This window comes from Dyella choica (assembly GCF_003977665.1).
Classification (GTDB): domain Bacteria; phylum Pseudomonadota; class Gammaproteobacteria; order Xanthomonadales; family Rhodanobacteraceae; genus Dyella_B; species Dyella_B choica.
On sequence record NZ_RYYV01000005.1, the window covers coordinates 230,434 to 288,104 of the forward strand.

The 57,671-nt window shown below is 62.1% G+C and carries 47 protein-coding genes and 1 tRNA gene (2 of these 48 only partly in view); 25 read left to right on the forward strand and 23 right to left on the reverse strand.

What is annotated here, in order from left to right; all coding sequences use genetic code 11:
• Both EKH80_RS08705 and EKH80_RS08710 read right to left on the reverse strand, forming a co-directional pair.
• Window positions 1-855: the 5' portion of a DUF1631 domain-containing protein gene (locus EKH80_RS08705; protein WP_126684340.1), read on the reverse strand. It extends 1,428 nt beyond the left edge of the window; 855 of the gene's 2,283 nt are visible here — the first part of the coding sequence; its start codon is at window positions 853-855; its stop codon lies off the left edge, out of view.
• A 209-nt stretch (window positions 856-1,064) separates the two neighbouring features.
• Window positions 1,065-1,337 (reverse strand): Trm112 family protein, encoded by a 273-nt coding sequence (locus EKH80_RS08710; RefSeq protein ID WP_126684341.1) that lies wholly within the window; start codon window positions 1,335-1,337, stop codon window positions 1,065-1,067.
• Between the two features lie 66 nt (window positions 1,338-1,403).
• Here EKH80_RS08710 and purE point away from each other — a divergent pair, with 66 nt between their 5' ends.
• From purE to EKH80_RS08725, 3 genes are all read left to right on the forward strand, one after another.
• Entirely contained in the window at window positions 1,404-1,907 is a 504-nt protein-coding gene (gene purE, locus EKH80_RS08715; RefSeq protein ID WP_126684342.1) for a 5-(carboxyamino)imidazole ribonucleotide mutase, read from the forward strand.
• Window positions 1,904-3,052, forward strand: coding sequence for a 5-(carboxyamino)imidazole ribonucleotide synthase (locus tag EKH80_RS08720; protein WP_126684343.1), 1,149 nt, complete (start codon window positions 1,904-1,906; stop codon window positions 3,050-3,052). The genes purE and EKH80_RS08720 overlap by 4 nt, the downstream gene beginning before the upstream one ends.
• Before the next feature lie 220 nt (window positions 3,053-3,272).
• Window positions 3,273-4,172, forward strand: a complete 900-nt coding sequence (locus EKH80_RS08725; protein WP_126684344.1) for a DUF2167 domain-containing protein — start codon at window positions 3,273-3,275, stop codon at window positions 4,170-4,172.
• Window positions 4,173-4,257: 85 nt separating this feature from the next.
• Here the strand turns inward: EKH80_RS08725 and EKH80_RS08730 are convergent, their stop codons facing one another.
• The gene (locus EKH80_RS08730) at window positions 4,258-4,839 is read right to left on the reverse strand and encodes a superoxide dismutase (RefSeq protein ID WP_126684345.1); all 582 of its coding nucleotides are present in this window, start codon (window positions 4,837-4,839) and stop codon (window positions 4,258-4,260) included.
• A gap of 110 nt (window positions 4,840-4,949) precedes the next feature.
• Here EKH80_RS08730 and grxD point away from each other — a divergent pair, with 110 nt between their 5' ends.
• From grxD to EKH80_RS08775, 9 genes are all read left to right on the forward strand, one after another.
• Window positions 4,950-5,276 (forward strand): Grx4 family monothiol glutaredoxin, encoded by a 327-nt coding sequence (gene grxD / locus EKH80_RS08735; protein WP_126684346.1) that lies wholly within the window; start codon window positions 4,950-4,952, stop codon window positions 5,274-5,276.
• Entirely contained in the window at window positions 5,273-6,046 is a 774-nt protein-coding gene (locus EKH80_RS08740; protein WP_126684347.1) for an SDR family NAD(P)-dependent oxidoreductase, read from the forward strand. Before grxD ends, EKH80_RS08740 begins: the two co-directional genes overlap by 4 nt.
• Window positions 6,047-6,101: 55 nt before the next feature.
• A complete protein-coding gene (locus tag EKH80_RS08745; protein ID WP_126684458.1) occupies window positions 6,102-6,698 on the forward strand; it encodes a YhgN family NAAT transporter in 597 nt (198 codons plus the stop codon).
• Window positions 6,699-6,895: 197 nt separating this feature from the next.
• The gene (gene olsF, locus EKH80_RS08750; protein ID WP_126684348.1) at window positions 6,896-8,608 is read left to right on the forward strand and encodes a bifunctional ornithine lipid synthase OlsF; all 1,713 of its coding nucleotides are present in this window, start codon (window positions 6,896-6,898) and stop codon (window positions 8,606-8,608) included.
• Window positions 8,609-9,153: 545 nt separating this feature from the next.
• Window positions 9,154-11,619, forward strand: a complete 2,466-nt coding sequence (locus EKH80_RS08755) for a TonB-dependent receptor (RefSeq protein WP_126684349.1) — start codon at window positions 9,154-9,156, stop codon at window positions 11,617-11,619.
• A gap of 199 nt (window positions 11,620-11,818) precedes the next feature.
• Window positions 11,819-13,219, forward strand: a complete 1,401-nt coding sequence (gene ppnN / locus EKH80_RS08760) for a nucleotide 5'-monophosphate nucleosidase PpnN (RefSeq protein WP_126684350.1) — start codon at window positions 11,819-11,821, stop codon at window positions 13,217-13,219.
• 67 nt (window positions 13,220-13,286) lie between these two features.
• Window positions 13,287-13,363 (forward strand) — tRNA-Asn (locus EKH80_RS08765).
• 263 nt (window positions 13,364-13,626) lie between these two features.
• A complete protein-coding gene (locus tag EKH80_RS08770; RefSeq protein WP_126684351.1) occupies window positions 13,627-14,109 on the forward strand; it encodes a lysozyme family protein in 483 nt (160 codons plus the stop codon).
• A 71-nt stretch (window positions 14,110-14,180) separates the two neighbouring features.
• Window positions 14,181-14,714, forward strand: a complete 534-nt coding sequence (locus EKH80_RS08775) for a hypothetical protein (protein ID WP_126684352.1) — start codon at window positions 14,181-14,183, stop codon at window positions 14,712-14,714.
• 136 nt (window positions 14,715-14,850) lie between these two features.
• Here EKH80_RS08775 and EKH80_RS08780 read toward each other — a convergent pair whose 3' ends face one another.
• The 9 genes from EKH80_RS08780 to EKH80_RS08820 form a co-directional block, all read right to left on the reverse strand.
• Window positions 14,851-15,468, reverse strand: coding sequence for a GNAT family N-acetyltransferase (locus EKH80_RS08780; RefSeq protein WP_126684353.1), 618 nt, complete (start codon window positions 15,466-15,468; stop codon window positions 14,851-14,853).
• A gap of 271 nt (window positions 15,469-15,739) precedes the next feature.
• Entirely contained in the window at window positions 15,740-17,182 is a 1,443-nt protein-coding gene (locus EKH80_RS08785; RefSeq protein ID WP_126684354.1) for an amino acid permease, read from the reverse strand.
• A gap of 37 nt (window positions 17,183-17,219) precedes the next feature.
• On the reverse strand, window positions 17,220-18,962 hold the full coding sequence (locus tag EKH80_RS08790) for a DUF885 domain-containing protein (RefSeq protein ID WP_196240359.1): 1,743 nt from the start codon (window positions 18,960-18,962) through the stop codon (window positions 17,220-17,222).
• 140 nt (window positions 18,963-19,102) lie between these two features.
• On the reverse strand, window positions 19,103-20,686 hold the full coding sequence (locus EKH80_RS08795) for an aldehyde dehydrogenase family protein (RefSeq protein ID WP_230473526.1): 1,584 nt from the start codon (window positions 20,684-20,686) through the stop codon (window positions 19,103-19,105).
• Between the two features lies 1 nt (window position 20,687).
• Complete coding sequence (locus EKH80_RS08800; protein ID WP_126684356.1) at window positions 20,688-21,596, reverse strand: dihydrodipicolinate synthase family protein; 909 nt, start codon at window positions 21,594-21,596, stop codon at window positions 20,688-20,690.
• Window positions 21,596-22,882, reverse strand: a complete 1,287-nt coding sequence (locus EKH80_RS08805; protein WP_126684357.1) for an NAD(P)/FAD-dependent oxidoreductase — start codon at window positions 22,880-22,882, stop codon at window positions 21,596-21,598. The genes EKH80_RS08800 and EKH80_RS08805 overlap by 1 nt, the downstream gene beginning before the upstream one ends.
• On the reverse strand, window positions 22,875-23,117 hold the full coding sequence (locus EKH80_RS08810; RefSeq protein WP_126684358.1) for a (2Fe-2S)-binding protein: 243 nt from the start codon (window positions 23,115-23,117) through the stop codon (window positions 22,875-22,877). Before EKH80_RS08810 ends, EKH80_RS08805 begins: the two co-directional genes overlap by 8 nt.
• Window positions 23,114-24,235: an NAD(P)/FAD-dependent oxidoreductase gene (locus tag EKH80_RS08815; protein ID WP_230473528.1), complete on the reverse strand. Its 1,122-nt coding sequence runs from the start codon at window positions 24,233-24,235 to the stop codon at window positions 23,114-23,116. The genes EKH80_RS08810 and EKH80_RS08815 overlap by 4 nt, the downstream gene beginning before the upstream one ends.
• A complete protein-coding gene (locus EKH80_RS08820) occupies window positions 24,214-25,155 on the reverse strand; it encodes a 4-hydroxyproline epimerase (RefSeq protein ID WP_126684359.1) in 942 nt (313 codons plus the stop codon). Before EKH80_RS08820 ends, EKH80_RS08815 begins: the two co-directional genes overlap by 22 nt.
• Window positions 25,156-25,503: 348 nt before the next feature.
• Between EKH80_RS08820 and EKH80_RS08825 the strand changes: the two genes are divergently transcribed.
• Window positions 25,504-26,715, forward strand: coding sequence for a transglycosylase SLT domain-containing protein (locus EKH80_RS08825; RefSeq protein WP_126684360.1), 1,212 nt, complete (start codon window positions 25,504-25,506; stop codon window positions 26,713-26,715).
• A gap of 45 nt (window positions 26,716-26,760) precedes the next feature.
• Here the strand turns inward: EKH80_RS08825 and EKH80_RS08830 are convergent, their stop codons facing one another.
• Entirely contained in the window at window positions 26,761-28,713 is a 1,953-nt protein-coding gene (locus EKH80_RS08830; RefSeq protein ID WP_126684361.1) for a S9 family peptidase, read from the reverse strand.
• A 449-nt stretch (window positions 28,714-29,162) separates the two neighbouring features.
• Between EKH80_RS08830 and lgt the strand changes: the two genes are divergently transcribed.
• From lgt to EKH80_RS08860, 6 genes are all read left to right on the forward strand, one after another.
• A complete protein-coding gene (gene lgt / locus EKH80_RS08835; RefSeq protein WP_126684362.1) occupies window positions 29,163-30,059 on the forward strand; it encodes a prolipoprotein diacylglyceryl transferase in 897 nt (298 codons plus the stop codon).
• A 9-nt stretch (window positions 30,060-30,068) separates the two neighbouring features.
• Complete coding sequence (locus EKH80_RS08840; RefSeq protein ID WP_126684363.1) at window positions 30,069-30,863, forward strand: thymidylate synthase; 795 nt, start codon at window positions 30,069-30,071, stop codon at window positions 30,861-30,863.
• Window positions 30,864-31,017: 154 nt separating this feature from the next.
• Entirely contained in the window at window positions 31,018-31,506 is a 489-nt protein-coding gene (locus tag EKH80_RS08845; RefSeq protein ID WP_126684364.1) for a dihydrofolate reductase, read from the forward strand.
• A 9-nt stretch (window positions 31,507-31,515) separates the two neighbouring features.
• A complete protein-coding gene (locus tag EKH80_RS08850) occupies window positions 31,516-32,478 on the forward strand; it encodes a Nudix family hydrolase (RefSeq protein ID WP_230473530.1) in 963 nt (320 codons plus the stop codon).
• A 40-nt stretch (window positions 32,479-32,518) separates the two neighbouring features.
• On the forward strand, window positions 32,519-32,797 hold the full coding sequence (locus EKH80_RS08855; protein WP_126684365.1) for a putative signal transducing protein: 279 nt from the start codon (window positions 32,519-32,521) through the stop codon (window positions 32,795-32,797).
• Window positions 32,798-32,926: 129 nt separating this feature from the next.
• A complete protein-coding gene (locus EKH80_RS08860) occupies window positions 32,927-33,445 on the forward strand; it encodes an adenine phosphoribosyltransferase (protein WP_126684366.1) in 519 nt (172 codons plus the stop codon).
• 103 nt (window positions 33,446-33,548) lie between these two features.
• Here EKH80_RS08860 and EKH80_RS23790 read toward each other — a convergent pair whose 3' ends face one another.
• Both EKH80_RS23790 and oxyR read right to left on the reverse strand, forming a co-directional pair.
• Entirely contained in the window at window positions 33,549-33,725 is a 177-nt protein-coding gene (locus tag EKH80_RS23790; protein WP_158628797.1) for a hypothetical protein, read from the reverse strand.
• Between the two features lie 8 nt (window positions 33,726-33,733).
• Window positions 33,734-34,678 carry a DNA-binding transcriptional regulator OxyR gene (gene oxyR / locus EKH80_RS08865; protein ID WP_126684367.1) on the reverse strand — a complete coding sequence of 315 codons (945 nt, stop codon included), beginning with the start codon at window positions 34,676-34,678 and terminating at the stop codon, window positions 33,734-33,736.
• A 240-nt stretch (window positions 34,679-34,918) separates the two neighbouring features.
• Between oxyR and EKH80_RS08870 the strand changes: the two genes are divergently transcribed.
• From EKH80_RS08870 to EKH80_RS08885, 4 genes are all read left to right on the forward strand, one after another.
• On the forward strand, window positions 34,919-37,597 hold the full coding sequence (locus EKH80_RS08870) for a M1 family metallopeptidase (RefSeq protein WP_126684368.1): 2,679 nt from the start codon (window positions 34,919-34,921) through the stop codon (window positions 37,595-37,597).
• A gap of 271 nt (window positions 37,598-37,868) precedes the next feature.
• Window positions 37,869-42,005 carry a hypothetical protein gene (locus tag EKH80_RS08875; RefSeq protein ID WP_126684369.1) on the forward strand — a complete coding sequence of 1,379 codons (4,137 nt, stop codon included), beginning with the start codon at window positions 37,869-37,871 and terminating at the stop codon, window positions 42,003-42,005.
• Window positions 41,995-42,834, forward strand: coding sequence for a peptide chain release factor N(5)-glutamine methyltransferase (gene prmC / locus EKH80_RS08880; protein ID WP_126684370.1), 840 nt, complete (start codon window positions 41,995-41,997; stop codon window positions 42,832-42,834). The genes EKH80_RS08875 and prmC overlap by 11 nt, the downstream gene beginning before the upstream one ends.
• Before the next feature lie 103 nt (window positions 42,835-42,937).
• Complete coding sequence (locus tag EKH80_RS08885; RefSeq protein ID WP_126684371.1) at window positions 42,938-45,259, forward strand: TonB-dependent receptor; 2,322 nt, start codon at window positions 42,938-42,940, stop codon at window positions 45,257-45,259.
• 323 nt (window positions 45,260-45,582) lie between these two features.
• Here EKH80_RS08885 and EKH80_RS08890 read toward each other — a convergent pair whose 3' ends face one another.
• From EKH80_RS08890 to EKH80_RS08900, 3 genes are all read right to left on the reverse strand, one after another.
• Entirely contained in the window at window positions 45,583-48,183 is a 2,601-nt protein-coding gene (locus tag EKH80_RS08890) for an MMPL family transporter (protein ID WP_126684372.1), read from the reverse strand.
• A 178-nt stretch (window positions 48,184-48,361) separates the two neighbouring features.
• Complete coding sequence (dxs, locus tag EKH80_RS08895; RefSeq protein ID WP_126684373.1) at window positions 48,362-50,152, reverse strand: 1-deoxy-D-xylulose-5-phosphate synthase; 1,791 nt, start codon at window positions 50,150-50,152, stop codon at window positions 48,362-48,364.
• Window positions 50,153-50,279: 127 nt separating this feature from the next.
• Window positions 50,280-50,879 carry an HNH endonuclease gene (locus EKH80_RS08900; RefSeq protein ID WP_126684374.1) on the reverse strand — a complete coding sequence of 200 codons (600 nt, stop codon included), beginning with the start codon at window positions 50,877-50,879 and terminating at the stop codon, window positions 50,280-50,282.
• 255 nt (window positions 50,880-51,134) lie between these two features.
• Here EKH80_RS08900 and EKH80_RS08905 point away from each other — a divergent pair, with 255 nt between their 5' ends.
• Complete coding sequence (locus EKH80_RS08905) at window positions 51,135-51,896, forward strand: SapC family protein (RefSeq protein ID WP_126684375.1); 762 nt, start codon at window positions 51,135-51,137, stop codon at window positions 51,894-51,896.
• A gap of 104 nt (window positions 51,897-52,000) precedes the next feature.
• Complete coding sequence (locus EKH80_RS08910) at window positions 52,001-52,348, forward strand: GFA family protein (protein WP_126684376.1); 348 nt, start codon at window positions 52,001-52,003, stop codon at window positions 52,346-52,348.
• Window positions 52,349-52,375: 27 nt separating this feature from the next.
• Here the strand turns inward: EKH80_RS08910 and EKH80_RS08915 are convergent, their stop codons facing one another.
• The 5 genes from EKH80_RS08915 to EKH80_RS08935 all read right to left on the reverse strand — a co-directional run.
• Window positions 52,376-52,828 (reverse strand): c-type cytochrome, encoded by a 453-nt coding sequence (locus tag EKH80_RS08915; protein WP_126684377.1) that lies wholly within the window; start codon window positions 52,826-52,828, stop codon window positions 52,376-52,378.
• Entirely contained in the window at window positions 52,825-54,432 is a 1,608-nt protein-coding gene (locus EKH80_RS08920) for a flavin monoamine oxidase family protein (protein WP_126684378.1), read from the reverse strand. Before EKH80_RS08920 ends, EKH80_RS08915 begins: the two co-directional genes overlap by 4 nt.
• A gap of 138 nt (window positions 54,433-54,570) precedes the next feature.
• Window positions 54,571-55,044, reverse strand: a complete 474-nt coding sequence (locus EKH80_RS08925; protein ID WP_126684379.1) for a GNAT family N-acetyltransferase — start codon at window positions 55,042-55,044, stop codon at window positions 54,571-54,573.
• A 180-nt stretch (window positions 55,045-55,224) separates the two neighbouring features.
• Window positions 55,225-57,186, reverse strand: a complete 1,962-nt coding sequence (locus EKH80_RS08930) for a CocE/NonD family hydrolase (RefSeq protein ID WP_126684380.1) — start codon at window positions 57,184-57,186, stop codon at window positions 55,225-55,227.
• A gap of 125 nt (window positions 57,187-57,311) precedes the next feature.
• Window positions 57,312-57,671, reverse strand: the end of a protein-coding gene (locus EKH80_RS08935; RefSeq protein ID WP_126684381.1) for an acyl-CoA dehydrogenase C-terminal domain-containing protein. It continues 1,416 nt past the right edge of the window; only the last 360 of its 1,776 coding nucleotides appear in the window; its start codon lies beyond the right edge, outside the window — the gene reads right to left on this strand; its stop codon occupies window positions 57,312-57,314.

The following is a 57,671-nucleotide window of genomic DNA, read 5'->3' on the forward strand; positions in this document are numbered from 1 at the left end:
CACATTCGGGTGTGCGCGGCGCGCGCTGAACAGTGCGCGCAGGGTCTGCAGAAGTTCGGCTGAAGCCTCGCTGTCATCAGCCGGAAGCGGTTGGGGAACCTCGCCGGCAGCAACAGCTCCCCCCGTAGCAGCAGCGCCACTGCGTGACACCTCGTGACGCAACTGCGGCAGCACGCCCGCGCGCATCAGTTCGGCGTTTACTTCCTGGTACAGTTCTTCCAGCGCTGCCATCACATAGCGATCGAACAGCTTGTAGATGATCAGCTTCACGCGCATGTCGGCGCTCAGCTCGCGCATCGACTGGCGGAATGCCTGGGAGAGCATGGCCGGGCCGATCGGATTGGTGGCGTCCTCGATGCGCGTACCGCCGCAGATCACCGACAGGCGCTGGTTGACGGCGAACAGGTCGCGCGTCAGGCGCGTCTCGTTCTTGCCGATCATGCTGGTGATGGCCAGCGACTCCTCCAGCTCGTTGTCAGCCACCAGCGAGAGCTCCACCGAGCCGGGTACCGGTGCTGGGGCGCTGGGGCCGCCGCCAGCGGAGCGGGTGCCGCCGGCAAAGTCGTTCAACTCGCGCGATACCAGGGCCAGGAAGGCGCGCTCGATCACCGGCCGGCGCTTGCGTACCTCACGCATACCGTCGAAATAATGCATCTGCGCAGCGTTGTTCTCCGCCTTTTCGGCCAGGTCGAACAGGGCGTCGTCGACGTGCTCGAACATGTTGCCGATGAGCTGCTGCAGGCGGCGGGAGGAGATATTCCGGACAGCATTCAACAGGTCGCCTCCGCGTCCACTGGAAGGGTCCAGTCGCTGGCCAAGATTGACGACATTGGAGGATTCATTGGCTTCTTTCATCGCCACACCCCTGTGGTTGGCTGGCTAGGCCGTCGTTGATTGCTGCCGACAATGGCTGCTGATCGCCTTTGCCGACCGCGAACGATCGTTACAGGGATGCTGCCGATGCCTGGAACATAAGCGAAAATCTGTTTCACCGCCATGTCCCAAGTCATGCTTTCGTGTACTGTCGATCCAGCCGGCGCGAAGATACCTGAACGAGCAGGCGTTTAGGCGCCGGTGGGGAAATCCGTGAACTGGGTGGTGCCGATGCCCTCCTCGGGCAGCATCACCGGGATCCCGTCCTCGACCCGGTAGATCACCTTGCGGTCGACCGTGATCAAGCCCTCGGCCACCCGACTCTGAACCGTGCCCCCGGCGACATTGAGCACCTGGCCGCCATCGATGGCCTGGTTCAGGGCGGTCAGTTCGCTGACGTTGAGAGGGCGCACCGGCGTCTTGCTCACCGGGCAGCAGAGGATGTCGAGCAGGCGTTTGTCCATGGAAACGGCAGGTATCGTTGCAATGCGGCGAAGTCCGTACAATAGCCCCTTTTGGGCGACCGGGCCATGACGGAATCAGCTTCAGCACCGCGGGTAGGTGTGGTGATGGGATCGCGTTCGGATTGGGAAACCATGACGCACGCCGCCGAGGTGCTTGAGCAACTGGGCGTGCCGCACGAGGTGCGGGTGGTGTCCGCCCATCGCACGCCGGATCTGCTGTTCCAATATGCCGAGCAAGCCATGCAGCGCGGCATCCAGGTGATCATCGCCGGCGCCGGGGGCGCGGCCCATCTGCCGGGCATGCTGGCGGCCAAGACCCGGCTGCCGGTGTTCGGTGTGCCAGTGCAGTCCAAGGCTTTGAATGGCATGGACTCCTTGCTTTCCATCGCACAAATGCCAGCCGGCATTCCGGTCGGTACGCTGGCGATCGGTCGTGCCGGGGCGTGCAATGCAGGCTTGCTCGCCGCTGCCGTGCTGGCTCTGCACGACCCGGCCATTGCCAAGGCTCTGGAAGCCTATCGGGCGCGTCAAACCCAGACCGTTCTGGACAACCCGGACCCTCGTTCGTGAGCACACGTCAAACGCAATCTGTGTTGGGCATTCTCGGCGGCGGCCAGCTCGCCCGCATGCTGGCTATTGCCGCGGCCCCGCTGGGAGTCAAAACCCTGGTCGTGGACAGCGCCGCCGATGCCTGCGCCGGGCAGGTGGCCCCGCTACGCCTGGCCGACTGGACGGATTTCGCCGCGCTGGAAAAATTTGCGGCCGAGGTCGACGTGGTCACCTTCGATTTCGAAAATGTGCCGGCCGACACTGCGCATTGGCTGGCCGAACGCGTGGCGGTGTTTCCGAACCCGCGGGCGCTGGCCGTGGCGCAGGATCGCTTGGCCGAGAAAACGCTGTTCCGCGAATGCGGTTTGCAAACGCCTGCGTTCGAAGCGGTCGATACGCGCGAAGATCTGGAGCGCGCCCTGGCCAAGGTCGGCGTGCCCTCCATCTTGAAGACACGCCGCCTGGGCTACGACGGCAAGGGCCAATTCCGCATCAAGCAGCGCTCGGACGCGGACGCGGCTTGGGAAACGCTGGGCGCCAACGCGCATGGATTGATACTTGAAGCCTTCGTGCCGTTCGAGCGCGAACTCTCCGTGCTCGCCGTGCGCACGCGCCATGGCGATTTCCGCGTGTGGCCGCTGACCCAGAACTGGCATACCGATGGGGTGCTGAGCATGAGCCTCGCGCCTGCGCCGGAAGTCGGAGCATTGCAGGCGCGCGCGGCGGCTTTGGCGCGCACGCTGGCGGAGCAATTGGATTACGTAGGTGTGTTTGCGCTGGAGCTGTTCGTCAAGGACGGCGAATTGCTCGGCAACGAAATGGCGCCGCGCGTGCACAACTCTGGCCACTGGACCATCGAAGGCGCCATCACCAGCCAGTTCGAAAACCACGTGCGCGCGGTGCTGGGTCTGCCGTTGGGCGATACCTCGGCGCGGGGTTGCTCGGCGATGTTCAACTGGATTGGTGAATTGCCGGATGCCACGCCGGTGCTGAATAGCGTTGACGGCCATTGGCACGATTACGGCAAGCAGTCGCGTCCCGGGCGCAAGGTGGGGCACGCCAACGTATGTGCACAGGACGCAAAGACCTTGGCGGCACGCGTAGCCGAGATTGCGCGAGCGTTGCAGCGCCAAGACCAGGCAGCACCTGCGCTGCAGGTGCTCTGACGGACGAGGGTGGCGTAGGCTGGAGTGGCAATTCCAGCGTCGCGCGGGTTGCATCATGGCAATGCCGGGTTTCGCAACCCAGCCTACGATTGCCACCCCAGCCGCTCTCTCCCCCAGCCCATGTCGCGCATGGCATGATGGCCCTTGATCCGCGCCGACGGCTTGGCTTGAAGCGCGGCCATTCTGCGGATTTCTCCGCGACAACAGGGCACAAGGAACCATGAAATCGATTCGCCTGCTATTAGCGGCGTTGGCGTTGTGCGCAGCCAGCGTCCATGCACAAACCTCTCCGGCCGACGCCGGCGCCACCCAGGACAAGTCCGCGCAACTGCTCGCCTCGCTCAAGCCCGAACACGGCACGATCAAGCTCCCTAACGGCATTGCCACGCTTGAGCTCAACGGCGATTTTTACTATCTGTCACCCAACGACGCCGAGCGCCTGCTCACGCAGGGCTGGGGAAATCCGCCGGGCGACAAAACCTTGGGGATGATCATTCCGCAGGCAGTAAGTCCCCTGTCCGACCAGGGCTGGGGTGTGGTCATTACCTATAACGACGATGGCCATGTTTCGGACCAGGACGCCGCCAAGATCGACTACACCAAGTTGCTCAAGGACATGCAGGAGGCTGACGAGAGCGACAACGCCAAACGCAAGCAGGACGGTTATGCCGGCCTGCATTTGGTGGGCTGGGCCGAGCCGCCCTATTACGACGCGCAGAGCCACAAGATGTACTGGGCCAAGGAACTGAAGGCCGATAACGCCAACGGCAATACCCTGAACTACAACATCCGCGTGCTCGGCCGCAAAGGCGTGCTGGAACTGACCGCGGTGGCCGCGATGGACGATCTTCCCAAGATCAAGCAGGAAATGCCCAAGGTGTTGGCCTTCACCAATTTCGACCCAGGCAACCGCTATACCGACTACAACGCCAGCACCGACAAGCTTGCCGCTTACGGCCTGGCCGCGCTGGTCGCCGGCGGCATCGCCGCCAAGGCGGGTCTGTTCGCCAAGCTGGGCGTGCTGCTGCTGGCCTTCAAGAAATTCATCATTATCGGCATCGCTGCGGTGGGTGCTTTCCTCCGCAAGCTATTTGGCCGTGCCAAGAAGCCGGCAGCATAGGGCGATTCGCAGCCGCCGGTAGAGTTAAGCCTTATCCGCTCCCTCCCCTGCGTGTAGCAGGGGAGGGAACATCATGCCGCGTGAATCAGCCAAGATTCTTCGCGGCGAAATCCCAGTTCACCAGCTCCCAGAACTTGTCCACATAGCTCGGGCGCGCATTGCGGTAATCGATGTAGTACGCGTGCTCCCACACGTCGATGGTGAACAACGGCTTGTCGCTGCCGGTGATCGGGGTGGCGGCGTTGGAAGTGTTGACGATGCCCAGCGAGCCATCCGGGCGCTGCACCAGCCAGGTCCAGCCCGAACCGAAGTTGCCGACCGCGGATTTCTTGAATTCTTCCTTGAACTTGTCGAAAGAACCGAACGCCTTGTCGAGCGAATCGGCCAGTTTGCCGGTGGGCTTGTTGTCGCTGTTCGGCGAGCGCATGGAATGCCAGTAGAAGGTGTGGTTCCAGATCTGCGCTGCGTTGTTGAACACGCCACCGGAGGACTTCTTGATGATGTCTTCCAGCGTCGCGCCTTCGAACTCGGTGCCCTTGATCAGGTTATTGAGATTGGTCACATAGGCCTGGTGGTGCTTGCCATAGTGAAACTCCAGCGTTTCGGCCGAAATGTTCGGCTCCAGCGCGTTCTTTTCGTAGGGCAGCGGGGGAAGTTCGATCGCCATGGGTCAGCTCCTGGGCGTTGGCTAAGGGTAACGGGGATGCCGCCCGATCGGACGCCGGGCCGGCTGGTACACTACTAAGCTGGCTGCATTGTAGTGATGAAACCCAAGTTATGGACGTCAATGAGCGAATCAAGGCGGTGCTGGCCGAGCACCCCATCGTGCTTTTCATGAAGGGCACGCCACAGGTCCCGATGTGCGGGTTCTCCGCTCGCGCCGCGTTGGCACTTACCGAGGCGGGTGCGACGTTCCATGCGGTGAACGTGTTGGCCGATCCGGAAATCCGTGCGGCCCTTCCGCACTACGCCAATTGGCCGACTTTCCCGCAGCTGTTCATCCAGGGCGAATTGATCGGCGGTTGCGACATCGTCGAAGACCTCAAAGCCTCCGGTGAACTGGCACGCATGGCGCGTGACGTGGCAGGGGAAAGCCACGTATGAGTTTGAGCCTGCCGCAGCATCGCTTGCCCGTGGCCTGGGCGCCCGCCGCCAATGAACTGGACGGCCATGTGGTTCTGGTCACCGGTGCCTATGGTGGATTGGGCAGTGCCGTGGCGCGCGCCGTGGCCCGCGTTGGTGCCACGGTGGTGATTACCGGCAAGCGCAAGCGACAGCTTGAGCAGCTCTACGACGCCATGCGGCGCGAAGGCTTGCCTGAGCCGGTGATCCATCCGCTCGATCTGGAAACCGCCACCCCTCGCGATTACGAAGCACTGGCCGAAGGCTTGCAGCGCGATCTGGGCCGGCTCGACGGCATTGTGCATGCCGCAGCCAGCTTTGCCGGCCTGATGCCGATGGCGATGCACAAGCCGGACGCATGGCTGCGCAGCTTGCACGTCAATGTTTCCGCGCCGTTCGCGCTTACTCAGGCTTGCCTGCCTTTGCTTACGGCCGCGCCCGATAGCGCAGCGGTGTTCGTGCTGGATAATCCCGAGCTGGTGCAGCGCGCGCACTGGGGCGCGTACGGGGTGTCGAAAGCGGCATTGGAGCGTTTCGTGGCGATCCTGCACGAAGAGCATGACGAAGGTGCGTTCCGCGTGCATGCGCTGTTGCCTGCGCCGATGCGGACCACCTTGCGCCGCACGGCGTATTTCGGTGAAGACACTTTGCAGCATCCGCTTCCCGATGCCACCGCGGAAGCCGTGGTGTATCTGTTGAGCAGCAAGGCGGCCGCCGCGCGCGGCGGTGTGCTCGATCTGCGCATGGCATGATCACGCGCCGCATGCTGCGTACCAATAATAAGAAGGAGAGCGCATGCAAACGCAGATGACCACCTTGTCGGCGGCGATCCTGCTGTTCCTGATCATGGATCCGCTCGGCAACATTCCCATCTTCCTCAGCCTGCTCAAGGATGTGGCGCCCAAGCGCCGGCGCGCGGTGATGGTGCGCGAGCTGATGATCGCGCTGGGGGTCTTGCTGATCTTCCTGATGGGCGGTCAGCTGATGCTCAAGCTGCTGCAGCTGAGGCAGGAATCGATCAGCATCGCCGGCGGCATCGTGCTGTTTCTGATCGGCATCCGCATGGTGTTTCCCCCCGCCGAAGGCGGCATCTTCGGGCGGGCGGGCGAGGGGGAGCCTTTCATCGTGCCGCTGGCGATACCCGGCGTGGCCGGTCCTTCGGCGATGGCCGCCTTGCTGCTGCTCACCAATACGGAGCCGGGCCGCACCGCGGATTGGGCCATCGCCCTGCTGTGCGCATGGCTGGCCACGGCGGTGATACTGTTGAGTTCCACTTATCTGTTCCGCTGGCTGGGCGAGAGCGTGCTCACCGCACTGGAGCGGGTGATGGGCATGCTGCTGATCGCCCTGTCGGTGCAGATGTTCCTGGGGGGCATCGCGGCCTATCTGCATCTGGCGGTTTGAGCCGCATGAAAGCCAGCTACGGCAGCTAGCAGAATCAATGCGATAGGTCATGGGAAAGGGGGGGATTGAACAAGCTCTTAAGCTTTGCCCCCAAGCCCCTCGTGTATTCTTGCGCCGGCCGAGAGTTTGGCCGCGCTATTTCTCGCAGTTGTCACACTTGATCGGCAACATGGATCTGAAAATTAAGGGAGGCGGTCATGCTTCACGTCGAACAGGCCCTTACCGAACGGCTGCCGTGGCTTGCACAACATCCCCTGATTCGTAGGCCCGTCGCCGGGGTGTTGGGTCGCCTTGCCGACGAGGCGGGTTTCAATCGGGTGCTCACCGCGCTGGCCGACACGAAGGGTTTTGACTTCGTCGACAAGGTGCTGGATTTTCTCGGCTGCAGCTATCACGTCGTGCAGCGCGAGCGGGAACATATTCCGGTCGAGGGCGGCGTGATGGTCGTCGCCAATCATCCGCTGGGCATGCTTGACGCAATGGCCCTGCTGCAGCTGGTCGGCTCGGTGCGCCAGGACGTACGCATACTCGGTAACGACTGGCTTGCAGCCGTTCCACAGCTGGGTCCTCTGCTGTTGCCGGTAGACGTGTTCGGCAGCGGCGCGGCGTCGCGCTTGCGGAATGTCTACCGTGCGCTGGAGCGTGGCGAAGCGCTGATCGTTTTCCCGGCAGGCGAAGTGTCACGCATGGGGCCGGCCGGTGTGCGCGATGGCCGTTGGGCCGATGGTTTCGCACGGCTGGCCTTGCGCAGCAAGACGCCAGTGCTGCCCATTCACGTGGCCGCACGCAATTCGGCCATGTTTTATGGCTTGTCGATGCTGGCCAAGCCGCTCAGTACCGCCATGCTGCCGCGCGAGGCGGTGGCTACGCATGTCAGCCGTATCGGGTTCAGCGTAGGCGCGCTGGTGAGTGCGGATGAATTGGCCAAGCGCAGCGGCGACGATGCCCAGCGAGCAGCTAACCTGATGCGCCGGCACGTGTATCGCATCGGGCGTCGCCGCGGCCTGATCTTCGGCGGCCAGGTGGCGCTGGCTCATCCTGAGCCGGTCGATCGCGTGGCGATGGAATTGGCGCAGAGCGAGAAGCTCGCCGATCTCGCCGACGGCAAACAGCTATTCGTGCTGCGCGGACAAACCGACGGCGCCGCGTTGCGTGAGATCGGCCGACTGCGTGAACTCACCTTCCGTAAGGTAGGCGAGGGCACCAACACGCGGCGCGACCTGGATGCCTACGATGCCCATTACGAACACCTCGTGCTGTGGGATCCCAAGGTGCTGCGCATCGTGGGGTCTTATCGCCTCGGTCATGGCGGGCGCCTGATCGCCGCGCGAGGCATGAACGGCCTGTATACCGCCAGCCTGTTCAATTATTCGCCTGCGTTGGAGTCGCGGCTGGCGCAAGGGCTGGAACTGGGGCGTAGCTTCATCGCACCGGCCTATTGGCGGTCTCGCGCCCTGGATCAGCTGTGGCAGGGCATCGGCCTGTACCTGCAGCATCATCCGGAGCTGCACTATCTGTTTGGCCCGGTGAGCATGTCGGTCAACCTGCCGCGCCAGGCGCGCGAGTGGATCGCGGCGGCACATCAACACTACTTCGGCGCGCCTGGACTGGCCTCGGCCCGCCAGCCGTTCAAAGTTTCTGCGGACGTGCTTGAAGGCGTGCGCCGTGAGCTGGAGGGCCTGGACCCGGCCAGCGGCCTGGGCAAATTGCGCAATCACCTGGATGCCCTGGGCGTAAGCCTGCCCGTGCTGTATCGCCAGTACGTTGACCTGGTCGAACCCGACGGCGTGCAGTTCCTGGATTTCGGCGAAGACCCCAGCTTCTCCGGCTGCGTCGATGGCCTCGTCATGCTGGATCTGTCCCGCCTGAAGCCGGCCAAGCGCACTCGTTATCTCGGCAAGGGTGCCTGAACTCCCCTTTCCCTTACTGCTTGCAGCGGAGGGGTGGCTGGGATGGCAATCTTAGGCTGGGTTGTAAAACCCAGCATCGTCATGCCTGCAGCCTGTGCGATGCAGGGTTGACTATTCTTGCCTTGTCGTACGGGTGCGCGCCGCGCAAGGCGGCCCCACCCGGGTCTTCACAAATGCGATACATCTGTAAAATTGATGTAAAGAAAATATGAGATTGTGCTAAGGTATCGCTAAGGATACGCGCACCGCTTCTTCTACCCCGAGCGCCCGCAAATGGCCGGGGACGAAGTATGAATCAGCTTACACGTGTGTCGTACAGGGATCTGTCATAGGGCCGGAGTCGTTGTGCTTCGTCCCGCCGCAAAAACCACAACGTAGGGTTCCAATGAGGCCACCCGGCTCACGCAGCAAATGAGCCCCGAGCCTCTTTGTGTGTGGCAAAGGCCCCGAGAGGGCGGCTGATCTTGTGTTCGCAAGCGATGTCCGAGCGGTCATCCAGCGGTGCCAAAGCAATTCAAATCAATAATCGGACTACGGGGCTTTACATGAAACGTACGCATCTTTCCGCAGCGATTGCCATGGCCTGTTGCCTTTCCACGGGCGTAGCGCTGGCACAGACGGCCAACGACCAAGGCCAGTCGACCACCAATACGCAGCAGCGCGCATCCGTATTGAGCACGTCAAACACGACCAATGACACGGCTACCAAGCGTGGCGCGCAGCAGCTGAGTGAAGTGCTGGTGCGGGCGGACTCGCTGTCGCTCGGCGGTGGCTTGATGTCGGTGCAGGAAGCACCGAAGGCAGTGTCCACAATCACGCGCGATGCGATCGTCAAGTCGGCCCCGGGCGCCACCTTCGTGCAGGCCATCGACAGTATTCCCGGCGCGGTCACCTCGACGGATGACTACACCGGCCTCAATGACGGTACCGCCGCCATCCGCGGCTATACGCTGGACGAAATCGGTGTGACGGTGAACGGTGCGCCGATCAACGACAGCGGCAACTACAAGATCTACCCGACCGAGTACGGCGACACCGAGAACATGGGTGACATCACCGTGCAGCAGGGTTACCCGGACAACGACATGCCGATTCCCGGCGCAGCCGGTGGCTCGATCGCGTGGGTTACGCTGGATCCGTCCCATAAGGGCAGCTTTGATTTCAGTCAATCGTTCGGCAGCAACAGCTATCGCCGTACGTTCTTCCGTTTGAACACGGGCGACCTCGGCCCGGTGCGTTCCTGGGTTTCCTATTCCAATAATGAGGTCAATCTCTGGCGCGGTCCGGGCAATTCACACGTGACCAAGGTTGATGCCAAATCGGTGTGGACCATCGACGCGGACAACACCATCTCCGCCGCGGTGCAGTACAACCGCGAAATCAAGACCAATTACGAATCGTTGACCAAGGCTCAGGCGCAAACTGATTACAAGCAGAGCTACCTGGGCACCTACGTGCCGGGCCAGACCAACAGCAACTTCTACCGGCTGCACCAGAATCCGTTCGTGAACTACCTGGCCAGCCTGGACGGCGAGTTCAAGCTGTCGGACAACCTGCACCTGTCGGTGGTGCCGTACTTCCAGTGGGGCGAGGGCGGTGGCGGTTCGGGTACCACTTTCAGCGAGTACAACGGCAAGGGTTCCAACCAGCCGCTGTTCAAGGTCGTGAACTATGACCTCAACGGCAACGGCAAGATCGACAACAAGTACTCCAACGTACTGGTCAATTCGTTCAGCTATTCGTACACGTACCGCCCCGGCGTGATTGCCAAGTTGAATCAGGACTTCGGCCTGAACAACAGCCTCGAATACGGCGTGTGGTATGAGCGCCCTCGCCAGTCACAGGGACAGGTGTTCGTTCCAGTCGACTACAACACGGGTACGCCGTTGGATCAGTGGGCCGGCAATGCTAGCCTTATCCGCTACTCCAATGGCGTGGTGCAGAAGACCTACGACCAATACACCACCACCACCAACACCAAGGTCTTCGTCACCGATACCTGGACGCCCACCGATCAGCTGACTTTGACGGGCAGCATCGCTTATGTGTGGTCCAAGCGTGATGGCTTCATGTTCGAATACCCTGGTTCCACCGGTTCGCTCACCAGCAAGCTGGCGGTCAGCACCAGGAATGCTGCGTATGGCGGCGCGGCCACCCAGACCTTTCACGACTTCACGCCGACCTTCGGCGCCAAGTACCAGTTGAACGAGCAGAACCAGTTCTATCTGGGCTATGGCCACACCTTCCGCGCGCCGATCAACGGCGCAGTGCTGTCAAACGCGTTTGCCAACTACGGCGCGAACCCGGTGGCGGTGAAGCCGGAAAAGGCCGACACGCTTGATCTGGGCTGGCGCTACTACGGTGACAAGATCTCGGCAAACGTGGACGCCTACGCATCCAACTTCCATAACAAGCAGATCTCCGGTTATGACCAGAACACCGGGCTGACCGTGTACGTGCCGCTCAACCGCGTGCACCTGCGCGGCCTCAACTCCGAAGCCAGCTACAAGCTCACGGATCAGTTCTCGATCTACGGCTCGTACTCCTACACGCAGGCGCGTTTGCAGGACAACATCAATAGCCTTGGCGACGGCATTTACTACACCCGCGGCAAGACGATGCTCGCCACGCCCAAAAACCTGGTGTACACGTCGTTGAATTACAACTACGGTCCGTTCTGGGCGCAGCTGAATGCCAAGTACACCGGTTCCCAGTGGGGCGACTGGTCCAACACGGAAAAGGTGGGTGGCTATACCACGTTCAACTTCAATGCCGGCTGGAACTTCCCGGATCTGGGCAACTGGCTGCACAAGCCGTACATCAAGGTCAACGTGTACAACCTGGCCGACCGCAAGGCGCTCACCTACGCCAGCAATGTCAGCTCGTTCCTGGCCGCCAATCCCACCGGCCGCAAGGACGTCAACGGCGTGACTCTGTTCGCTTCCGCGCCGTATTACACGCTGTTGCAGGAACGCACTTACATGGTGACCTTCGGCGCTTCGTTCTTCTAAGACGCATGCTGGGTCGGGCTGAGGGGCAGCCCAGCGTTAAACTTCATCCCGGCGATCGAACGCCCTGCCTTCGGCAGGGCGTTTTTTTATGCGCGGACCCAGGCGGCGTTGACGCACTGCACCAGAAGGGGGATGCTAGGCGGCCGCCCATGCGACGCGGCCCGCGCAGCGGAGAGCAATACCAGGAGACAATCGACCCATGAACGACACCCAGCTCGACAGGGCCGGCAAGCCCGCTACGGTAAGCGCCCGCATTTCACCCGCCGGTGGCCTGGATATCCTTTCCCGCAACGAAGTGGTGCGCTTGCGTGATGCGAGCGGTTCGGGCCTGCATGGACTGCTGCGCCGCTGCGCGCTCGCAGTGCTCACCTCGGGCGAAGTCGGCGATGATCCGCGCGGCATGTTCGAGCAATATCCGAATTTCGACATCCAAGTGCTGCAGCAGGATCGCGGCATCAAGATCGAGCTCTCCCATGCGCCGGCCAAGGCGTTCGTCGACGGCCAGATCATTCGTGGTATCAACGAGTTGCTGGTCGCCGTGGTGCGCGACATCGTTTATGTGGCCACGCAACTGGAACAGGGCGCATTCAATCTCGAGGACACGGTAGGCCTTACGCATGCGGTGTTCGAAATCCTTCGCAATGCGCGCATCCTGAAGCCGCAGATCGATCCGAACCTGGTGGTGTGCTGGGGCGGTCATTCGATCTCGCGCGAGGAATACGAATACACCAAATCCGTCGGCTATCAGCTCGGTCTGCGCGGCATGGATATCTGCACCGGCTGCGGCCCGGGTGCGATGAAGGGGCCGATGAAAGGCGCCACCATTGCGCACGCCAAGCAGCGCCGCCGCAAGAACCGCTATATCGGCGTGACCGAGCCCGGCATCATTGCGGCCGAATCGCCCAATCCGATCGTGAACCAGCTGGTGATCATGCCGGATATCGAGAAGCGTCTCGAGGCGTTCGTGCGCATGGGACATACCATCATCGTGTTCCCTGGCGGCGTCGGAACGGCCGAGGAAATCCTCTATCTGCTCGGCATCCTGCTGCATCCGGACAACGCGGGCATTCCGTTTCCGCTGATCTTCACCGGCCCCAGGCAGTCGGCTGCCTACTTCGAGCAGATCGACACCTTCCTGCGCCTGGCGCTGGGCGATGAGGTCGCGCAGCACTACAAGATCATCGTGGACGACCCGATAGCCGTGGCCCATGCGGCGGCGCGTGGCACCGACAAAGTGCGCAATCACCGCCTGGACAACAAGGACGCCTTCTTCTTCAACTGGTCGCTGAGCATTCCCCTGGCATTCCAGCAGCCCTTCGTTCCTACGCACGCAGCCATGCGCGCGCTTGCCATCCAGCGCAAGCGCCCGCGCCACGAGCTCGCAGCTGACCTGCGCCGAGTCTTCTCCGGCATCGTCGCAGGTAACGTGAAGGACGAAGGCGTACGCGCCATCGAACAGTACGGCCCGTTCGAGATCGACGGCGAGCCGGAGATTATGCGGGCCCTGGACCGGCTGCTGCAGGCTTTCGTCCAGCAGCACCGCATGAAACTGCCTGGCGGCAGCGCGTACGTGCCTTGCTACCGCGTACTCACCAGCTGAACCGGTGGGGGGCATTCCGGCACGGCTTGACAGTCCCGAGGCGATTCTCCAAACTACGTAGCTCCCCGCCCGAATAGCTCAGCCGGTTAGAGCACTTGACTGTTAATCAGGGGGTCGTTGGTTCGAGTCCAACTTCGGGCGCCATATTCAGAAAAAGGGCCTACCTCGTGGTAGGCCCTTTTTTTTTCGGGTGATCTTCAGCCGATCAAGGCTGCGTCGATGGACAGGCCTCGGCACTGGGGCCATTGCCTACGCCCTGCTGGAAGTGAACTAGTCGTTCCACTAATCTAGCCTCGCTCCATTGGGCCATGCTCGCATGGCGCTGCAATGGGAGCTGTGCTTAAGAATGTTACTAAAGAGGCGCTAGATGGCGCCTTTGGACACTACGTTCAAACAGGATGTTGGATATGGCCAGGATCTTATCGCAGAGTGACTTCAACGACGTCAATGTAAAAGCTTTTTTAAAATTGCTCCGTTATTGTGAGCACGGCAAAGAGGACGACGGCGTCTATTATGTCGTTTATGGCGGCGACCGCTTTACCGACACGAAAGAACATCCTCATATCGTTGTGTACGATAAGAGCGACAAAGCCAAAAAGCATCCGCATACCCCTGCAGGGGCCTACCAGATAACGTATTCGACCTGGGTGGGCGCGAAAAAGCTGGGCGTTGTTTCCGACTTTACACCCCTTCAGCAAGATAAATTGGCCGTATGGATCATCGCCAGCCAGGACGCCCTGGATGACGTCAAGGCCGGACATCTCGAAGTCGCTTATGGCAAGTTGAAAGGCCAATGGTCTTCACTGCCCGGGGCTTCGCAATCCCACGTCAGCGCTGCTGACGCCAAGGCGCGATTTGATCGTTACGTTGCCGAATATTCAAAAAAATAGCAGAAGCCATTTAAGAGGGCTGAGATACCGAGGTATTGCGGCCATCAAGGTGGGTTGTAAAGGGAGTGATCATGCGGAAAATCTGGACCCTATTTACGGCTGGTTTTTGCGTGCTGGCGGTGGGGAGGGGGCTGGCAGATGCCTCCGCTCCCTCCACGTCCCATCGCGTTGAGAAGAACCTCACGTGTGGCGATGCGCAGCTGATCGCCCAAACCGACTACGTCACGCTCCCTGACGTACAAAAAGTGGTTTGGACAGCGCAGTCCATCACCCTGAAGAACTCCCACAGCCTTGCCCCGGTCCCGCTCGTACTGGAGAGCAAGCCCTTGCACCTCGCCTACTACCCCCAGGGGACCGCACTGGACAGCGTTATACTCGGCTGGACTTGCCTCAAAACGAGCAGCGGAAAGCGCTACATTTTTCTAGCCTATACCTGTACGCCAAGCCCCGAGCGCCCCGACTGCAAGGAGGAGGACGAATCCGGCAATTGGGACCGTGTCTTGGACACCTCGGGTAAACGCTTGAGTGATCAGCAACGCGAGCGCCTGGGCGTCAATAGCGCGATCGGCGACCATCTGAAGCTCGAAGGCACGACGGAAGATTGATGCCGCAGGCCGGCGAGGAAGCAGGGACAATCTGTTTCGTAGTCAAGTTGGCTCCGCTTCCAGGAAGGATTGCAGTCGCTTTGCGATGAGCTGCGTGAGAAACGAATGCATCAGGTTGGATGGCTTGCGCGAGCGCTCAAGCAGCGTGGGCCGAAGCTTGCGCTTTGGTTTGTTTGTCTTGGATGCCTGCGTTGAGCTGCATGCGAGCGAGCGGAGCATAATGGGCTTGCCATTCCCATCGCTCCGGAGCGTGGATGCGTTGCCCGTTAGCTATCGTACATTCGACAGATTTATGTGTGCGCACGAAGCCCAATTGCTTCAACAAGCGGACCATCACTTGTGATTTGGTTGTGCAGTAGCACTCCAGTGACCCTCCCGCTGGGGTGTGCCTTTGAAAATAGGTGACTAGCGCCCGTCCGACGCCTTGCCGGCGCCACCTCTCGTCCACTACCACCACTTCGATCGAGGTCAGTGAGGCGCTAGTGCTATATAGGGCGGCTCCCACCACCTCGCGACGGTGACGGACCACAACAAAGTGGGTCGTTGTTGCGGCGCGCCAAGATGGCAAAAGGTGTGCCAAAATGGCTTTGGCGCAGCGTGCGCCATACTGCCTTTCGGTCATGGGCAGCGAGCAGAACTGCGTACCGAAATGCTGGCGCCAGGCGCCTGACACCACTTCGGAAATGAAGAAGAAGATGTCACGCGGCCGCCCTGGCTCCACTTGAAAATCTCGGTCAGGGCAGGCGCGCAACATCGATTCACCACATTGGTCAGAGCAATCCGCTTGCCGGGGATACTACTGGTGGTCCAAACGGACAGGTTGCCGTAAGGTTGACGTGTCGGCTGATAGAGTGATATGCATCACATTAAAATAGTGATAAAGCTCCCATTATTCCCCAGCTATGCCGGTTGAGGGAGTAAGCGGAGACTTCTGGCCGTGGTCGCGAGTGCCCGAAGCCGCTGCGATGATCGCAGCGACGGGTGGGGCGTACCCAGCCGCCGCTGGGAGACCCCCGGCCATGGCTCTACGCTCGATCGGGAATGTCGCAATGATCCTGCGATATATCTGCAGAGCCGCTCAAGCGACTGTGATGCCGCCCATACGCGAAATACACCAGCAGGCCCAATAACAGCCACAGGCCGAAACGCCAGTAGGTGATGTTGGGCAATCCCCAGATCAGCCAGCAGGAGAAGCCCACGCCGATCATTGGCACCCACGGGACCAGCGGCGTGCGGAACGGGCGCTGCAGATGCGGTTGGCGCCAGCGCAGCACTGCCACAGCGCTGCAGATCACAATGAATGCGCCTAGCACACCGATATTCACCAGCTTGGCCAGCTCGTTCAGCGGAAACAGGCCGGATGCGATCGCCGTGACCGCACCGAGCAGAAAGGTAGTTCGGTGCGGCGTATGCCAGCGTGGATGCACTTTGGCGTACCAGCCCGGCAGCAGTCCGTCGCGCGACATTGCGAACCAGATGCGCGCGCCAGCCAGCAAGTTGGCGAAGATCACGCTGGTGATTCCGCAGATCGACGCCAGCGAAATCGCCACCATCACCTGCGGCAGTCCGATCGCCTTGAACGCGGTGGCAACCGGTGCGGGAGTATTCAGCGTCGCGTAGGGCACGATTCCGGTGAGCACCAGGCAGATCGCGAAATAAAGCAGCATCGCAATGCTGAGCGACAACAGCACGGCGCGAGGCAGATCGCGTTGGGGGTGGCGCGATTCCTCCGCTGCCGTAGTAAGTTGGTCATAGCCGAATACTGCGAAGAACACTACTGCTGCACCGGTAACCACGCCGTGCATGCCGAACGGCATGAAGGGGTGCCAGCGCTCAGGCTTTACGAAGGCAAAGCCGGCAATGACGATGGCTGCGGCAGCAGTAATCTTGATGGCCACGATCGTGGTGTTGAAGCGCGCCCCCCAATGCATGCGCATTGCAAGCAGCAGGGTGATGGCGAGCGAGACCACCACGGCGGGCAGATTGAACAGGCGTCCTGGCGCGCTGCCATAGGCACCCTGCGCCCACACCGGTAGCGCAATGCCGGCCGCATCCAGCAATGCCTGCACGTAGCCGGACCAGCCCACGGCGACCACGGCAGCGATCAATGCATATTCAAGCAGCAGATCCCAGCCGATGATCCAGCCGGCGAATTCGCCCAGCACGGCATAGCCGTAGGTGTAGGCACTGCCGGAAACCGGGATCAGTCCGGAGAATTCCGCATAGCACAGCGCTGCCGCGCCGCTGGCGATGCCGGCCAATAGAAACGACAGCAAGACCGCGGGTCCAGCTTGCGTGGCCGCTACTGTACCGGTGAGCACAAAGATGCCTACGCCGATGATGCCACCCAGGCCAATGGCGGTGAGCTGCCACAGGCCAAGCACGCGCTGCAGTCCACGGCGTTCCCCTGCTTCCCGTTGCATGACATCGAGCGGCTTGCGCCGGATCATGTCGGTTAGCCAAGTCATGGGTTGCCCCTCCTCTCAACAGGCAAGCGCGAAAACATCATGGGTGTGCTGTTGTGGAAGCTGCTTTCATCGCAGTGATCCACGCGTCGGTGCGGGCATCCAGCAGATCCAGCGGCATCGCACCGCCGGAAAGCATCTCGTCGTGAAAGGCGCGGATGTCGAACCCCGTGCCGAGTTCCTGCTGCGCGCGTGCGCGCAATTGAAGGAATTTCAGCTGGCCAAGCTTGTAGCCAAGCGCCTGCGCCGGCCACGCGACATAGCGATCGGTTTCGGCCTGAATGCTTGCTTCGTCTTCGGCCGGATGCGCGCGAAAAAACGCAATCATCTGGCGGCGGTTCCAGTGCAGGTAATGCACACCCGTGTCGAGCACCAGCCGGTCGGCGCGCAGCAACTCCTCGACCAGGTGACCGTAGCGGCTATAGGGGTCCTGGTAAAAGCCTGTTTCTCCCGCCAGGCGTTCGGCATACAGCGCCCAGCCTTCCACGTAAGCGTTGTACTGCGCCTGCTGGCGGAACGGCGGCAAGGGCAGCGTTTGCGCGATCGCTATCTGCAGATGATGACCCGGCACGCCTTCGTGATACGCAGTGTCTTCTATGGTGAACAGCGCGCGCTTGGCATAGTCGCCGGTGTCGACCACTACCTGCCCGGGGCGTGAGCCGTCCGGGGTGCCCTGGCGATATTCGGCGAAGGGCGCGCTTTGTTCGCGATACGCTTCTGTCGGCACCACCTCCAGTCTGCTGGTGGGCAATCGGCCGAACAGCTTGGTCAGCTCCGGCTGCATGCCAGCGATGTAGCTGCGATAACGATCGAGAATCTGCTCGCGCGAGCGGGCATACAGCTTGGGATTGTTCGCAATGGCAGCACGCAGGCTGGGCAGATCCGGATAATCCAGGCTGCGCGCGATCTTCAGCATCTCGCCTTCGATGCGTGCCACTTCGTCGAGGCCGATCTGATGGATCTGCGCCAGGCTCAAGTCCGTGGTGGTCTGCATGCGGATGGCGAAGCGATAGCGATCATCGCCATCGGGTAGCGCCCAAATGCCTTCCTGCGCGCGTCCATGTGGCGCGTATTCATTCGCTACGAATCGGGCCAATTTGAGATAGGCGGGGCGCACTTCCTGATCTACCGCGGCGAGAATGGCTTTGCGCAGGCGTTGTTGTTCGGCAAGCGGCATGCCGGTGGGAAAATGCGCGACAGGCTGGCCGAATACGTTGGCGATGCCGGCCGGTGCGGCGATCTCGTTCGCCTGCCTGGCGACTTTCTCCAGCAGATATCCCGGTTGCACCAGCTTGTCGGCAAGGCCGAGGCGTGAAGTGGCGATCCATTGATCCACCACGGCCGGAAGGGCGTGCAGGCGCTTGAGGTAGTCCTCGTAATGCTGCGCGCTGTCGAACGGAATGGAAGAGATGAACTCAGCCAGTTGCAAATGCACGCCATTGATTTGATCCAGCGGCATTTCGTAGTTCTTCAGCCGGATCGATGCCAGCTCATCCTGCAGCTGGCGCACCATCATCTTCTGGCTGAGTTGCTCCTGTTCGCTCAAACCTTCCAGATTCAGGGCCTGGAAGCGCTCAAGGAAATGTTGCAGGACGGGGCGCTGGGCCAGGGCGTGTTCGGGCGAGTAGTCACTCCATCGATCGTTGTAGCGGTAGTCGCCGATGGTGGTGGCGGTTTCCGGCGCTTCCCTTAGCTGGTATTGCCATTCTTCCGCCAACAATTGCTGCAATGCCTGGCTGCTGGAAGCCTGCGATGTTGCTGCGTGGATCGGCACTGCGGCCATGGTGGAAGCGATAAGGCTGCCTATGGCTAGTGCGACCCCTTGTACGAGTTTGCGCCGCCTGGAGTGAGGGCCGGCCGAACCCCGCTCCGGCAATACATGCATGCATGTCGATATCGGGGTTCGCACTCGCTTACTCCTCGTTATGCATGGATATCGCCATCGGTCCAGTGACCATCCACCAGCCTTTGCACGCCACCTGGGTTGCGATCGCGCAATTCCGCTGGCAGCAGGGGATCGGGCACGTTGTCGTAACTGTGCAGGGCGGTGAAGCGACGGATCGCTCCCGGCATGCCCACGGCGGTGAAACCGCCATGACTGGTGCTCGGATAGGGCCCTCCATGGTTCATCGCTGCGCTTACCGCCACGCCGGTTGGCATCTTGTTGGCGATCAGGCGGCCAACCTTGTTGCGCAGGACGCGTGCGATGGCATGCCAGGCGTCGTCATCGCTGTTGTTCGAAGCCCGATAGATGGTGCCGGTGAGATTGCCTTCGAAAGCGGCGGCAATGCGCGGCATTGCTGCCGCATCCGTAGAGCGCACGATCAGGCTCGCTGGGCCGAAGGCCTCGGCTTGCAGGGCTTGCGCGTGGGTAAGGAAGTGCTCGCCGTCCACCTCCAGCAAGGTGGGCTGGAAGCGATACGCGTCGCCGGCATTGCCGCCGGTGAGCAAATGTGCGCCGGCATGCAGCAACTCGTGCACGGCCTGCGCCAGGCCCTGCTGCACGCCCTGGGAGAACAGCACTTTCGGCTCGGCTTCGGCGAAGAGCTGGAGCGCTGCGGCGACAAAGGCATCGCCATGTTCACCTCTGGGTACGATCAGCACGCCGGGATTGGTGCAGAACTGGCCGCTGCCCATGGTGCAGGAGGCGAAGAATTCCTGTGCCAACGCCACGCCGCATTCGGCCAGCGCGCCCGGCAGCAAGAACACCGGATTGATGCTGGAAAGCTCGGCATACATCGGCACACCGGCCTTGTCCGCCGCGGCTTTCAGCGCCAGGCCGCCCCAGCGGCTGCCGGTAAAGCCGATGGCGCCCAGTCGAGCATCGCCGGCCCAGGCGATGCCAAGCTGGCTGTCGAAACGATAGAGCATCTGCACGGCTGCCGGTGGCAGCCCGGCCTGCAGCAAGGCCTCATGCGCCAGTTGCGCCAGCCGTTTGCTGGTCGAGGGATGCGAGGGGTGCCCCTTGGCGATCACCGGATTGCGCGCGGCAATGGCTGAGGCGAAATCGCTACCGGCAATACCGTTGAAGGCGAATGGGAAATTGTTCGGCCCGTACACCAGCACCGGCTTGTTGAGCGACGCTCGATGCGCACGCAATCCCCCTTGCGTATCGATCACCGGCTCGGTCCAGGAATACTTGCGCACCGCCCTGGCCGCCAGGCGCAGCTGGTTGCTGGTGCGAGGCAGTTCCACCGAACGCAGGCGCGGTTCGATCGGCAACGCGGTTTCCTGGTGCGCCAACGTCACCAGGCAATCGGCGTCGGCATCAATCGCAGCGGCATAGCCTTCCAGGAAATCCGCGATACGCGCGGGTGGAGCGGCATTCAACGCGTCGGCCGCGTCGATCGCAGCCAGCATCGTCGCTTCGATATCGGCAGGGCCGCTGACGGGAAAGACCGGGCCGATCGCTTCCGCGCGGCTGGGATCTTCCGCGCGGAAACTGCCTTGTGCATCCAGCGATGCGCGCCATTGGCCGCCGACCAGCACGGGCTCTAGCGTGTTCATGTCAGAGGCTCGGCTTGTTGGCGATGGCATGGTCGATCACCTTTAGCGCGTATTCGCGCTCCCCGCCGGCCACCGGCAGTCGCGGCGCGCGTACGCGTTCGCTGCCCATGCCGGCTTTTTCCTGGACCAGCTTGATCAGCTGCACGAAGGTCGGCACGGTGTCCAGGCGCAACAATGGCAGGAACCACTGGTACAGGGATTCGGCCGCTTTCGGGCCGCCCTCGCGCGCCAGTTCGAACAGCTTTACCGATTCCTTCGGATAGGCGTTGACCAGGCCCGCTATCCAGCCGCTTGCGCCCATCGCGACGCCTTCCACGAGCGCATCGTCCATGCCGACCAGCAAGTGCAAGCGATTGCCCAACAGTGCGCGAATGCCGGCAAAGCGGCGGGCGTCGCCGGAAGATTCCTTCACTGCTTGCAGGTTGGGGAATGCGGCGGCGAGTTCGGCGATTTGCGCCGGGCTGAAGTCGGTCTTGTAGGCGACCGGATTGTTGTACAGCATGCACGGCAGGTCGGTGGCGGCGATCACTGCGCGCACGTGCGCACCCATTTCGCGCCAGTCGGTGGAGTACACATAAGGCGGCAACACCATCAGGCCGCCGCAGCCGATGGCTTTGGCTTCCTTGGCAAGCTTCACGGCTTCGCGTGTGGAAAGGGCGGCGATGCCGGGGATCACCGGCGCGCGACCCTCCAGCGCCTGCACCAGCGTGCGCAGGATGTCGAGTTTTTCCTCGAAACTCAGCGTGGCCGCTTCGCCCAGCGAGCCCAGCGGCACGATGCCCCGGCAGCCCGCGTCGATCAGCTGCCTGGCATGCTTGGCCAGAAAGGCGTGATCGATCTGGTCTTCGGCGGTGAATGGCGTGGTGATGGCGGGTAGCACACCGTGCCACATGGAGGTCGCGTTGCTCATCAGAAGAGTCCTTCGGTATCGGAGGGAGACGGGAGATCGCCCAGCGTGGAAAGCCGGGCTGGAAACAGGGGCGGGCGTTGCCCGCTGCGTGGGAAGCGGCCGAGTTCCGCCAGCGCCGTGCCGCAGACGCGTCCTTGGCAGGCGCCCATGCCGCAGCGCGTGGCGAGTTTGGCGCTGCGCGCATCGTCGAAGTTTTCCAGCGCCCGCAGCGGTACGTCCTCGCAGCGGCAGATCAGGGTATCCGGATCGGCCAGATCGTGGATGCAGGGATTGAGCTTGAAGTGTTCGCGCAAGTTCGCTGCGAATCTGCGTGCAAGGCGTTGTTGCCGCAGCAGCGAGGCTTCGATGGCGCTACCGGTGGCGGCGAGTCCAGCAATACGGCCTTCCAGCCAGGCACAATCGCGTCCACCGATGCCGCAAAGTTCACCCGCAGCGTAGACATTGGCGATGCTTGTACGCTGTGAATCATCCACGGCGACATAAGGGTGAGCGGCTTCCCGTTTCATAGCGCAACCGAGCATCTGCGCAAGTTCGACATTCGGTACCAGCCCGTAACCTACGGCAAGCAGCTCACATTCGATCCGCTGCACGCCATTCGGCCCATCCACTTCGATCAGCTGCAATGCGTCGTTACCGGTTGCGCGTGCCACGATGCTGCCGCAGCGATAAGGTGTGCCCGCCAACTCGCAGCGCAGCGCTGCCGCCTGCAGGGCCTTGCCAGGCCAGCGCCATAGGGTACGGGCAAATCCGTGCACGGCGGCTTGGCTCGCTTGTTCGTAGATACCCAGCACTTGAGCGCCGTGGCGTTTCGCCGTTGCCGCGGCTGCCAACAGCAACGGACCGCTACCGGCGATCACCACGCGGCGTCCGCTCAGCGGCCAGCCTTGCTTGGCCAAGGCCTGCAAACCGCCGGCACCGGTTACACCGGGCAAGGTCCAGCCCGGAAACGGCAGCAGCAATTCGCGTGCGCCGGCGGCTAGGATCAATGCGCCGTACGTTACGCCTAGCGCCTGCCTTTCGTCCTGCAGCAACAATGCATTTTGTTCGGCGGCTATCACCTGCGTCTGCGGCATCCAGGTCGCGTTAGGGTGGTCAAGCAGCTTGGCAACTATGCTTTCCACTCGCCGCGGCCAGCCGTAGCGGACATCTTTGCGCCACACCTGGCCACCGGCCGTGACTTGCGCATCGAGCCACGCAACTCGCGCTCCTTGCCCAAGCGCGGCTTCTGCCGCAGCCAAGCCTGCCGGCCCTGCACCGACGATCACGATGTCGTAGTGCTCAGCCATCGGTTAGCACCTGCATGCCTTCGCGTACTGGGACCATGCATGCGCGTTGCTGCGCTATGCCATCAATGCGCACACGGCACTCGAAACAGACGCCCATGCCACAAAATGCCGTCCGCGGCTGTCCACCCACGGAGCGGCGGAACGGCAGCCGCAGTTGCGCAATGGCCGCAGCCACGCTGATGCCGGCTGGGACATCGAGAGCTTGCCCGTCGATGGCGATGCGCACCTGATTCATGCCCATGTCGCCACCCGCGCGGGATCGTAGGGGCGCGCATCGATCGCGGTGGGACGGTCGAGCCATTGATCGATAACCAGGCGCGCGCTGCCTAGCGAGGTAGTGATGCCGAGCCCCTCATGGCCGGCGGCCACCCACACATTCGGGCGTTGCGGAACACGGCCGAGATAAGGCAGGCCATCCGCACTGACCGGCCGAAATCCGGTCCAGATGCGCAGTGCATTGAGCTGGCGCAAGGCAGGTAGATAACGGAATGTCCGTTCCAGCATGCGCCGGACCATGGGCATCGACACTTCCGGCGTGTCGTTGCCGTATTCACGCGAGGAGCCGATCAGGATCTGCCCGGTGGGCCGTGGCTGCACGTTGAAAGCAACGCTGCTGTCCGCATCACCATGTGCGCTGTCCGCGTAACCGAGTTCCAGTAGTTGATGATGGATGACGCCCGGATAGCGATCGGTGATCACCAGATGTCCTTTGCGCGAGCGCATCGGCAGTCGCGGCAACAGCTGGGGCAGGGCGCATCCCGTGGCGACCAGCACCGAGCCGGCCAGGCTGGTGCGATCTTCAAGCTGCACGCCGTGCGCGGTGATGGCGGTGGCGCGCAGGGGATAAAGTGTTGTGCCGCGGACGCACGCGCGATTGAGCAGGTGCCGTGCCATGCCCGGTGGATACACCACAGCTTCGCGCGGTACGCGCATGCCGCCGGTCAAGCCGCGTTGCAGGGCAGGTTCGAGGCGATAGAGCTGTTCGCTTTCGAGCCGTTCCGCCGGCACACCCACTGCTGCGAGGCGCGCGATTTTTTCCGGTATTTGTGCAAATTCCGTTGCGTTGCCGGCCACCCACAAAGTGCCGCAGCGGCTGTACTCGATTTGCTCGATGCCGGTAAAGTCTTCCCACAGCTGAAGCGAATAATTCGCCAGCGCCAGTTCGGCCGGATCATCGTCCATCGCCACCAGATGGCCCATCGCCGCGGCGGTCGCGCCGCCGCCGATCGGACCGGGTTCGACTATCGCCACGCGCAGGCCTTCCCGGCTGGCATAGTCGGCACAAGCTGTGCCGATGATTCCCGCGCCGACGATGATCAGGTCGTAACTCTTCACGCCGAACCGATACCCCACGCCAGCGGATCGCTCGCGTCGTCGATCAGCAACTGGCCTTGTGCCGTAATGTGCGCGCTGCCGGTAATGCGTGGCAACACACCGCGTGTACCCGGCGCGTATTGCGCCTCAAACACGCTGTCGAGAATGCCTGCCTGGCGCCACACCTGTCCTGGAGCCAGCTTGCCGTCGGCGGCCAGGCAAGCGACCTTGGCGCTGGTGCCGGTGCCGCAGGGCGAGCGGTCGTAGGCAAGCCCGGGGCACAGCACGAAGTTGCGCGCGTCAGCGTCAGCTTGCAGCGCCGGTCCGTTGAGCTCGATATGGTCAATCTCGCCATCGGCGCCGCGAATGTTCGCCGCTTCCAGCGCAAGGCGAATCGCTTCGGTGTACAGCGTCAGCGCGCGCTGGTTGGCGAGCGTAAGCGGAAGCGGACTGTCGTTGCTGATGAAGAACCAGTTGCCGCCCCAGGCAACATCGCCTTTCACCTTGCCGTAGCCCGGCACATCCAGCTCGATGTCCTTGGCGTGACGATAGCTTTCCACGTTGTCGATCGACACACGACCATCAGCATGCAGTTCGATACCCACCATACCGACGGGTGTCTCCAGCTTGTGCCGGCCGGGCGCGATACGCCCGAGATGATGCAGGGTGCGGATCAGCCCGATGGTGCCGTGGCCGCACATGCCGAGGTAACCCACGTTGTTGAAGTAGATCACCCCGGCACAGGCGGACGGATCGCTGGGTGGCAACAGCAGCGCACCCACCATGGTGTCCGATCCGCGCGGTTCGCAGGCAATCGCCTGGCGCCAGCGGTCGTAGCGGCTGCGCAACAAGTTACGCCGGTCGGCCAGCGAGCCGTTGCCGAGATCCGGAAATCCGGCGAGCACCACCCGGGTGGGCTCCCCGCCGGTATGCGAGTCGATGAAGTCGATGATGTGCATGCACGCATCTTCGTTCTTGCGCGCCATGACCGTCTAGAAGAGCTTTGGATGCGTGGATGCGGAATTTTGCACAATTATGGCTCCCGCCATGATTGCAAGGGACCCTCTCATGGCCTTGCGCGACTGGCCTGACACGTGATGCTTACGGCATCGTATCGCCTTAAGGAAAGATCGTATTTGCGCATATAACTGGGTTGTGGCCCGGGGCGAAAACTCCAGCGTACGCGTGCGAGTACCGGGCCGAACCTTCAGCGCGCGCGGGCGGTTGGCCCTTCCTGCGCTTGGCGCTCGGCCCGATTTGTGCTTGTCTAGCGGACTCTGCCGCCGGCGTTGAACGGAAGACGACAGGTGCTGTTGCTGCAAACCCATCCATTTCCACGCACCAGCCAGGCACTTCCCGCACGCGCAAGCGGACCGGTCATGCCTCGGGATGGCGCCGTGCGCCGCCCGGAAGTGACGCAGCGGGTCTACCTGTGCGCGCCGGCCGCGTTCCGCGCCAGGCGCCTTGGCGGCGGCGGACAGAAAATCCTCATCGCGCGTCCTTGCGAGTGGGCGAGGCAACGGCGCATCGCGCAACGGCGACAGCATGCCGGCGATGTGACCATGGGATGGGCGACACTGCCGTCGTGGCAGGCCAGGTATTCGTTCGACGTACCCACCGCGCTGCCCATCATCAAGCAATATGTTCAGTCGTATCGCCTGCCGATCATTGGCGGGCTGGGTGCTGCGGCAAGCGCAGCAGCGGCGATCATCTGCGTGCATGCATGGCATGCGCAGCCGCGAGTGCAGCCCTCCTTTGCACAGGCGGCAAAGGTACCCGCGCCAACAAGGATGGTCAGTGCGCTTGCTCGCCCTGTCGCCTTTGCAGGCGTAATCGGTTCGGCTGTGAGCACGAGCGTGCCGCGCAAGGTGGCCTCTGTGCAGAAGCCTGCAGCCAGGGCGGCGCTCGGCCTGACCGACGATGGCGCCATCACGGTGGTGGCTCAGCCTCGCAGCGCACATGCCGAAGGCTTCAACCTGGACATCACTTCGCCCGCCAGCCTGTGGGCCAAGGCGGGAGCGCGCTATCGCATAGATCCGGTGCTGATCTACGCGATTGCCCTGGTGGAAACGCGCGGCACTCAATCGGATGGTTCGGTAGCGCCCAGCCCATGGGTGGTGCGCATCAACGGGCGCGTACACAGCGGCTCACGAGCAGAGACCGAACATGCGATCGAGATGGCTCATCTGCTGGTCGTGCCGGTGCAGGACGTAGGCATCATGCAGGTGTACTACCCGGTGCACCGCGATATCGAACCGGATCCCATCGCCTTGCTCAATCCGGCACGCAACATCGAGATCGGGACGCGATTGTTGCGCCAGGCGATGAACCGAAGCGGCGATCCGGTGCTGCGTATCGGCTACTACCACAGCCATGACGCCACGCTGGCGCGTGGCTACGGGCAGCTGGTATTGAGCGTGTACAAGGAATTGAAGCTGGCGCTGGGCAAATCATCGTCGCAGGCGGTGGCGCTGGCATCAGCCAAGGCCAACGCTAACGCAGCGCATCTTGCCATGTAGGCTGAGGTTTTACCTCAACCTACACGTTCGTGATGCGGGCAGAGGTCAGTTTGGCCGAACGCCCGGCCCGATATTCTTTTCCAGAAACGCTTGCACATGGTTGTACATGTCTACGAGATTCTGCTCGTTGTAGTAACCATGGCCTTCGCCGGGCTTGGTAAGCCATTCATACGGCTTGTGGGCGGCGTCCAGGGCAGCCCGCATGGCCTTGGCCTGCGCAAAGGGCGCGCGTTGATCTTCCTCGCCGTGGATCAGCAGCACGGGCACGTTGATCTTGTCGGCGAGCTTGTCCGGTGAGTTGGCGGCCAGTTCGTTGGGATCCTTGCCGATCGCCTGTTCCAGATAGTTCCTGCCTGCCTTTCTATCCTTGACGTCGCCCTTCTCGTACATCATTGCCAGATCGTAGATGCCGGCATAGCCGATAGCGCATTTGAACAACCCGGGCTCGCGAATCACCGTCATCATCGCCGAGTAGCCGCCGAAGCTGGCGCCGAACACACAGACCCGCTTGGAGTCGGCGTAGTGCTGCGCTTCGGCCCACTTCACACCGTCGAGCAGATCCTGCTGAATGCGCGTCCCCCATTTGCCGTAACCGGTATCCACGAAGCCGGGGCCACGACCGCTTGATCCACGGTAATTGACTTGCAGCACCAGATAGCCGCGGCTGGCCAGAAATTGTGCTTCCTCGTCGAAGAACCAGGTGTCTTTGACGTCGAAGGGCCCGCCATGCGGTAGCAGCACCATTGGCAAGTCCTTCATCGACGCACCGGCGGGCACGGTGAGAATGGCCTCCAGAGGGGTGCCATCGCTAGCCGTGAAATGCATGGGCATGCGTTGGCCCATCCTGCCCGCATCGATGCCAGGTTTCCTGTCGAACAGCTTCTGGATCTTCATCTGCTTGAAGTCAAACAGGTAATAGGCGCCGGGATTGCGATCGCTGCTCACCTCGAACACCAGCATGTTGCCGTCTTCGCTGTAGCTGGAAAAATCGACGAACTGGCCGGGGAATTTCTGGCTTAAGCCCTGATAGGTCTGCGCCAGCGGCAGACTCGCATCCAGAATGGTTTCGTTCGGCACGCCGGTGGCGGATGCGGCGGCGAAAGGCTGCTGCTGCGGGGTCCACTGGATAAAGCCGATGCTGCTGAAATCGTCCTTGGCCAGCAGCTTGGTCTGACTGCCGCTCGCATCCGTCTGCACCAGCGCAGAAGGGCCGCCTTTCGTATTCACGAACGCATACAGGTGCTGATTGTCCTGCGAAAAGGCGATCGGCACGAAACGGTTGCCGTCATTACCGTCGGACAGTTGTACCCACTGATTGTTCTGCTGTCGATACACGACGTATTTGTTGAGAGTGTTCAAGCCGGAGGCGTAACGAACATGGCCGTCGGCATCCAGGGTGAAACCCATGTTGCCCACGCCAATCTGGCTGATCTGGTGACGGGCGCCGCCGTCGGCATTCACGTCGTACAGCCAAGTATTGTTTTCGTCGTTCCACATGTAGGTCTGCATGTAGAAGTGGTCGTTGGCTTTCGGCGGTGTACCCGCCACGAAGGCATACCCTTCGTCGTGGCCGCGGCCATGCAGCTCCAAACCCCATTCGCGACTGAACATGGCTTGGATGTGCTTGCCTTGGACGTCGGTAGCGATGATTTCACCAAGCAGCTCGGGCTCGTCGAGCGAGCCGAAGAATTTGGCCATTTCCACCACCAGCCGCTCCGGCCCCGTCCAATGGATATCGGCAGGCAACTGGAACCTGGGCAGACGCAGCAGGCTTTTCATGTGGCTCATGTCGCTGAGCTGAAAAATCACCACCGCGTGGTCTTCGCCTTGCTCCACCGCTATGGCCAGATATTTGCCATCCGGCGAAAGCCTCGGCATCGAATAGCCGCCGCGATGCGCAAAGGCTTCCACCGGGACCGGCTCTCCGGCCGTGGCTGCAACAAAGGGTAGACCCAAGCAAAACGCCGCCACGAAGGCGCGCACTCTTCCATTCCACATATTCCTTGTCCCCTGGTAAAAAGTGATGTCCGGCGCGGCCTTGACACTCCCCGTGGGCCGCGCCGGCCGAGTGTAGCCAAGTCGCCAAACTTAGGGATGCCCTGATCTATTCCGCGTACCCGTCACCACACTGAATGCGCGTCTGGCTGCGCCCCAGGGGCGAAGGCAGACTGGCTGTCTGTCTAGGCACTGGGGCGCAGCCAGACGCGCATTCAGTGCGGCCCCAACCTTTTGAATTTAAATGACGGGGTGACGTCCAGAAGGCCCGCAGGCCGTGCCCCGCGGCTTGAACAGACGGCCAGTCTGCCCTGTGCCGCGCGGCACACCCTGCGAGCCTTCTGGACGTCATGCCGGGTGCGCGGAATAGATCAGGGCATCCCAAAGGCAGTGTCCTGACGAGTTCATCCCGGGCCGTTAAACTCCCCGTTTTCGGCTTGATCGGTTACCCCATGGCACAGCCCTTTGTCGTGCAATTCAACCCGGTTGCCGTGCATCTCGGACCGCTTCAAGTCCATTGGTACGGGCTGATGTACCTGTTCGGCTTCCTCGGTGCCTGGCTGCTCGGCGAATTCCGCCGCAAGCATGGGCGTCTGCCGGTCAACCGCGATGCGCTGGGCGACCTGATCTTCTACGCGATGATGGGCATCATCCTGGGGGGGCGCATCTGGTACATGCTGTTCTATTACGCTGGCGGCATTCGCTGGACCTGGACCGATCCGTTGGCGCTGTTTCGAGTTTGGGATGGCGGCATGAGCTTTCATGGCGGCCTGATCGGCGTGCTGGTGGCGGGTTTCTGGTGGTCGCGCCGGCACCGGCTGCACTTCTTCGATACGGTGGATTTCGTCGCGCCCCTGGTGCCGTTGGGCCTGGGCCTGGGCCGCCTTGGCAACTTCATCAATGGCGAGCTGTGGGGCAAGCCGGGCAGCGTGGCGTGGGCGATGATCTTTCCCAATGCGCGCGACGAGGACGCCGCCCTTGCCGCAACGGATCCGCACCTGGCGCAGATCATGCAGCAGTACGGCGGCTTGCCACGGCATCCCTCGCAGCTGTATGAGCTGGCACTGGAAGGCGTAGTGATGTTCACAGTGCTGTGGCTGGTGTCGATGAGGCCGCGCCCGCGCTATCTCGTCTCCGGCTTGTTCGCGCTGATGTACGGCTGCTTCCGCTTCGCGGTGGAATTCGTGCGTGTGCCGGACGTGCAGCTCGGCTACCTGGCGTGGGGCTGGCTTACGATGGGGCAAATCCAGTCGTTGCCGCTGATCGTGACCGGGCTTGGCTTGCTGTGGCTTTCGCGCAAGGCACCCGTGTTGCCGCTGGCGAAGGCACAGTCGCAACAGTCGGCGTAAACTCGGCCTATGCATCAGTATCTCGACCTGCTTCGCCACGTGCTGGAACACGGCGCGGAAAAAACCGATCGCACCGGCACCGGCACGCGCAGCGTGTTCGGCTGGCAGATGCGTTTTGATCTCAATCAGGGCTTTCCGCTGGTCACCACCAAGAAGCTGCACCTGAAATCGATCGTGCACGAGCTGATCTGGTTCCTGCAAGGCGACACCAATATCGCGTATCTGAAGGACCACGGTGTCAGCATCTGGGACGAATGGGCCGATGCGCAGGGCGATCTCGGTCCGGTGTACGGCAAGCAATGGCGCGCGTGGCCGGCTGCCGATGGCCACGCGGTGGACCAGATTCGCTGGTTGGTGGAAGAGATCAAGCGCAACCCGGATTCGCGTCGCCTGATCGTCAGTGCGTGGAACGTAGGCGAGCTGCCGAAGATGGCGCTGATGCCTTGCCATGCGCTGTTCCAGTTCTACGTCGCGAACGGCAAGCTGAGCTGCCAGCTCTATCAGCGTTCCGGAGATATTTTCCTCGGCGTACCTTTCAACATCGCCAGCTACGCCTTGCTCACTCACATGATTGCCCAGGTTTGCGGACTGGGCGTGGGCGATTTCGTGCATACGCTGGGCGATGCCCATCTGTACAGCAACCACCTGGAACAGGCGCGCCTGCAATTGACGCGCGAACCGCGTCCGTTGCCGCGGCTGAAACTCAATCCGCAGGTGGCGTCGATCTTCGATTTCCAGTTCGACGACGTGGTGATCGAGGACTATCACCCGCACGCGGCGATCAAGGCGCCGGTAGCGGTGTAGGACCAGGATCGTAGACTGGGATGCCAATCCCAGCTTCAAGGACTCGCGAATGAGCTGGGATTGGCATCCCAGCCTACCCCCTGCAAACGTTATAATAGGCGGTCGGCCGGGCGAGCCCCTGGCCTTTGTGACTGTCACCGCTTCCGGAGCTTCCATGGCCATTTCGCTGATCGCCGCCCTTGACGAGAATTTTGCAATCGGTCGCAAGGGCCAGCTTCCCTGGCATTTGCCGGACGATCTGAAATGGTTCAAGCAGCTGACCGTGGGCAAGCACGTGCTGATGGGCTACAACACCGCGGTATCGATTGGCCGGACGCTGCCGGATCGCGTGAACATGGTGCTGTCGCATCGCCATGAGGCGCCTTTCCCCGGCCAGATCACGGTGCGCTCGATTGAAGAAGCACAGGCGCGCGCCGACGGCACCGGCCTGATGGTGATCGGCGGCGGCAAGGTGTTTCACGATGCGCTGCCGATGGCGCAGCGCCTTTACCTCACCTGGGTAAGTGCGGCGGTGGACGGCGCGGACACGTTCTTCCCCGGCATTCACTTCAGCGACTGGACCGAAGTCAAGCGCACGCACCACAAGAAGGATGCGCAGCACGGCTATGACTTCGACATGGTCGAGTACATCCGCAATAGCTGATCCCACTGCATGAATGAGGCGCACGGAGCCCCGCTGCATGTAATGGCCGGCGTGTTGCGCGATGCGCAGGGCAGGGTGCTGCTGGCGCAGCGACCAGCGGGCAAGCATCTCGCCGGTTTCTGGGAATTTCCGGGTGGCAAGCTGGAATCAGGCGAGCTTCCGCAGCCCGCGATGGTGCGCGAGCTGCGTGAGGAACTGGGCGTGCTGGTCGAGCCGCAAGATGGCGTTCCCCTGATTCGCGTACCTTGGCACTACGGAGACCGTGGCCTGTTGATCGATGCATGGCAGTTCACGTCCTGGCGGGGCAGCCCGGCGTCGCTGGAAGGGCAGACACTGCAATGGCAGATGCCATGGGAGGTCGACCCGACGACGCTTGCGCCCGCCGATCGCCCCATCCTGCAGGCGCTGCGCCTGCCAGCGGTCTACGCGATCACGCCCGCCGACGTGTTACCCGATCATGCAGGCACGTGGCATGCGCGCCTCGCTGAGGCGATCGAGCTAGGCGCACGATTGATACAGCTGCGTCTCCCCCTGTGGCCGGCCGAGCAGGTGCGTGACTTGGCTGAGCGCTTGCAACCGCTCGCGCTGCGGCACACGGCGCGCTTGTTGCTCAACGGCGATATCGAGGGCGCGCGCAGTCTCGGCCCGGGCGTCGGCGTGCATTTGAAGGGGGCGCAACTGGGTGAGCTGGCGGAGCGCCCTTTGCCCTGGTCACAGCCGATCGGCGCAAGCTGCCACGATGCGGCGCAGCTTGCGATCAGCGTGCACCTGGCCGACTTCGCAACACTTTCGCCGGTGGCCGCCACCGCCAGTCATCCGCATGTGCCTGCCCTGGGCTGGCCGCGGTTTCAGGGGCTGGCTGAAGCCGCGGCGCTGCCGGTCTACGCCCTCGGCGGCATGGCTCCTGCGCTGGCCGAACAGGCGCGCCGGCACGGCGCTCAGGGCGTGGCGGGTATTGGTTCCTTTTGGTGAACAGCTTGCCCACTGGCGCGCTCAGCAGTAGCGTGCGGGCATGCGTATCGTTTATCGCGCCCAGAATCTGATCGACGCTCATCTGGTCAAGGATGCACTGGAGAGCGCGGAAGTGCCGGCCTTCATCTCAGGGGAATATCTCACCGGCGGTGTCGGACAGTTACCGGCGCTCGACTACGTTGCCGTGCTGGTGCCGGAATCCAGCATCGATGCCGCCGAGCCCGTCGTGCGTCAGATCGATCATGCCCTCGCCGAAGCGAGGCTGGCGATCCGCGAGCTGGATGACGACCCGGACAGTCTGGTGGCGCAGCCAGGCTGAGCGGTTTCCATGCCCGGCCTTTCAACGTGACGCCAGTAGGGACTGTTCGTTCGCACGGGGCGATCGGGATAGGGCTGTTTGCTTGCGCGGGCAGGTATCCTAGCCTGCGTGCTTGATCTGGAGTGTTGCATGACCGAGTTTGCAAGTTTGATTCGTGCCGTAGCGGATTTCCCGAAACCTGGTGTCACGTTTCGCGACATCACGCCCCTGCTGGCGGATGGTGTCGCATTCGCGCGCTGTATTGATGCGATGGTCGAGCCATGGCTGGATAGCGGCGTGCAGGCCGTGTGCGGGGTAGAGTCGCGCGGTTTCATTTTCGCCGCCGCGATGGCGCAGAAGCTGAGCGCGGGTTTCGTGCCGTTGCGCAAGCCGGGCAAGCTGCCGCCGCCGGTGATGCATGCCGACTACCAGCTCGAATACGGCACCGATCGGCTTGAAGCGCGCGTCGGCAGCTTGCGGCAGCGTGAACGCGTACTGCTGGTGGACGACGTGCTCGCTACGGGGGGGACGCTAGGCGCGGCGCGCAACCTGGTGGGCCAGCTAGGGGCGGACTTGGTGGGGGCGTCGGTGGTGATCGAGCTGCTTGCCTTGCAGGGCAGGGCGATATGGCCGCACGAAGTTCCGCTGCATAGCCTGCTGCATTACTGATTATTGCGGTGGCGTGGGCTGGGATGACAATCGTAGGCATACGTCGCGAAACCCAGCATCGCCATGCATGCAACCCACGCGATGCTGGGATTGCCATCCCAGCCTAAGCGAAATCCGCTGCCAGCGCCTGCTGTAACGTTGCCGACAATGTTACTGCTTCGCGCATGCCTGGATGCGTTGAGGTCAGCGTTACCATCGCGCCGCCTTTCCAGTCGAAGCCCTCATCGCGCGCGGTCTTGGCCAAGCCCCGATACATGTCGGTGAAGATGATTGATGCCAACTATGACATCACGCAGTGCGGCGGCGCTTGGCCTGGGTGGCACTGACACTGTGCGGGTCGAGTAAATCGCGCGGCAGGCCCCGGATCACTTCCGCCAGTTGCTTCAGGAAATTGCCCATCGCTGAGCTCTTGCGCCACACCATGGCGATGCGGCGGCTCGGTGCATGCCCGCTGAATTCCATCAGATGCAGGTTGGGCGCCTGCGCTACCGGCGGTTTCACCGCCAGTGTGGGCAGCAGCGTAATGCCGACGTTGGCGGCGACCATCTGGCGCAAGGTTTCCAGGCTGGTGGCGCGGAAGCCGCTTTTTTCACCCGCGCCGGCCATATGGCACACCTCCAGCGCCTGGTCGCGCAGACAGTGGCCGTCTTCCAGCAGCAGCAGGCTCTGGTCGGACAGATCGCTGAGTTTCAGGTGCGAGCGTTTGGCGAGCGGGTGCGATTGCGGCACCGCCAGCAGAAACGGCTCCTCGAACAGGAATTCGCTGTGCAGGCTGTCGTCGTGAATCGGCAGCGCCAGCACGCAGGCATCGAGCTTGCCTTCGCGCAGGCGATGCAGCAGGACTTCGGTTTTTTCCTCTACCAGCAGTAGTTCCAGCCGCGGAAAACGCTCGCGCACCATCGGTACCACATGCGGCAGCAGGTAGGGACCCAGGGTAGGGAAGATCCCCAAGCGCACTGTGCCCGACTCCGGATCCACCGTGCGTCGCGCGATGCCCTTGATCTGCTCGATTTCGTTGAGCACTTCGCGGGCGCGCGTGGCAATCTCGCGGCCCACGTCGGTCAGCAATACCTTGCGTGGGGTGCGTTCGACCAGGGCGACGCCCAGTTCGTCTTCCAGCTTCTTGATCTGCGTGGAGAGGGTGGGCTGGCTGACGAAACAGGCTTCCGCGGCGCGCCCGAAGTGCCGCTGCTCGGAGAGGGAAACCAGATAGTGCAGGTCGCGCAAGTTCATGTGGCTTCGCCGTTCCATAGATTGGAGCTATGGACTTTATGTTAGCCATTGCTCTCAGTAATACAAGCCCGGCCGGCGGCCGAAGCTGGAGACAGCCGATCCATCATCGATTCCAAAGCATGCGCTTCCAGCTCAGGCAGCCCGCACCTTCAGTTCCTCAGGTCATGCCGTATGGCACTGTGGCCTATCGCCTGCATCGCCTACCGTCGCGCCTTTTGAGTCACGTAGGTGAGGCTAGCGATGAACCGTTTTATCCGTCCTTTGGCCATGACCGCATTGGCGGCGTGTTGCGGCGCGGCATTTGCTGCAACCGATCAGGTGCCCCAGGGGCAACTGCCTCGCTGGGCGGTACCTGTGTCGTACAAGCTGGCTTTCAAGCTTGATCCCGCCAAGCAGGCGTTTTCCGGCACCACCACGATCAAGGTGGATTTGAAGCAAGCGGCGGATCACCTCTGGCTGGACGGCCGCGATCTGAATGTCTCCAAGGTCACCGTTACCGACGCGCACGGCAAGGTAAGCCAGGGCAAATACGTGATCGCTGCGCCGAAGGAAGGCGTGGCGCGGATTGATTTCGGCAGCACGCTGCCGGCGCAGTTGCTTACCCTCACCATCGACTACACCGCGCCGCTCAATCAGCAACTGCAAGGCTTGTACAAGGTGAGCCACGCCGGCGTGCCTTATGCGATGACGCAGATGGAACCGATCAGCGCACGTTTTGCCTTTCCCGGTTTCGATGAGCCGGACTTCAAGACGCCGTACGACATCTCGCTCACCGTGCCGTCGGATCTGGTGGCCGTGGCGAACACTCGGCAGATCAGTGAAACGCCTGCGGGCGACAAATGGAAAACGGTCGCCTTCGAGCAGACCAGGCCATTGCCTGCTTATCTGGTCGCGTTCGCGGTCGGCCCATGGGATGTCGTGAAAGGCCCGGATATCTCACCTTCCGCCTACCGCAGCGACGTGCTGCCGTTGCGCGGCATCGCCGCCCAGGGCGAAGGCCACCGTATCCAGCACGTGTTGGGCGAAACACCCAGCATCATCCATACGCTGGAGGACTACTACGGTTTCGGCTACCCGTTCGGCAAGCTCGATTTGCTCGCCGCGCCGGACTTCTCCGCCGGTGCGATGGAAAATCCCGGCCTGGTCACCTTCCGCGACTGGCTGCTGCTGCTCGATCCGGATTCGCCGGCGAAGTATGTGCGAGCTTCGTTCAACGTGACCGCGCATGAACTGGCGCACCAGTGGACGGGCGATACGGTGACGCTGGCATGGTGGGACGATCTTTGGCTCAATGAAGCCTTCGCCACCTGGATGCAGCAGAAGGTGACGATGAAGGTGCATCCGGAGTACCGCGCGGATCTGGACCGCATCTCGGAAGCGCAGGGCGCCATGCAGAATGACAGCCTGGTGAGCGCGCGCAAGATTCGCCAGCCGATCACCGGCAACGGCGATATTGAAACTGCCTTCGACAACATCACCTACCGCAAAGGCGCGGCTGTGCTCGGCATGTTCGAGGGCTACGTCGGCGAGGACGTGTTCAAGCAAGGCATGCGCGCATATATCCAGTCGCACAAGTACGGCAACGCGACGGTGGATGATCTGGTCGACGCCATTGCTGTCGCAGGGAAGCAGGGCGACTCGTTCAAGCAGGCCTTCCACAGCTTCTTGAATCAGTCCGGCGTACCCTACGTGCAAACCCGGTTGGAACAGAAGGACGGCAAGACCATCCTGCACCTGAGCCAGAGCCGTTATCTGCCGGTGGGTAGCACGGGCGATGCGGCGCGTGTATGGGGCATCCCGATGTGCGTGCGTTACGGCACCGCCGACGGCAGCAAGGTAAAGTGCGAGATGTTCGATCAGGCCACCGGCAGCATGCTGCTGGATGGCGCAAGCCATGCCACCTGGGTCATGCCCAACGCCTACGCGCGTGGCTACTACCGCTTCAGCATGGCCAAACCGCAATGGCATGCGTTGACCCAACACGTGGCCGAGTTGAGCGACACCGAGCAGCTTGCCTACGCGGACGGCATCGATGCAGGCTTCCGCCATGGCGAGCTGGATGCGGGCGACGCGTTGACCGCTCTCAAGCCGCTCGCCAACGCGAGTACGCGTGAAGTCGTTGCCGCGCCGTTGAATACCGTTGCTTGGATCTACCACCATGAGGCGCATACCGATGCGCAACGCGCCAAGTTGGCCGCTTGGGTGAGCGACGCTTATCTGTCGCGCATGGAGCAGCTCGGCTACCAGCGCAAGCTTGGTGAAGCGGATGGCGACACCATTCTGCGCACTACGCTTGCACAAGCCATGGCGCTGGACTTCGGCATCCCGCAAGTGCGTACGGCCCTGCTCAAGCAGGGCGATGCGGCGCTGGCGAAGAAAGCCGACGGTCGTCTTGATCTGGCCGCCGCCGATCCGGATCTGCTTGGCGACGCCCTGTCCGTCGCGGTGCAGGAGCGCGGCAAGCCTGCGCTGGATGCCTTGATCGCCGAACTGCCGCAGGTCACCGACCCGGCGACACGCAACTCGATCCTGGCCGGGCTCAGTGCGGCCAATACGCCGGAAGTAGCGAACGAAGCGCGCGACTTCGCGCTTACCAAGCAAGTGAAGGTAGGCGAAATGGCGGCGGTCCTGCGTGGCGGCCGTGATACGCCCGAGGCGCGTGATGCCCTGTGGCAGTGGTTCACGGGCCACTATGACCAGGTCATTGCGCGTACTGGCAGCTTCGCCAGCGGAATGCTGCCGCGATTGGTCGGTGGCGGCAGCTGCTCGCAGGCCGAAGCGGACCGCCTGCAGGCCTATTTCGAACCGCGCTTGAAGGACATCTCCGGCGCGGATCGCGGCTTGGCGCAGACACGGGAGCAAACCTTGCTGTGCGCCGCGTTGAAGGCGAAACAGGACCCGTCGGCCATGCTTCGCTGAACCGGGTTGATGATGGCAAGCAAGCGCCGGGCGGTGAAGGCCGCCCGGCGCTTTTTTATTGGATGAAGTTTGTTTTTCTTGGTTGACCGGCCGGTGCTGCTTACTTCAGCCATTTGCCCGGCCAGACCTTCGCCAGCCAGTGATCGAGGCGGACGTGGCGTCCGCCGCCGAAGAAGAACAGAACCATGAGCATGATGGCGTAGGCTGGGCATGGTCCGTTCTTGCGGCCCGAATTCCCTCTACACTGAATGAAACTTGACAGGGGAAAGCCATGCGCCAGAGGAAATGGATGTTCGGCCTGCTACTTGTCGCGGCTGCGGCCGCGCACGCACAGGACATGCCGAATGCATTGCGCGATTGGCAAGGATGGGTGCTGCACGACAATCCACAGCACGGCTGTCCCTTCCTGGCCAATAGCAGCCCGAATGCCGGCAGTTATCAATGCGTCTGGCCGGGCCGCCTGGATGTACAGGCAGGCAAGGATGGCGGCCGCTTCAGTCTCGATGTGCGGATGGATGCGCCGGCTTGGGTGGAGCTTCCCGGCGACGAGCAAGCGTGGCCGCAGCAGGTGATGGCGAACAACAAGGCCTTGCCGGTGTTGAGTCGCGATGGTCATCCTGCGCTGTGGCTGGAGCCTGGCAGCTATACGGTGCACGGCAATCTTCCCTGGGATTCGCGTCCCGCCCGCTTGCGGGTGCCATCGGCCATAGGCCTGGTCTCGTTGGACTTGGATGGTCATGCGGTTGAACGCATCGAGCGCAATAGCGATCAACTGACGCTGGGCGAAGCGGCTGCGGCGCAGCGCCAAGCGGACGCGCTTTCGGTGCGGGTGTACCGGCATCTTGCCGACGGCATGCCGGCCATGCTGGAGACGCAGGTTCAATTGAATGTGACCGGTAGCGCGCGTGAGCAAGTGCTGGGACCGGCATTGCCGAAAGGTTTTGTCGCAACTTCGCTGGAGGGTGACCTGCCTGTGCAATTGGACGGCGACGGACGCCTGCGCCTGCAATTGCGTCCCGGGCAATGGACAGTAACGCTTGCTGCGCGTGGTGTTGACACCTTGCATGCGGTGAATCTTGGTTCGCCCGTGGAGCCATGGCCGAAGCAGGAGGTGTGGAGCTATAGCGATGCCCCCCAACTGCGCAACACGCGCGTCGACGGCCATGTGACTGATGCCGGGCAGGCGGGTGTTCCCCCGGAGTGGCGCGAGCTGCCGGCCTTCGCGCTCGACCTGGGTCATGGCCTGACGATCGAGCAGGGCCTGCGGGGGGGCGAAGGCGGAGCCAGCGAACAGATCCGTTTGCAGCGGCATATGTGGCTGGATTTCAACGGACGCGGCCTCAGCATCAGCGATCATCTCACCGGTAAATTGCAACGTACGCAGCGCCTGGATGTCGTTGCGCCTTGGCTTGTGCAACGCGCGACACAAGGGAGCGCTCCGCTGCTGATCACCCGGTCGGGCGATGGGCACACCGGTGTGGAATTGCGCGATGCGCAGCTGGATCTGCGCGCAGGACTGCGCATCGACCAGCGCGGGGGCGCTTTGCCAAGCACCGGCTGGCAGATGCCGGTGGAAGATATCGATGCCGTCCTGCACCTACCCTATGGTTATCGATTGCTCGGCGCGAGCGGCGTGGATCGTTCGCCGGATTCGTGGATCGGGCAGTGGACCCTGCTGGATCTTTTCATCGTCGCCTTGATTGCGCTGTTGGCGGGGAGATTGCTCGGATGGCGTTGGGCGGTGCTGGGCGGGTTGTTTCTGATCCTCTCGCAGCATGAAGGCGGGGCACCGCGCTGGACATTGGGCCTGGCGCTGGCGTTTGCCTTGTTGATGCGCGCATTGCCGGCAGGGAAGCTGCGGCAGTTTGCGCATGTCTTCGCGTCTGCTGCCTTGGCGTTAGCGCTGTTGTGGACTTTGCCGTTCGCCAAGACGCAACTGGAGTTTGCCTTGCATCCACAGCTCGAGGGCAGCAGCGGCAATGCGGCGTTGGGAGCGGTGGCCGACTTGGCACGTGCACAGAAGCAGGAAGTGAAATCGATGCCAGCGCCGCCCCCACCCCCACCTCCCGCGCCGGTGCAGGAAGAAGTCGTTCAGGCGGAAGCCCCTCCGCCTGTTTCCGAAGCTGAGCCGACTGCCTCCAATGCGCCCTCTTCAGCGGTGCAGCATTCGCTGGTACTGAATTCCGTCACCGTAACCGCAAACAAAATGCTGGATAACCCTGTTGCTACCGAAATGGACAGCCGCAGCATCATCCAGGCCGGCGCCGGCGAGCCGAGCTGGAACGTCGACAACAATTACCACTTGGGCTGGTCCGGCCCGGTCACGCCAGCACAGACCATGCGACTGATCATTGCTCCGTCCTGGCTCGTTCGGTTGTTGCGCGTGGCCATGCTTGCGTTGCTGGTTTCGCTGCTTGGGCGGATGGCGCGCGATTTGATCAAGCCGGCGGGCACGGTCGGAAACTGGCGCCCATGGCGTGCAGCGGCAGCATCGTTGCTGCTGGGATGCTTGCCGCACTTCGGGCATACCCAGGCCACACCGAGCCCGAATGTGCTGAGCGAATTGCGCAGCCACTTGCTGGAACCGCCAAAATGCGCACCGTCCTGTGCCGGGATCGCTGCGGCAACGTTGCACGTCGCGAACGACCAAGTCACTCTGGATCTGGAAACGCACGCAGGTGCAGCCATCGCCGTGCCGATGCCACGAACCAAAGCGGAGCTGCAGTTGGTCGATGCAAAGGTGGACGGGCGAACCGACGCCACGCTGGCCAAACGTGATGACCTGCCATACGTTCGGCTGGAGCCTGGCGTGCACCACCTGGTATTGAGCTATCGCATACAGCCGGTCGACAGCGTTACCTTGAACTTTGCCCTGCGCCCGCAATGGATCACCTTCATTGGCGATGGATGGACGCTTGATGGCACGCACGGCAACCGTCTGCTGGGTGACAGCATCACGCTCAATCGCGTTCGTACATCTGCGGATGGCAAGCAGGCCGCGCTGCCGCAGCAGGCGTTTCCACCTTACGTCAGCGTCGCCCGCGATATCGTGCTGGGAGTGGACTGGACGGTCGTCAATACGGTTGAGCGCGTTGCTCCCAGTGAGGGCGGCTTCACAGTCGACATCCCCTTGCTCGCGGGCGAGCACCCGCTGGGTGATGGTGAACGCGTGCATGATGGACGGATCAGCGTCACTTTTACCGCCGGACAAGCCGAGGCGAGCTGGAGCAGCCGCCTGGATCACTCCGATAGCGTACTGCTCAAGGCGCCGTCGCTCGACCAGCGCGCGGAAACCTGGCAACTGCATGCGGCGCCGATCTGGCACGTCGAGGCCAAAGGCTTGCCGGTCAACGACAACAGCAATGGGCTGAGCTTCGAGCCGCTGCCGAACGAAACGCTGCAACTTTCCATCCATCGGCCCGCGGCAGTGGACGGCGATAGCCTGGCTTTCGACGGCGTAAGCGCAAGCTCCAATGTCGGCGATCGTGCCACTGAAACGACGTTGGCGCTTACTGCACGCAGCACGCGCGGAGGTGAGCATGAAATTACGCTGCCTGCCGGAACGGAACTGCTTGAGGCAAGGCGGGATGACGACTCGCTGAGCCTTGCCATGCGCGACGGCAAGCTGAGCCTGCCGCTGTTGCCAGGCAAGCACGGGTATTCCCTGCGCTTGCGGGTCCCACGTGGTATCGGTGCAAGCGCGGTCTCTTCCGCCATCGGCCTCGGTGCGCCTTCCGCCAATATCGCACTGAGCTTGCAGTTGCCACAGGACCGCTGGGTCCTGTGGACCTGGGGGCCGAGCTCCGGTCCCGCAGTGCTCTATTGGTCGCAACTGATCGTGCTGCTGCTGGCGGCATGGCTGCTTGCTCGCTACGCGCCGACGCCATTGCGTTTTCATCATTGGTTATTGCTGGGGCTTGGCTTCTCCGCGTTCGCGTGGACAGCGTTTGCGTTCGTGGTGCTTTGGCTTATCCTGCTGGGGTTGCGCGCACGTCACGATGCGGCGCTGACCGGGTTCGCAACGGTGAAATTCAATCTGCTGCAAGCCGCGTTGGCGGTGGTTACATTGCTTGCGCTGATCACGTTGATTTCAGCCGTACCCAAAGGCCTGCTCGGTCTGCCCGATATGCACGTGGCGGGTAATGACTCCACGGCCTGGAGCTTGAATTGGTTTGCGGACCAATCCGGCAACGCCCTGCCGAATGCGGGCGTGATCAGCGTATCGCTGTGGTTCTACAAGATTGCCATGCTGGCATGGGCCATTTGGCTGGCCAATGCATTGATCGGCTGGCTGCGCTGGGGCTTCGAAGCGTGGACGAAGGGGGGCTATTGGCGCAAGCGCGAGGCGAAGCGACCGGTGCCGCCATTGCCGGCTGAGCCTGCGGCGGGCGCTCCTCGTGAAGGCTGATGTCCGTAGTGCGTTGGCCGAGGCCACGCGTCGACTAGGTGATCGCATCGACGCGGAAGTGCTGCTCGCCTATGCCCTGAACAAGCCGCGCAGCTGGCTGTTTGCGCACGCTGACGATGAGCTGGTGCCGGAGCATCTGTCGGCCTATGCGGTGCTGATCGAACAGCGCGAAGCAGGCGAGCCGGTGGCCTATATCACCGGCCGCCGGGGTTTCTGGTCGCTCGATCTGGAGGTGACGCCCGAGACGCTCATCCCGCGTCCGGAAACCGAGCTGCTGGTAGAGCAGGCACTAGAACACCTGCCGCCCGATAAATCCTGCCGTGTGCTGGATTTGGGTACCGGCTCAGGCGCGATAGCCCTGGCTATTGCGTGCGAGCGCCCTCGAGCGCAGGTGATCGCGACTGACGTCAGTGCCGACACGCTCGCGGTAGCGCAGCGCAATGCACGGCGCCATCACCTTGCCAACATCGGTTTTTTGCAAGGCGACTGGTTTATGCCGTTGGACAGCTGTCCATTCGATGTGATCGTTTCCAATCCTCCCTATATCGAAAGCGGCGACCCACACCTGCAGCAGGGTGATTTGCGTTTCGAGCCGATCCGCGCCCTGGCATCGGGGAGCGACGGGCTCGATGCCATTCGACGCATCGTGCGTGATGCCGCGCTTCACCTTGTGCCTGGCGGATGGCTTCTATTCGAGCATGGTTGGAATCAAGGAGAGGCTGCTCGTGAATTGCTTCATCACGCAGGTTTCGTGGAGCTTTCAACCATGTGCGACCTCGAGCAACGGGATCGCGTCAGCGCCGGTCGATGGCCGCCTTGCGCGGATTGATCTTCGGCTTGAAGTTAGGCGTACACTCCATCCGTAGATAAAGCCCGGAATCCTGCGGCGCATCCGGGCATAAACGATTCTTGTCTGTCCCGGACATATCGCCATGAAACTTCGCCGTTTCGTCATCGCCATTCGCTCGCTGATGCCTTGCAGGCTGTCGCAGTTGATTCGCATGTTGCTGATGGCTTTCGCTGCCCCAGCAGCGATTGCGCAAACCAGTACGCCGGCGGCATCTTCAAGCACCACGGCGCCACCATCCGCTTCAAGCAGTGGCCGGCCAGCAGTGACACTCAGTGAAGTCATGGTCACTGCGAACCGTCGCCGAGAGCCGCAACGTGATGTACCTATGCACGTTGACACAGTACAGGCAGCAAGCTTGCTGCAACTGGGCGCCAAGAATCTCAACGATTACGTGTCCTATCAGCCCGGAGTGTTCTTTGCGAGTGCGGGTGGCACGGGGCAGGGCGAGTTGGTGATGCGCGGCGTGTCGACCGGCAACCAGACCAGCCCGACGGTGTCGCTATATATCGACGACGTTCCCGTCGGAGGCAGTACGGTATATGCCGCCGCAGCCACGTTTCTATTCGATCCGGCCTTGCTCGACCTCGACCACATCGAGTTCCTGTATGGGCCTCAGGGCACCTTGTATGGTGCAGGTTCGATGGGCGGCCTGGTGAAATACGTGACGACCAAGCCTGATCTCAGCGGCTACTCGGGCAATGTGGGCGGGGATGTTTCCAATACGAATCGCGGCGGCGCCAGCTATTCCGAACATGCATCGCTCAATATTCCGCTGATGAAAGACAAAGCTGCGCTGCGCGTGTCCGCTGTGGACCAGCATATTACCGGCGTGTATCGGGCCGTAGGCGAAACTCCGGCAGGCGGCGCCGACCGCACCCACACCAAGGGTGTGCGCGTGCAATTGGAAGTCGATCCGGTCGACAAGCTCAGCTTGAACGTGACCGCGATGGCACAGAAGATCGCTGCGGATGGATTATCGATGGGTGACTTCAGCCTGCAGGGTCAACCTATTTCGGGCGGCCCGTACAATCGTGCCCTCAATCACCGAGAACCATTCACGCAGACCTTGCAGCTGTACTCTTTTCACGCCGGTTATGAATTCGATTGGGGCACGGCGGACTGGATCAGCTCCTACCAGAGCTTCGTCAATCACAGCGTGCAGGACTATCCCGATTCGTTTCTCAGTCTGCTGAACCTGATCGGTCCCTTGTTCGGCGTCGATCAGCCGCTGGCTTCGCTGTACGTCGACTCACAGTACACCGTGCACAAGATTTCGCAGGAGATGCGGCTGACCTCGCGCAAGAACGATAGATTCGATTGGCTGTTGGGTTTGTGGCTCAATCGCGAAGACGTGTGGGAGCAATACGTGTTGCAGGGCGATAATGTATCGTCGCCCGGCGCTACTGGGTTGATCGCGCAGGCCGTCAATGCACGTTTTTCGGAATATGCAGGCTACGGCGATCTCACCTGGTACGTCGGCCCCACCCTCGATCTCACCGTCGGCGCTCGAGCCAGTGGCAACACCCAGCGACTTTCGAATTTCGAGGACGGACCGTTTGCCGGCAGTCCAGGCGGTTTCCGCGAGCACAAGAAGAGCCAGGACATAACCAAGATGGTCACGCTGACCTGGCACCCCACCAGGGAGGACAGCTTCTACATGCGCGCCTCGACCGGGTATCGTCCGGGAGGCCTGCAGGCGCCGTTGCAGAGCACGCTATTGATACCGAATCCGAGTGCCACCAATAGCTTCGGTTCCGACAACCTGGAAAGCTATGAGCTGGGGTACAAGAGCAGTCATTTGGATGGCCATTTGAATGTGGGTGTCGACGGTTACGACATCGAATGGCATCACATGCAGCTCTACACCTATACGCTGGGCAATACGATCATCCAGAACGCAGGCGATGCTCGCGTCAAGGGTATCGAAATGCAAGCGAATTATTCCAAGGGCTCGTGGCAGCTGGGCGTATCCGGCGCCTACACCGATGCATTTACCAACAACGGCGCGCCGCAATTGGGAATTCAACCGGACGCGCGGTTGCCGTATTCGGCCCGTTGGACGGGCACGGTAAGTGGCAAGTACCAGTTCAAGCTTGCCGCAACGGACGCTTACGTCGGCGCGGCGGTGCGTGGTTCCAGTCATCGCAATGCCGGTTTTGACGGTGATACCAGCGATCCGAACTTCAAGCTGCCGGGCTTCATGTTCCTGGACCTCAACATGGGCGTGAACCTGCGCAGCGGCGCGAATTTCGATTTCTACGTGCGCAATGTGTTCGACCGGCGGCTGCCGATTGGTACCTTGAACGACGAGGCGGTGAATTTCCTCGCTACGGTGGGCGGACCGATGCTGGTGCAGATGTCTACGCCGCGGACGGTAGGAGTGGCCTTCAACGTACCGTTCTGATGCGAAAGCCGCAGTTGCCCTTGTCTGGGTTCGGGCAGCTACGGCATTTGATGGTCATGGCTATTGCTCAGCCGGAAATCGATCTCGCGGAGGGAGTTGATGTTTTCTCCCGTGAAGGTGATCTTGCTGCCCGGCTTAGCATGACTTGGATTCACCGTAGCATGGGTTGCCATAGCGGTGTCCTCGTCTTTAGGTGGACGCCTGGCGGGAATGCCAAGCGCGCGAGCAGTACCACTCTGGCTATGAAACATGCGTCAACATCAGGTGAGGCAGGAGTTTCGCGTGCGATGCGTGTGATGTGAGTTCCCAAAACGGCGTTATGTCTAATGCCCGGTTCCGCTGATCCGTGACGGGGGCTTGATCGCATAGAGCAGGGCCGGCAGGAAGATGAACGTGGCCAGCAGGACCGCCACCAGGCTCACCAGCAGCATGCGTCCCATGCTGGCCATGCCCAGGTCATGTGACAGCGCAAGCGAACCGAACGCAGTGCCGGTAGTGAGTGCCGAGAACAGCACGGCGCGAGCGGATGCCGAACTCACGAACCGTCGCATGCCCGCGCGCCAATTCATCACGAAGTACACGTTGAACGATACGCCTACGCCCAGCAGCAGCGGCAGTGCAATGATGTTGGCGTAATTCACCGCCATCCCTGCTACGCGTGCGAGCAACGCGGTGAGCAGTGCAGACATGGCAAGCGTCAGCAGCACGATGCTGGCGTCTTTCAGCCGGCGGATCACCAGCATCAGCACGACGGCAATGGCGACGATCGCCAATATGGCAGCCTGCTTGAACGCTTGCATGATGGTGTCGGCCGAGGCGATGGTGGTCACGGCGGGACCACCTGCCTCAGGCGCAACCCGCTGCACGGCTTCGACGAACTTGCGCAGGCCGGCCGTATCCTGTTCATTGACGGTGGGCGACACCTGGATGCGCACCTGGCCGTTCGGGCTCACCCAGTCACGCTTGATCGTTTCAGGCAGGGATTGGAGCGTGACACCCTTGGCGTTCAATGCATCGCGCAGGCTGTCCAGCTGCTTCGGCAGAAAGCGGCTCACCGCTGCATTCATCGCCATCAGCCGGTCGTCCGGTGCCTTGGCGAGCTTTTGCAGGGCGCTCTCGATGCTGCGCAGCGGCGAATCGGCCGTCATTTCCGGTTTGGCGTCGTTGATGGCATCCAGCGTGTCGCTGATGGCCGAGCGCAAGGCTTGCGCCGTTACCGGCGGTGCCGAAGGGTCGACATCCAGCGACGGCAGCATCAACACCTGTGCCTGGTTGAGCTGATCGAGCGATGCTTGCTGATCGGCCGGTACGAAGGTGGCAGCGGAAATGACGCTGGATACTTCCGGCAGCTTGGACAACTTGTCCGACAGCGTACGCGCGGTGTCCAGCTTGGGCACCGTGATGTTGATATTGAATGGATTGGTGACTGGGTTGTCGGCCAGGCTGCGCAGCGTGCGCATCGGCTCGGAATTCGGATCCTGCGTATTGAGCGGATTGGCGTCGAACGGCATGCGCACGCCCGCCACCAGTCCGGCGATGCCCAGCAGGGCGAATGCGACCAGCACCGGCTTGTAGTGGCAATGCAGCAGGGAATCGAGCTTTGGGCCGAACGGCAGCGACAATTCCTTGCTCTGGCGCGTGGGCTTCATCAGGATCAGCAAGGCGGGCAAAAGCGTAAGCGTGCACACCAGGGCGATGCCCATGCCGACGCCCGCAATGGTGCCCAGTTCCGCCACGCCGACGAAGCTGGTCGGCGAGAACGCGAGGAATCCGCAAGCGGTGGCAGCCGCGGCCACGGCGATCTGGCTGCCGGATACGCGTGCACCTTCGGCCAGCGCCACGTTGATGTCGTCATGCAGCATGCGTTGCTCGCGCAGGCGCACGGCAAACTGGATGCAAAAGTCGACCGCGAGACCCACGAACAGCACCGCGAACGCCACCGAGATCACGTTCAAGGTACCCACTGCCAGCGCGGCGAAGCCGGTGGTCAACGCAAAGCCGACCAGCAGCGTAAGCAGGATCGGAATGATGCGGCGGAACGAATGCATCGCCAGGTATAGCCACAACGCGAGCAGGAACAGGCTGACCACGGTGCTGGCGACGATGCCCTTGGTAAGCGCGCCGAATTGGACGTCGGCTAGGGCAACTGAACCGGTGTAATCGACATGCACCCGGCCGGCCTTCACGTCCGGCAAACCTGCGGCGACGCGATCCAGCGCCTGCGTGGCGGCAAGACCGGGTTGCAGCGAACCGTCTTCGAGTACCGGATGGGTGAGCACGAAGCGCACGTTCTGCGGCTGCTGCGTGATGTCCGAGCCGAGCAGGCTCTGCCAGGAGAGCGGCGTGGGGTGAGCGTCGGCGGCGTTGTTCAACACCTGGGTCAGCTGGTCGAGGGCCGGTTTATAGGGCGAAAGGTCGGCATGCTGGATGCGCACGCCCGCTGCCATCAGCGACACGCCGTTCAGCAGGCCGCGCGCGGAAGGGTCGGCTGCGAGCGGGCCAAGCAAGGGTTGCGCGTTCATCAGCGAGCCGAGCATCTTGTTCAGATCGTTCGGGTCGAGCAGCAGCAGGCCTTCCTGGCAGAAGAAGGGATCCGCATCGGGCCGGCTCACGTCGATGAAGTGCTTTTTGTCGGCGGCCAGCGTCTTGGCCAGCTCCGCGGCGGTCTCGTCGGACTCCTCCGGCGTTACGCCACGCACTACGACAGCCAGCACGTTGTTGAACTGTGGAAATTCGCGGTCGAAGGCTATCGCATGCTGGCGCCATGGCAGCGTGATAGCGAAGAGGTTGTCGGTATTGGTATCGACGCTCAGACGCTTGGCCGCGACCCAGACACCGAGCCCGGCGAGAGCGAAGAAAACCAGCACCACGGCGATGGCGTAGCGGCGGCAGAATTGGACCAATCGAACGATGAACTCGGTCACGGGCTCAGCCGCTCCTCAAGTCTGTATGAAAAACGTTAAGGATAATGCATAACGCGCAGCTTTCCCTTAGGCGCAGGTAACTACTTCATCTGTCTGAGGGCGGAAGGGGCGTGGAGCAACCCAGTTGGAGGGGGCCTCCTCCCCCCCCGCCAGACAGGGGAAAGGGACGGCGGCGGGATTACGCGCTCGCCAGATTCATGGCGACCGCCTGCGGAAAGCGTCCCCGAATGGCCCTGCGTATAGCCGGCAAATCCAGCCCGGCGGCGCTCAGCACTTCGTCGCGGCTGCCGTGCTCAAGGTAGGCATCCGGCAGCCCCAAGTGCAGGATCGGCAGGTTCACGCCGTGCGCCGCCAGGCATTCGGCAACGCCCGAGCCGGCGCCGCCGGCCACGGCGTTGTCCTCGATGGTTACGAACGCGTCGTGGCTGTTCGCCAGTTCCAGCAGCAGGGCTTCGTCCAGCGGCTTGACGAAGCGCATGTTGACCAGGCTGGCGTCGATTTCGGCAGCGATCTCGGTGGCCGGCGCCAGCATGGCGCCGAAGCTCAGGATCGCCAGGCGGCGGCCCAGGCGGCGCACTTCCGCCTTGCCGACGGGCAGCGTATCCAATGTTTTGCGCACCGCCACGCCAGGACCGCTGCCGCGCGGATAGCGAATCGCCGCCGGCCCGGCATGACGAAAGCCGGTGGTGAGCATGGCGCGGCATTCGGCCTCGTCGGCGGGCGCCATGATCAGCATGTTCGGCAGGCAGCGTAGGAAGCTCAGGTCAAAGCTACCCGCGTGGGTGGCACCGTCGGGCCCCACCACGCCGGCGCGATCGATGGCGAAGGTCACGTCCAGGTTTTGCAGCGCCACATCGTGGATGGCCTGGTCGTAGGCGCGCTGCAGGAAGGTGGAGTAGATCGCCACCACGGGCTTGGCGCCTTCGCAGGCCATGCCGGCGGCTAACGTTACCGCATGCTGTTCGGCGATGGCGACGTCGATGTAGCGATCCGGATATTCCTGGGAAAAACGCACCAGCCCGGAGCCTTCGCGCATGGCAGGGGTAATGCCGAACAGGCGCTCGTCCGCCGTGGCCATGTCGCACAGCCAGTCGCTCAAGACGTCGCTATAGGTGGGCTTGCCGGGACCGGCTTTCTTCACTACGCCGGCGATCGGGTCGAACGGGCTGACGGCGTGGTATTCGATCTGCGCCAGTTCGGCGGGAGCGTAGCCCTTGCCCTTGGTAGTGATCACGTGCAACAGCTGAGGGCCTTTGGCGCCCTTCAGCGCGCGCAGCACTTCCAACAGCTTGGGGACGTCGTGTCCGTCGATCGGGCCGGTGTAGCGAAAGCCCAGTTCCTCGAACATGGTGCTGGGCACGGCTACGCCGTCGTCGCGTTTTTCCAGGCGCTTGGCGAGGCCGCCCACGTTTTCGCTGATCGACATGCCGTTGTCGTTAAGCACCACCAGCAAGTTCGCGCTGAGGTCGCCGGCATGATCGAGCGCCTCGAACGCCATGCCGGCCGTCATCGCGCCGTCGCCGATCACGGCCACGAACTTGCGTGTTTCACCCTTGTGCTGTGCCGCGATAGCCATGCCCAAGGCGGCGGAGATCGAAGTGGAGGAGTGGCCCACGCCGAACGTGTCGTACTGGCTTTCCTCGCGGCGGGGGAACGGCGCCAGGCCGCCTTTCTTCTTGATGGTGGTGATGCGGTCGCGACGGCCGGTGAGGATCTTGTGCGGGTAGCACTGGTGGCCGACGTCCCAGATCAGCCGGTCGTGAGGCGTATCGAATACGTGGTGCAGCGCCACCGTCAGCTCCACCACGCCCAGTCCGGCGCCGAAATGGCCGCCGGAGCTGGCCACGGCCTCGATCAGGTAGCGGCGCAATTCGTCCGCGACGGCGGGAAGCTGGGCATCGGGGAGCTGGCGCAGGTCGGCCGGGGAGTCGATCGCGGCGAGGTAGGGGTAGCGGGAGAGGTCGATCATGGGCGTATTGTGCCCCTCCCGACACATTTTCTCTCCCTCAGGTGCGTAGGCTGGAATGACCATCCCAGCTTTTCACGCGACGTCCCGATGCTGGGATCGCCATCCCGGCCTACGCATTGCGGGGGAGCTACACCAGTGCTTCGCGCCGATGCCGTGGCAGATGGCTCACCAGAAACTCCATCTGGTCCGCCAGGATGTTGCGGTTGGAGAGGATCAGGTGCTCCACCCAGCTGGGCCGGTACGGCACCGCAAGTAGCGGCATGTTCGCTTCCTGCGGCGTGCGGTTGCCCTTCTTCAGATTGCAGGCCAGGCAGGCACTGACCACGTTTTCCCATTCGTCGCGGCCACGCTTGGAAATCGGCAGCACGTGGTCGCGGGTCAGTTCGCTGCGAATGAAGCGCACGCCGCAGTACAGGCACAGGTAGCGGTCGCGACTGAACAGCGCAGCGTTGGTGAGCGCAGGAGCAGGGTCGATGGCGTGATCGCGGCAATGCCCCCGGCTGGCGACGATCGGGTGCAGATCGATTCGGCTTTGCGCGCCCAGATCACGGTTGTGGCCGCCGTGTACGGTGAGGCAGGGGTCGCCCAGGGTCCACGCCACGGCGTCGCGGACATAAAGGCACACCGCGTCTTGCCAGCTGATCCAGTCCAGAATCCGGCCCGCGGCGTCCAGAGACAGCACCCGGGTCGAGTTCAGGTCGCCCCTATGTGGCACTTCCATAAGCATGCGTTTCGTCCTTCACCTATAGCGAAAGAGCGTCTTCACCAATGCAATGGCGCTCGGTTTTTCCGCAGCATAGACCAAATTGATTGCAAATCGCATGCAATCGGTGGTGGGCCCGCGGAAAAAACGCCCGTGGCGCCAACTCGCCCTGGAAATCCTGCGCTGATATAGTGGCCGTTCATCTGTAGACCCGACGCCGGGCTTGGGAGGGGGAGCCGTGGGTGGCGACCCCGGCACGGTGGGGCAGAGGTAAGTAACGTGGCTGAAGTACTTTTCTATGAGCGTCCAGTTCCGCTCAACCGCACCGTACACAAGGATCTGCGCATCAAGGGGCTGCAAAACCTCAAGTTTGCGCACAACGTGCATTCTGTGCCGTTGACGTGCACGGAATTCCCCGTCACGGCTCGCGACATCCCGATCCTGTTCGCCGGTCCCGACGAGGTCACCGCCGGCCCGATGGCTCTGCTGGGCCTGCGCCAGAACGAGAACCTGTTTCTCGACGGCGAGGGCCATTGGGCGCCGGGCGTGTACATTCCTGCCTTCGTGCGCCGCTATCCGTTCGTGCTGGCCGAGAAGCCGCCGGGTGCGGAAGGCGATGACTTCACCGTGTTCCTCGATGAAGCCTATGAAGGCTTCAACAGCGCCGAAGGCGAGCGCCTGTTCAAGGAAGACGGCACCGAGACCGACATACTGAAGAACGCCGTGAATTTCCTGGGCGAATTCCAGCAGCATGTCGCGCGCACCAAGCAGTTCATGGAAGACTTGCGCAAGCACGACCTGCTCGAGCCGCGCAACATTCGCCTGGAGCGCAACGGCAATGTGATCAACCTCAACGGCCTGTACGTGGTCAGCGAGGAGAAGCTGCGCAAGCTCGATGTGGAAACCACCCACCGCTTCCTCACCGATGGCACGCTGGGCTGGATCTACGCCCACCTGCTGTCGCTGATGAACATCGATCGCGTGGGTCAGCGCCTGGCGCAGATCGAGGAAGCCGAAGGCGTCAACGCCACCAAGAACTGATCGGCTTCGCGCTAGCGATCATGAAAAAGGCCACCCCATGGGTGGCTTTTTTTCAGCTGTCCCAATCACCCTAGTATCGTCAAATCAAAGCATGGAGCATGGTCATGAACTATCACGGCAGTTGTCACTGCGGGCGCATTGCCTTCGAGGTCGAAGGCGAGCTGACGCAGGCGATGGAATGCAATTGCTCGCACTGCATTCGCAAAGGGTTTCTGTTGTGGTTCGTGCCGCGTGAACAGTTCAAGCTGCTTACGCCCGAGGCGGACATGTCGGTCTACAGCTTCAACAAGCATGTGATCCGGCACCATTTCTGCCCGACGTGCGGCTGTGCGCCGCTGTGCTTTGGCAACGCGCCGGACGGCAGTGCCATAGCAGCTGTCAATGTGCGTTGCCTTGAACAAGTGGAGATTGCGAACCTGAAACGGGTGCCGTTCGACGGGCGCAGTCATTGAAGTTGGTTGGGGTTCGTACACCCCAGCCTACGGTTGTTTTGCGGACGCGGTTTGAGGGTGCATGGAGGCTACTTCGGCAGCCGTAATGCTGTTCGTGTAGTGGTTGCCGAAATGCGTTCGTACGTAATTGACCAGGTCCGCAATCTGCTCGTCCGTGAGTGTCGCATCCTCGAAGAAGTTCTTGTGGTCCGAAGGCCGCACTTCGAACGAGGGCATATTGTGCCGGCCGAACAGGACCACGGCCGCCATGTATTGCGGCGATCCGAGTTTCGAATTGCCCGCCAGCGCGGGGTAGGTTCCCGCGCCGGTGGCGCCCTTGGCGTCCGGCATGTGGCAGCCCTGGCAAATGGCGTGGAAGACGGCTTCGCCGTTTGCGTTCCTGAGTGAGGCGTAGGTGTAGAGCGGCTTGCCGGAGGACTGGGCCCGGACACAACTCGTGCATGCGAGCAACAGCGCAACGATACAAAGCAATGGTTTCATGCCGTACCTCCCGCAACAACGCGCTGATGAATGCGGGTAATCACGTCCAATGCCGAAGTCACCGCGCCTTCCTGCCAGGCGGGCAGATAGGAGGCGTGTTCTCCCGCCAAGGCGATGCGCCCATCGATCTGGCACAGGTTATCGTAGTGCTTGTCGCGCAATTCGTCGGTCCAGGTCGCGAAGCAGCCCAGGGTGTAGGGCGCGCGATGCCAAGCCACGGCTACGCCGTTCTCGAACTCCTGCCGGTATTGGGGATGGATCTGGCTGCCGTATTCCACCACCCTGCGTACTCGTTCTTCAGGGCTCATTGCGGTGAACTGATAAGCGTCCAGGCCATACAGATAAGCGCCCAGCAATACGCCCTTGCCAGGGCGATTGAAGTCGCAGCTGGGGTAGGCGATGGTGTTGATGGGCAGATCCGTCAGCGTAATGCCCCCGTAGATGTCCTCGTCTTCTTCCCAGAAGCGACGCTTGAATTGCAGACCGACTTTCACGGAAGCGGCATAGGGCACGGCGCCGATCGCTTCGGCCATCGGCGCGCTCACATTCATGGGAATCTGGCTGAGGATGGACAGCGGAATCGTGCAGATGCACCAATCCGCACGTGCCGATTGGACATGACCGGAACGGCGCGCATCTTCGTAGCTTACGGTCACGCCGCCTTGGTCCTGGTGGATGGCTGTGACCTTGGCGTTGTAGCGAATCACCCCTTCGAGTTTGCGCGCGAAGGCTTCGCCGATGCGCCCCATGCCGCCGACAGGTTGCAGCAGGGAGGTCTGGAATTCATAGCCTTCGCCATCGCTAAGGCCGGACCATAGATGCGAGCCGAGCACATCATGCAGCGACAGCGGTTGCGAATCCAACGGTTTGGCCGACAGTCCGCCACCGGGTTCTTTGTCGTAGCCGCGTCGATTGCTGGTGCCCGGACCGGCGACGTAGGCGTATTTCTCGTCGAGTGCACCCCATTGACGCAGCGATTCGAGCAGCAGCGCCTGGTCTTCCCGGCTGACTTGCGCGTCAAGCTTGCTTTGCTGCGTCGCCTTGGCGAGCAGTTCTGCAAGGTTCCCGCGGTAGTCCGCGTTGACGGTGCGAAAACGCTGCGGCTTGCCTCCAAAGGCCTTGGAGCTGTGCAGGTAGGCATTGTGGTTGACCTGCACGAACGGTTCGAGCGGTATGTCGAGTTTCTTGCAGTAATCCAACAAGCCACGATGATGGTAGGGGATACGCCATGGGCCCGGATTGATGTAGTGGCCGCGATCGAACTGGCAATGCTGGGTAAAGCCGCCGAGTTCCGTATAGGTGTCGCCGCCTCGCAGTGTCCAGTTCCGGCCGCCGGCGCGGTGGTTGTATTCCAGCACCTGCACCTTGTAGCCGGCCTGGCGCAATTCATACGCCGCCACCATGCCGGCCAGGCCTGCACCCAGGATCAGCACGGATGCACCGCGTGGCGTCCCTTGCAGCACGGGCGTTCCCTGGTAAGGCGATTCAGCCGCGTGGCCGAGTCGGTTCATCACCGCATACATCGCCGCGCCGCCTGCGCTGAGCCCGACCAGGCGCAACAGGTCGCGACGCGTCATCGAAAGCCGGGAGTCTTCCCCTTGCATGGCTAGCCTCTTGTCATCGAGCAATCAGCAAAGCGTATTTGGGGAAGCTCGGACAGTGACATAAGACACGGTCCTATAGGGGAACACGAAATGCCTTGGCTGCTTCGTCGGTGCGGGAATGAGAAAGCTTCGCTGTGCTTAATGCACCGGCTTCGCCATGCGCAGCAGATCAAGGTTGTACCCTGCCGCTTCGTACAACGCCCGTGCCCGCTCATTGCCGGGAAATACCGCCAGCGTCACCAGTTGGCACTGATGCTCACGCGCCCATCCCTCCGCATGCTCGATCAATGCCTTGCCCACGCCCTGGCCCTCGTGGCGAGGTGCCACGGCGAGGTCGGAGATATGGCAGTTGGCCCGGCCGGTGAAGTAATCCAGGGTTTTCTGCAGATGGATGAAGCCTACGCGTTCGCCATCGTCGTTTTCGGCAACGAACACGTAGCTGTTGGAAGGCTGGTCATCCAGGTGGCGGCTGAGGTCCTTGCGGATGCCCTCGATACACTCGTGCCGCTTGCGCCAGGCGGGCAGGGTGAAATCCACGAAGCGGGGAACCAGGCCGAGGATGAAGTCGTCGTCATCCTCGGCCAGACGAATAAGATAGTGGCTGTCGCTCATGCATCGGCCGGTCGATAAGAACGGGTAAGGGCGGTTCTACACCCAACCGGGGCGTGGGTGGAAGACCCTCGGCATACATCTTTCGAATGCAGGCCCGAATGAGCTACGTAGGCTGGGGGGGCAAACCCCAGCATTGCCATGCACGCGGCCCTCCCTTGGAACGAGAGGGCTGCATGGTGCTCAGTTACCCGTGACTGGTAGCGAGATGTAGCTGGCCAGTTGCGCCGAGTGATAAACCCGCTGCGTCGCCGGCTGATAATCCGCCGGCCCGGCCAGGAAGATATTCGGCACGAAGGTCTGCGGATTGCGGTCGTACAGCGGAAACCAGCTCGATTGCACCTGCACCATCACGCGATGGCCGGGCAGGAACGCATGGTTTGCGGTCGGCAGATCGAAGCGATAGCTGAGCGGCTGGTTGGCGGCAAGCGGCTTGGGCTTGTCATAGCCTTCACGGTAGCGGCCGCGGAAGATGTCCATCGACACGGCCAGCTGATAGCCGCCCATTTCCGGCTGTTCGGCTACCTGGTCGGGGTACACATCGATCAGTTTCACCACCCAGTCGCTGTCCGTACCGCTGGTGGATGCCGCCAGGTGCACTACCGGCGTGCCGGCGATGGTCAGCGGCCGTGTCAGCACGTCGGAGACATAGGTGAGCACGTCCGTGCGACCAGAGGCCTCGCGCTGGTCGTCCACCAGCCATTGCGGCCAGGTGAGGCCGTTGTCGTAACCGACGGGCTGGATCGGGCGTGCACGGAACGGGATGGGATGGGCGGGGTCGGAGATGTATTCGTCATACGCATTGCCGGCGCCCGGCGCGCTGAAGCCCAATTCATGGCTCGTTTGCAGGTATAGCGGACGACTCTTCGCGTTGCAGCCCTCCTCGCAGGCAAGCGGCCAGCGACCAAGGCGCTGCCATTGATTGCTGCCCGTCTGATAGGCCGTTACCGGTGCGATATCCACCTTCGGCGCTCCGTCTTTAAGGTACTGCGCCAGGTAGGGGCGCAGGATGTGCTCGCGGAAATACTTGGCCGTATCGCTACCGAAACGAATCGCGCCAAGCGAGCTTGCTTCGTCGATCTCCTGGCCGTGATGCCACGGCCCCATCACCAGCTTCACCATGTCGCCGTGCCTGTCCTTCGGCTTGATGGCGCGGTAGACGGCGATGTCGCCGTAGATGTCCTCCTGGTCCCACAGGCTGTGCACCAGCATGGTGGGCACTTTCAGCGGTTGCGCGGCGAGCACTTTGTCCATCGCCTGATCGCTCCAGAACGCATCGTACGCCGGATGCGCAGTCAGCTTGTTCCAAAAACCCAGCTGCTGCATGCCGTACTGCTTGCCCATCTCGCCGGCGGACACGTAGTGCATGAACAGGTCGTAATCGTCGTGGAAGCTGCTCCACCACTTGTAATAGTTGTCGCGGCTGGCCGACTGCTCGTAAATGTAGGCCATGTTCTGCAGGCGGAACGCGCCATGATGGAACCAGTCGTCACCCATCCAGCCATCCACCATCGGGTTCATGGGTACCGCCACCTTCAGAGCCGGATGCGGATTCACCAGCGACATCAAAGGTTCGAAGCCGTCGTAGGAAATACCGATGGTGCCCACCCGGCCGTTCGATTCGGGCACGTTCTTCACCAGCCAGTCGATGGTGTCGTAGGTATCGGTGGCGTCATCGACCTGCGTGGGATTGAGCGTGCCATGGATCGGCCGGTTCATGACGTAATCGCCTTCGGAACCGTACTTGCCGCGGATGTCCTGGATCACGCGGATGTAGCCGTCCTCCACGATCACGTCGGTGGCGTTGTCGTAGCCTTGCAGCATCGGGCCAAGATGGCCGCTCATGACATGATGGGTAAGCGCTTTGGCGTCGTAAGGTGTGCGCGTGAGCACCATGCCGGCACGCTGCGTACCTTTGGGAATCAGGATCACCGTATTGAGCTTGACACCGTCGCGCATCGGGATCTTCACGTCGCGCTCGACATAGTCGAAGCTTTCGCCGGCCGGTTTGAATTGCGCCGGCGTTTCGCTGGGATAGTCGGGGTATTGCGGCTTAGGCGTGTCGTCCATGGCGAGTGCGGCGCCGCTCAGGCTGAGCAGCAGGGCGAGCAGGGCGGTGTGGGTTCCGCGTACAGTGATCTTCATGGTGACTCCCCGTTGGATAAGCTTCCCTAGACTAGCGGGAATGGGGAGCGTAGGTTGGCGTGCAAACCCAGTCTGCGCGTCGTCGAAATAAAAACGCCCGGAGGTCCGGGCGTTTTGTGCGAGCTTTATGCAATGGACGGAAGCGTTTCGATTCCCGCTTCGATCGCCGCCTTGTGCATATGCGTGCGCGGTAAAATACGCGCGAAATAGAATGCCGCCGTATCCCGTTTCGCCTGCTTGAATGCCGGCTGCTGCGTACCCTGCTCCAGCGCTGCCGTGGCGCGAGCCCAGAAATAGGCAAGCGTGATGTAACCGCTGTAGTAGAGATAGTCGTTGGCCGCCGCACCCAGTTCTTCCGGATTCGACTGGACGCGTTGCGCCAGCTTCAGCGTCAACTCGCCCCATTCCTTCGCCAGCACGCCGAGTGGGCCGACGTAAGCCTGCAAGGCCTGATCCGCCGCATGCTGTTTGCAGAATGCGGCGAC

Bases quoted from the DNA above. Each gene is read 5' to 3' on its own strand.
- EKH80_RS08745 (WP_126684458.1), top strand. From the start codon at position 6,102: ATGACCACCTTGTCGGCGGCGATCCTGCTGTTCCTGATCATGGATCCG.
- EKH80_RS08870 (WP_126684368.1), top strand. From the start codon at position 34,919: ATGAACCGTTTTATCCGTCCTTTGGCCATGACCGCATTGGCGGCGTGT.
- EKH80_RS08820 (WP_126684359.1), bottom strand. From the start codon at position 25,155: ATGCACATCATCGACTTCATCGACTCGCATACCGGCGGGGAGCCCACC.
- EKH80_RS08910 (WP_126684376.1), top strand. From the start codon at position 52,001: ATGAACTATCACGGCAGTTGTCACTGCGGGCGCATTGCCTTCGAGGTC.
- EKH80_RS08710 (WP_126684341.1), bottom strand. From the start codon at position 1,337: ATGGACAAACGCCTGCTCGACATCCTCTGCTGCCCGGTGAGCAAGACG.
- grxD (WP_126684346.1), top strand. From the start codon at position 4,950: ATGGACGTCAATGAGCGAATCAAGGCGGTGCTGGCCGAGCACCCCATC.
- EKH80_RS08795 (WP_230473526.1), bottom strand. From the start codon at position 20,686: ATGAACACGCTAGAGCCCGTGCTGGTCGGCGGCCAATGGCGCGCATCG.
- oxyR (WP_126684367.1), bottom strand. From the start codon at position 34,678: ATGAACTTGCGCGACCTGCACTATCTGGTTTCCCTCTCCGAGCAGCGG.
- EKH80_RS08740 (WP_126684347.1), top strand. From the start codon at position 5,273: ATGAGTTTGAGCCTGCCGCAGCATCGCTTGCCCGTGGCCTGGGCGCCC.
- olsF (WP_126684348.1), top strand. From the start codon at position 6,896: ATGCTTCACGTCGAACAGGCCCTTACCGAACGGCTGCCGTGGCTTGCA.
- EKH80_RS08900 (WP_126684374.1), bottom strand. From the start codon at position 50,879: ATGCTTATGGAAGTGCCACATAGGGGCGACCTGAACTCGACCCGGGTG.
- EKH80_RS08830 (WP_126684361.1), bottom strand. From the start codon at position 28,713: ATGTGGAATGGAAGAGTGCGCGCCTTCGTGGCGGCGTTTTGCTTGGGT.
- EKH80_RS08855 (WP_126684365.1), top strand. From the start codon at position 32,519: ATGCGTATCGTTTATCGCGCCCAGAATCTGATCGACGCTCATCTGGTC.
- EKH80_RS08925 (WP_126684379.1), bottom strand. From the start codon at position 55,044: ATGAGCGACAGCCACTATCTTATTCGTCTGGCCGAGGATGACGACGAC.
- EKH80_RS08920 (WP_126684378.1), bottom strand. From the start codon at position 54,432: ATGCAAGGGGAAGACTCCCGGCTTTCGATGACGCGTCGCGACCTGTTG.
- EKH80_RS08850 (WP_230473530.1), top strand. From the start codon at position 31,516: ATGAATGAGGCGCACGGAGCCCCGCTGCATGTAATGGCCGGCGTGTTG.
- EKH80_RS08810 (WP_126684358.1), bottom strand. From the start codon at position 23,117: ATGAATCAGGTGCGCATCGCCATCGACGGGCAAGCTCTCGATGTCCCA.
- EKH80_RS08755 (WP_126684349.1), top strand. From the start codon at position 9,154: ATGAAACGTACGCATCTTTCCGCAGCGATTGCCATGGCCTGTTGCCTT.
- EKH80_RS08770 (WP_126684351.1), top strand. From the start codon at position 13,627: ATGGCCAGGATCTTATCGCAGAGTGACTTCAACGACGTCAATGTAAAA.
- EKH80_RS08800 (WP_126684356.1), bottom strand. From the start codon at position 21,596: ATGAGCAACGCGACCTCCATGTGGCACGGTGTGCTACCCGCCATCACC.
- ppnN (WP_126684350.1), top strand. From the start codon at position 11,819: ATGAACGACACCCAGCTCGACAGGGCCGGCAAGCCCGCTACGGTAAGC.
- lgt (WP_126684362.1), top strand. From the start codon at position 29,163: ATGGCACAGCCCTTTGTCGTGCAATTCAACCCGGTTGCCGTGCATCTC.
- EKH80_RS08930 (WP_126684380.1), bottom strand. From the start codon at position 57,186: ATGAAGATCACTGTACGCGGAACCCACACCGCCCTGCTCGCCCTGCTG.
- EKH80_RS08785 (WP_126684354.1), bottom strand. From the start codon at position 17,182: ATGACTTGGCTAACCGACATGATCCGGCGCAAGCCGCTCGATGTCATG.
- dxs (WP_126684373.1), bottom strand. From the start codon at position 50,152: ATGATCGACCTCTCCCGCTACCCCTACCTCGCCGCGATCGACTCCCCG.
- EKH80_RS08730 (WP_126684345.1), bottom strand. From the start codon at position 4,839: ATGGCGATCGAACTTCCCCCGCTGCCCTACGAAAAGAACGCGCTGGAG.
- EKH80_RS08780 (WP_126684353.1), bottom strand. From the start codon at position 15,468: ATGTTGCGCGCCTGCCCTGACCGAGATTTTCAAGTGGAGCCAGGGCGG.
- EKH80_RS08845 (WP_126684364.1), top strand. From the start codon at position 31,018: ATGGCCATTTCGCTGATCGCCGCCCTTGACGAGAATTTTGCAATCGGT.
- EKH80_RS08775 (WP_126684352.1), top strand. From the start codon at position 14,181: ATGCGGAAAATCTGGACCCTATTTACGGCTGGTTTTTGCGTGCTGGCG.
- EKH80_RS08790 (WP_196240359.1), bottom strand. From the start codon at position 18,962: ATGGCCGCAGTGCCGATCCACGCAGCAACATCGCAGGCTTCCAGCAGC.
- EKH80_RS08725 (WP_126684344.1), top strand. From the start codon at position 3,273: ATGAAATCGATTCGCCTGCTATTAGCGGCGTTGGCGTTGTGCGCAGCC.
- EKH80_RS08915 (WP_126684377.1), bottom strand. From the start codon at position 52,828: ATGAAACCATTGCTTTGTATCGTTGCGCTGTTGCTCGCATGCACGAGT.
- EKH80_RS08875 (WP_126684369.1), top strand. From the start codon at position 37,869: ATGCGCCAGAGGAAATGGATGTTCGGCCTGCTACTTGTCGCGGCTGCG.
- purE (WP_126684342.1), top strand. From the start codon at position 1,404: ATGACGGAATCAGCTTCAGCACCGCGGGTAGGTGTGGTGATGGGATCG.
- EKH80_RS08805 (WP_126684357.1), bottom strand. From the start codon at position 22,882: ATGGCTGAGCACTACGACATCGTGATCGTCGGTGCAGGGCCGGCAGGC.
- EKH80_RS08885 (WP_126684371.1), top strand. From the start codon at position 42,938: ATGAAACTTCGCCGTTTCGTCATCGCCATTCGCTCGCTGATGCCTTGC.
- EKH80_RS08840 (WP_126684363.1), top strand. From the start codon at position 30,069: ATGCATCAGTATCTCGACCTGCTTCGCCACGTGCTGGAACACGGCGCG.
- EKH80_RS08860 (WP_126684366.1), top strand. From the start codon at position 32,927: ATGACCGAGTTTGCAAGTTTGATTCGTGCCGTAGCGGATTTCCCGAAA.